This is a genomic window from Saccharopolyspora tripterygii, from assembly GCF_054778355.1.
This window is the reverse complement of sequence record NZ_BAAGZP010000044.1, coordinates 55,102-111,704: the sequence shown is the minus strand read 5'-3', so window position 1 is coordinate 111,704 and position 56,603 is coordinate 55,102. Positions and strand designations below refer to the sequence as shown.

Genomic DNA, 56,603 nt, shown 5'->3' with positions numbered 1-56,603 from the left:
CTGGCCCAGCAACCGCACCGGGTTGCCGGTGCTGGTCTACTTCCACGGCGGCGGCTGGGTCCTCGGTGACCTCGACTCCCACGACGGCATGGCACGAACGCTGGCCAACGCGGTCGGCGCGATCGTGATCTCGGTGGACTACCGGCTCGCGCCGGAACACCGCTACCCCGCCGCTGTCGAGGACGCGTACTCCGCGGTGGTCTGGGCCGCCGCCCACGCCGGGGAACTCGGCGGAGATACCGCGCGGCTGGCGGTGGCAGGCGACAGCGCGGGCGGCAACCTCGCGGCGGTGACCTGCCTGCAGGCGCAGGAGCGCGGCACGCCCGACATCGCCTTCCAACTGCTGCTCTACCCGGTCACCGATCACGACTTCACCACGCGGTCCTACCTCGAGGCCGGACCGGACTGCCTGCTGACCAAGCAGCACATGATGTGGTTCTGGGACGAGTACGCGCCCGACCTGGAGGTGCGGGACCACCCGCACGCCTCCCCGCTGCGCGCCGACGACCTCACCGGTCTCCCGCCGGCGCATGTGCTCACCGTCGGGATGGACCCGCTGTGCAGCGAGGGGCGGGACTACGCGGCACGGCTCAAGCAGGCGGGGGTGCCGACCTCCACCCAGCACCTCCCGGGCCTGTTCCACGGCTTCGCCCCCGAGGCCGAGCGGATCCCGGTCGCCGCCGAGGCGATGCGCGAGGCGCACGCGGTGCTGCGCACGGCGCTCGGCTAGCGCTCCCCCGCGACAGGTGGTGCGCTGAGGGCCTACTGGGAGAACGGGGGTGGGCCGAGTGACCGACGAGGTCGATGCCGTGGTGATCGGCATGGGGCCGGGTGGCGAGGACGTCGCCGCGCGGCTGGCGAAGGCGGGGCTGTCCGTGGTCGGCGTCGAGTCGCGGCTGGTCGGCGGCGAATGCCCCTACTACGCGTGCATCCCCACCAAGATCATGCTGCGCGCGGCCGAGTCGTTGGCCGAGGCCCGCAGGGTTCCCAAGCTCGCCGGGTCGGCCACCGTCCGGGCGGACTGGTCCCCGGTGGCCGCCCGCATCCGCGACGAAGCCACGACCGGTTGGAACGACGAGGCCGCGGTCCGGCGCTTCGAGGGCACCGGCGGCCGGCTGGTGCGCGGCGTCGGGCGCATCACCGCACCCGGCGAGGTGACCGTGGGCGAGCACGTCCTGCGCGCCCGGCGCGCCATCGTGCTCAACCCGGGAACCGAACCGGCCATCCCACCGATCGAGGGTCTGGCCGGCACCCCGTACTGGACCAACCGCGATGCCGTGGCCGTCGAGCAGGTGCCGGAATCGCTCGTCGTGCTGGGCGGCGGGCCGGTCGGGCTGGAGTTCGCGCAGGTCTTCGCCCGGTTCGGCAGTGAGGTCACCGTGGTGGAGGCGCAGTCGCAGCTGCTGCCGATGAGCGAGCCGGAGGCTTCGGAGGTCATCACCGAGCGGCTGCGCGCCGAAGGCGTGCGGATCCTGGTCGGCAGCGCTGTCCGGCAGGTGTCGCACAGCGGTCGCTTCCAGGTCTCCACCGACGACGAGCAGCTCGAGGCCGAGCGACTGCTGGTCGCCACCGGCAGGCGCACCGACCTGCGCTCGCTGGGCGTGGCCGCGGTCGGCCTCGACGACCAGGCGCGCACGATCGCCGTCGACGAGCGGATGCGCGCGACCGGCGGCGTGTGGGCCATCGGTGACGTGACGGGCGTGGGCGCGTTCACCCACACCTCGGTGTACCAGTCGCGGATTGCCGCGGCCGACATCCTGGGCGCAGCCGGGGCACCGGCCGACTACCGGGCGATGCCCTCGGTGACGTTCACCGATCCGGAGGTGGCCGCGGTCGGCCTGACCGAGGCGCGGGCCATCTCCGAGCACGACCGGATCCGCACGGCGATCGCCAAGCTCCCCGAGACACCCCGGGGCTTCATCCACAAGGTCGGCAACGAGGGCCTGGTGAAGCTGGTCGCCGACACCGAGCGCGGCGTGCTGATCGGCGCCACGGCCGTCGGCCCCTCGGGCGGCGAGATGATCGGCGCGCTCGCCGTGGCGGTGCACGCGGAGGTCCCGATCGCACGGCTCAGCGAGATGATCTTCGCCTACCCGACGTTCCACCGCGCGATCCAGCCGGCGCTCGACGAGCTCGCCACTCCCTAGCCGCGGGCCGAGCCCCGACGGCGCTTGCGCTCGTACATGTCCTGGTCGGCGGCGTGGACCAACTCGTCCCGGCCGGCCTCGGGGTCGGTGGTGATGACCAGGCCGACGCTGGTGCGCAGCTGCAACGCGGTGCCGGAAACGACGACATCGGCGTTGAGGCGCTGTTCGATGCGGTCTCTGAGCTCGGCACCTTCGGCCGCGTTCTCGACGAGGCTCACCACCACGAACTCGTCCCCGCCGAGCCTGGCCACCGCGTCACCGCCGCGCACCGCCGCTTGCAGTTCGCCGGCCGCGGCGATGATCATCTTGTCGCCGAACACGTGCCCGTACTCGTCGTTGAGGGGCTTGAGCTCGTCGAGATCGGCCACCACCACGGCGAGCAACCCGTCGCCGCGCGCGATCCGCTTGAGCGCCAGGTCCATCAGGTCGGCCAGCAAAGTGCGGTTGGCGAGCCCGGTCAGCGGGTCGTGCAAAGCCAGTTGCGCCAGTCGCGCATCCGCCGACCGCCGCTCCCCGATGTCCTCGTACTGGCTCACCACGAACGCGGGGAGCCCGTTGGCTCCCGGGACGGCGGTCGCGCGGATCAGCATCCAGATGGCCTGACCGTCCTTGCGCCGGTAGCGCTTCTCGACGTTGACGCTCTCCACGACGCCCTGCACCAGTTCGTCCAAGGCCGCTCGTCCCCTGTCGTCATCGTCCTCGTAGGTCACCTCGGTGAAGGACATGCCGATCAGCTCCTCGGGCGAGTACCCGAGCATGTCGCAGAGCGTGTCGTTGACCCCCGTCCAATGCCCTTTGAGGTCCAGCAGCGCCATGCCGATCGGAGCGTTGGCGAAGCTGCGCTGCCACAGCAGTTCCGCCTCGCGGCGACGAGTGATGTCCTGGCACTGCGACAGGTAGTGGACGGGCTCACCGTCGGCGTCCCGGATGAGCGAACGCGACACCAGCGCCCAGATCACGGTCCCGTCGGAGCGGATGTAGCGCTTCTCCAGCACCTCGTCGGACTCGGCCGGGCCCTCCTCGTCGATGTCGTCGCGGTGCGTGACGCTGCGGTAGTCATGACCCACGAGGTCGTCCGGGCCGTACCCCAGCATGCGGCAGAACGCCTCGTTGACGTGCAGGTATGTGCCCTGCACATCGATGATCGCCATGGCCGCCGCACCCTGTTCGAAGAGCGGCCGCCATTGGATCGACTCGGCGTCGCCGCCCGGCTGCGAAGAGGTGGCCATACGAAACGCACGATAACCGCACCGCACGGGGCACGCATAGACGACGCATCTCCGCGTAAGCCCGTGAACACGGTGCGTTACTATCCCGTGACCGGCCCAGTCGAGCGCGGAGCGTGTGCAATGGCGGGAACTTCGGTGGGACGCGCAGTCGATCAGATCCGGCGGATGTTGCGCAGCCAGGAACTGCTCCCTGGCCAACCGCTGCGGCAGGAAGCACTGGCCGAACGGCTCGGAGTCAGCCGCGTCCCGGTCCGGGAGGCCCTGAAGTCGCTGGAGGCCGAGGGCGTCGTGCGCCACCGGGCGAACGTGGGCTACGCGGTGACCCGGCTCTCCGCCGACGAGCTGCAGCAGTCGCACCTGATGCGGGCAGCGCTCGAATCGACGGTGCTGCGCCGCGTTCCGCAGCTCGGGGACGCGCAGCTGGTCACCCTCACCGAGCTCAACCGCAGCCTCGAGACCGCTGCCGAAGCCGCCGACGTGCTCCGCATGACCGAGCTCGACCACGACTTCCACTTCGTGATCTTCCGGGCTTCCCGGCTCGACCTGATCGTCGACGAGATCGAGCGGATCTGGACGATGACCGAGCCGTATCGCTCTGCCCACCTCTACGACCAGGAGACGAGGCGAAGACTCGTGCGCGAGCAGCGGATGCTGATCGACGCCTTGCGCAAGGGCGAGACCGCCACCGCGATCTCGATCATGGATTCGCATCGCAGCCGACCGGCCTCTCCGATTGCCGTCACGTTCGGCCCCGCGCTCCCCTCACCCCGCTGAGCCGTCCGCCCCGGCCGATCAACACCGCAGCGGCGGAGCGGGCTAGGCGGACTCGATGCGGGCCGCGATGCCGTCGAGCACGCGGCGCAGGCCGTATTCGAAGGGAACGTCGGCCTCGCCGGATCCTCCGGCGGCGGCCGCCGCCATGACCTCGACGATGTTCGGGAACCTCGCCTCCTGCCCGAGGTCGGCGAGCAGCTTCCAACTGACCATCTTGGGCTCGTCCGGCTCTCGCTCCGGCAAGAACGGTGCGCTTCCACGGACGAATCCGTTGATCAGCAGCACGGCGTTGAGCTTCTCGACCGGCTCCAGCCCGGTGCCGTGCAGGGCGGCCAGCCCGACTTCGAGGTAGCCGACCTCGTTCGGCCCCATCACGCGCGGCCGGGTCACGAGCGCCAACGTCCACGGATGCCGTTCGAAGACCATGACGTTGGCACGCGCCCAGATCTCCATCGCCGCGCGCCACCCCGTTCGCTCGCCGATCTCCGGCGGGGCGCCGATGGCCGCGTCGACCATCAAGCTGGTCAGGTCTTCCTTGCTCGGCACGTAGCGGTAGAGCGACATGGTGCCCACCCCGAGCTCGGAGGCCAGCCGCTGCATCGACAGCGCTTCCATGCCGTCGGAATCCGCGAGCCGCACCGCCTCGTCGACGATCTGCTCCAGGCTCAGCGTGGGTTTCGGTCCGCGGGGTGGGCGAGGGCGCTCTCCCCAGAGCAGCTCAACACCCCTGGGCTGGACGTTCCGACCGGCCATCGCTGTCCGTCCTCGAGCTCGACGTCGGCACCTTCGTCGCGCGTAGAGGTTACGCCGAACGGGCTAGTGATCCAACGTTGCGCGCGGGACTTCCGAAGCTTCGCGAGTCCGGTTCGGCGGCATCACCCCCAGCCGATGCCGCCGAACCGCCCCGACCCCGTCGCTTCGCAATCCCCATTGCGTGCGGTATACGCATATTACCGCACGGGCCGAACGGGACGAAATCACGATCACGGTCAGTCCAGGAGGTGCTGCGGGACCTCGACGTGCCGCGCGCGCAGGAACTCGCCCACCGCCTTGCCGATCGGATCGACGCGCAGGTTGCTGGAACCCCCTGTGCCCAGCAGACCTCGCAGCACGAAGTGCACCGCGCGCAGGTTCGGGAACTCGTGCCGCACGATCTCCAGGTCCTTCGCCTCCGGCATCAGCCGACGCAGCTCGTCGGTGGTGAGCAGGTCCCGCAACCAGGGCCACGCATCGGGATCCGACACCCACAGACCCACGTTGCTGTTGCCGCCCTTGTCGCCCGCTCGGGCGTGGGCCAACCGCCCCAGCGGGACGCGCCGGGTAGCACCGGGTTCGAACCCGGCCGGTTCGGGATGCTCCGGCTGCACCGGCTTTTCGGTGAGCGCGGGACCCCCGACGTCGATCCGGGAACCGTCCTCCAGCACCACGACGTGGTCGACGGTGCTCAGGGCCAGCAGAGCGGGCCAGTAGTCGACGCGCGTGCTGGGCGTCGGAGCCTGTCGCGCGGCGGTGTCGGTGAAGAACCCCGGGATGCTCGACAGGTACAGCTCGCCGATCCCGGTGACCAGGCGCTGCAGCGGTTCTCGCTCGGCAGCGGTGGCCATGATCCGCACCTGCACGGTGGATTCCCACTGCCGCTGCGGGTCCGCGGCCGGCGTGCCGAGCGCGGACACGTCGAGCTCGGCTTCGGGGTCCGCGAGCAGCGCCGCGGCCTGCTCCCGGATCAGGTCGACCTTGGCGTCGATGTCGAGCCCGGTGGCGTAGAGCGTGGTGACGATCTGGTAGCCGATGGGCGCGAACAGCGCGACCTTGGTGGTGGGCGGAGGCGCCGATCCTGTGGTGCCCGACAGCTCCACCCGGTCCGGCTCGACCTGGCGCAGCCGCACGTCGTCCAGGTGCGCGGTGACGTCCGGGTTGAGGTAGCGAGGCCCCTGGATCTCGTAGACCAGCTGGGCCGTCACGGTGTCCACTGTGACCGCTCCACCGTCGCCGGAGTGCTTGGTGATGACGGTCGTGCCGTCCGCGCCGATCTCGGCGATCGGGAAGCCGGGCGCCACCATGCCCGGGATCTCCGCGAAACCCGAGAAGTTGCCACCGGTGGCGTGCGGTCCGCACTCGATGATGTGCCCGGCGACCACGGCTGCCGCGAGCTGGTCGAAATCGGTCCGCTGCCAGTCGTGCCACCAGGCGGCCGGTCCCACCGTCAGCGAGGCGTCGGTGACCCTGCCGCACACCACGATGTCGGCACCGGCCCGCAATGCCGTGGCGATGCCCCACCCCCCGAGGTAGGCGTTGGCCGCGACCGGTCGCCCCCGCCAGCTCGACAGCGGTTCACCGGTGTCCATGCTCGCCAGGTCGTGCCCCGCGGCCTGCAGCTCGTCCAGCCTCGCGAGCACGTTGTCGCCCTCGACGTGCGCGACCGTCAGGTCCGCTCCCGCTTCGGCGACGAGCTGCCGCGTGGCTTCGGCCAGCCCCGACGGGTTGAAACCGCCCGCGTTGACGACCACCCGCGTCCTTCGTTCGGCGAGAGTCGCCAGGTGCGGGCGCAGCTGCTCCAAGAAGTACTCGACGTATCCCCTCGACGGATCGTTGCGGTACCGCGCGGAGAGCATGGCGAGGGTGAACTCGGCCAGGTAGTCACCGATGAGGACGTCGACCGGGTCCCCGGCGATCGCTTCGTCGAGCGCGCTTCGCCGGTCCCCCAAATAGCCCGAGAAGCCCGCGATCCGAATCGGCCCAGCCATTGATCCACCTCGTCCGGGTTGGCGAAATCCTCGGTGACGCTAGGCACAGTGAGGCGACGAGCACAAGCGCGCGACCGGTGCCTGATCTTGACTGCCCACGTCAGCGGCCCTTAACGTTCGCTAAGTCACTTCGCGCGTGGTTTCGTCCGACCGCGCGCGGTTTTTCGTCGCCTTGCCTGGAGGAATCCCGTGTCGAGCACCGAGCGGATCAGCTGCACCGTCACCGACGGAGTCGCCGACGTGCGGTTGAACCGCCCAGACAAGCTCAACGCCCTCGACCCGGCGATGTTCACCGAGCTGGTCGCCACCGGTGAGCGGCTGCGCGAGGACACCAGCGTGCGCGCGGTCGTGCTCTCCGGCGAGGGGCGCGGGTTCTGCGCCGGGTTGGACTTCAGCGTCTTCGGCGAGATGGCCGGGGGCACTCGTCCGCCGCGCCTGGAGACCGACGGCCCGGCCAAGGCGCTCGGCCAGCAGGCGGCGCACGTCTGGACGCTCCTCCCGCAACCGGTCATCGCCGCCGTGCACGGCGTTTCCTTCGGCGGCGGCCTGCAGATCGCGCTGGGCGCCGACATCCGGTTGGTCGCGCCAGACGCCCGGCTGTCGGTGCTGGAGATCAAGTGGGGCATCAACCCGGACATGACCGGCACCCAGGTGCTGCCGGAGCTGGTGGGCCGCGACGTGGCCAAGGAGCTGACGTTCACCGGTCGCGTGGTCAGCGGCGAGGAGGCCGTCGCGCTGCGGCTGGCCACGCGCGTCGAGGCCGACCCGCACGCCGCGGCCCTGACCTTGGCGCGGGAGATCGCGGGCAAGAGCCCGCAGGCCATCCGCGAGTCCAAGCGGCTGCTGGACCTCGCCGGACGGGTCTCGCTCGAGGAGGGCTTCGAGGCCGAGCAGGTCGCGATCCACTCGCTGATCGCCACGCCGAACCAGCTGGAGGCGATCTCGGCGAACCTGGAGAAGCGCGACCCGAAGTTCGCCGACCCGGCATAGCCGCTGGTCGAGGATCGCTGGTCGTGGCGGCACCGCTCGCGGAGCCGCCATCCCGCGCTAGTCCAGCTCCGCCGCGGCACCGTCCCGCACAGCCTGCGCGACGGCGGCCAGCGCGGGTGAGTCCAGCTTCCACTGCTGCCAGTACAGCGGCACGTCCACGGCGCGGTCCGGCGCGATCTCGACCAGCGCTCCGGACCGCAGCAGCGGCGCGGCCTGCACCCTCGGCACCATCCCCCAGCCGAGCCCGACCACGATCGCTTCGACGAAGCCCTCGGACGAGGGCACGAAATGGCGTGGTCCGCCCGCTCCCCGCCCTCGGGTCACCTTGCGGGCGAAGGCGTCCTGCAGGTCGTCGTGGTTGTCGAAGATCAGCACCGGCATCTCGTCGAGCACCTGCGCGAGGGGTCGCTCCCCCCTCCGCGACGGCGCCACGCAAGCCACGTAGCGCATGTGCCCGAGCTCGCGCACCGAGCACCCCTGCACCGGGTCGGGCGTCGAGGTCACCGCCGCCATCACCCTGCCCTCCCGCAGCAACGCCGTGGTGTGGCCCTCATCGGCGCGATGCAGCTCGAAGCAGATCCGCGCCGCACCGTCGACCTGCGCCAGGGCGGGGACGAACCACGTGCTCAGCGAGTCGGCGTTGACCGCGATGGGCAAGGTGCTCGTGGCACCGCTACCGGACATGCCGAGCTCACCGGCCACGTCCTGCTCCAACCGCGCCAGCTGCCGCGCGAACCGCACCACCACCTGGCCGGACTCGGTGAGCTGCACCGGCTTGCTGCGGATCAGCAGAACCCGCCCGGTGCGCTGCTCGAGCGCCTTGATCCGCTGGCTGACCGCTGAGGGCGTCACGTGCAACGCCGCCGCGGCGGCGTCCAGGGTCCCCCCGTCGACCACCGCGAGAAGGGTCCGCACGTGGTCCACGGGCAGATCGATGTTCATGTCATCTAATGGTAGTTAAGAATCCTTAGCTGTACTGTTCTGGGCTCGATGCCTAGCGTCAGGGCATGGCCAACGCTCTGCTGCCGATGTCGGCTGGTTTCGCGACGTGCATGTCCCTGATCGTGTCCATCGGCGCGCAGAACGCCTTCGTGCTGCGCCAAGGGCTGCGTCGGCACGCCGTGCTGCTCGTGGTGGCGATCTGCATCGCCTCGGACGTCGCGCTCATCGCACTGGGAGTGGGCGGCTTCGGGACGTTGGTGACCAATTCCCCCGCACTGCTCACCGCGTGCACCGTGGCCGGCGGCTGCTTCCTGCTCTGCTACGGCTTCCTCGCCGCCCGCAGGGCGTTCCGCCCGGGCGTCGGCCTCGAAGCCGCCGACGGGGCCACCGGGTCGCGGCGTCGCGCCGCGCTGACGTGCCTGGCCATGACCTGGCTGAACCCCCAGACCTACCTGGAGACGATCCTGCTCATCGGCTCGGTCGCGGCCGGGTACGGCGCGATGCGGTGGGAGTTCGGCCTGGGCGCGCTCGCCGCCAGTTGCGTGTGGTTCCTCGCCCTGGGCTTCGGAGCGCGTTTGCTGACAGGGCTTTTCGCGCGCCCCGGAACGTGGCGCGTGTTGGACGGCGTGATCGCGGTGATGATGGTGTCACTCGGAGCGAGCCTGCTCGCAGGCGCATGACCAGTGGATTCATCGGGCGATGTCGCTTGATGGTGTTGACCTTCAGGGCTTTTCGAATCTGATCACCTGATCGTGTAGCCGTTATTCGCTCGCATTGTCGAGCCCGGAGCTGCACCATTGAAACATGCGTTCGACACGGTACATCTCGGTCCTGCTCCTCCACCACGCTGACAGTCCCTCTCCCGCAGCAGTCCTCGGTCTCACCATCGCGAAACCCTGTGCGGTATCCGCTTGTCACGGCAGCCGAAGTCGTCCAGGCAGGTACGGACGCCGCACGTGGTGGGCAGCACGAGAGCCGCCGCCCACCACGGCGTGATGCCAGAACACCCCGCGCACCCATGATCTTCAGATGGCCGGTGCTCCCGGCGACATGCTCCTTGACAACTCAAGAGTGAACGAGGCGGGAGTTCAGACCCCCTCCGGGCGAGCAGGCCACTCCGGCATGAAGTCGGGGTAGTCCTCGCTCACCCGGAGGGGGAACTCCGGAGCGCGCTTGGCCAGGAAGGAGCCGACCCCCTCGGCCGCATCGGCTCCGGCGCCCAGCACCTTGATGCCCCGGGAGTCCAGCCTGTGCGCCTCCCACGGCGACTCCGCCGAGAGCATGCCCCACATGAGCTGGCGGGCCACCGCCACCGACACGCCGGAGGTGTTCTCGGCGATCTCCCGGCAGATCGAGCGCGCCGTGGGGATCAGCTCGTCGTCGGCGACCACCCGCGACACCAAGCGACCGCGCAGGGCCTCCTCCGCGTCGAAGATGCGACCAGTAGCGGCCCACTCCATCGCCTGCGAGATGCCGACGACGCGCGGCAGGAACCAGGACGAAGCGGCCTCCGGGAGGATCCCGCGGCGGGTGAACACGAACCCGAACTTGGCCCGCTCGGACGCGATCCGGATGTCCATCGGCAAGGTCATCGTGACGCCCACGCCGACCGCCGCTCCGTTGAACGCGCCGATCACCGGCTTGCGCATTTCCGCCACGCGCAGCGCCACGGTCCCACCGCCGTCACGAGGCACCCCGTCGATCTCGCCGAGCTCGCGGTAGGCCTGCGCCCGCCCGTCGTTGACCTCGCCGTTGAAGGTGTCCTCACCTGCGGTGAGGTCGGCGCCCGCGCAGAACGCCCTGCCCGCACCGGTGACGATCACCGCGCGGACCGAGTCGTCGGCCTCCGCAGCGTCGAAGGCCGCGATGAGCTCACCACGCATCACGTGGGTGAACGCGTTGAGCTTCTCCGGCCGGTCCAACGTGATCGTGGCGATCCCCTCGGAGACCTCGTATCCGACCTCGGTGAAAGTCATCGCACCTTCCCTCTCTCGGGTTTGAAAACGGCCTTGCGCGGTGGAAAGCTCGGGCGTGCACGAGGAATCGCGGAGAGCGGAGCACCATGTCCGACGTCGAGTACCGGCAATCCACGTTCACACCGCCCGCCGGTGCCACCGACATCCTGCTGATCCGCCACGGCGAGTCCGCGCCTGCCGTGCCGGGCAAGCCCTTCGCCCTCGTCGACGGGCAGGGCGACCCGGAACTCGCCCCGGCCGGCCAGGAGCACGCCGAGCACGTCGGCAGACGGCTCGCCGGTGAGCACCTCGACGCCCTCTACGTCACCAACCTGCGACGCACCGCGGAAACCGCGGCCCCGCTGGCGGCCCTGCTCCAGCTGACGCCCGGGGTCGTGCGGGACCTGCGCGAAGTGCACCTCGGAGAGTTCGAAGGCGGGCTGTTCCGGCAGAAGGTGGCCCAGAACGACCCGATCATCCAGCGGATGCACGCCGAGGGACGGTGGGACGTCATCCCGGGCGCGGAATCCCGCGAGGCGCTGCGGGAGCGCGTCGGCGGCGCGATCGAGCGGCTCGCCGCCGCGCACCCGGACCAGCGCATCGCCGTGTTCACCCACGGCGGCGTGATCGGCGAGATCATGTCCATCGCCAGCGGAAGCCTGCCGATGGCCTTCCTGGGGGCGAGCAACGGTTCGGTCTCGCAGGTCGTGGTCACGGGTGAGCGCTGGATCGTGCGGCGGTTCAACGACACCGCGCACCTGGGCGGCGGACTGGACCAGCAGCCCGCCGCCCTCAGCTGACGCCGCGCTCAACCCGGCCTACTTCAGTCCCAACGCCCGGACGGCCTCGGTCGGGTCGCCCGGCGCGACGAGCGCGATCGCCGGGGTGGTGACGCCGTTGTCGACGTACTGCTGGATCCGCTCCCTGCAGTACTGGGCCGGGCCGTGCACCACCAGGTCGTCGACGATGCTGTCCGGGATCGCCTCGAGAGCGGCCTTGCGATCACCCTGATCCCACGCCTGCCACATCGGGGTGAACTCGTCGCGGCCCAGCCACTCGTGGAAAGCGCGGTAGACCGGGACGTTCATGTACGCCGCGATGTGCCGTCGCGCCAGCGCCCTCGCCGTGTCCGGGTCCGTGTCGGGCATGACGAAGATGCGGGCGACGACCTCCTTGTCCGGTCCGCCCTGCTGCACGTGGGGCACGACGGTGCGCACGTCGTCAGGCGAGAGCCAGTTGATGATCGCGCCGTCGGCCTCACGTCCCGCCAGCTTCAACATCCCCGGCCGCAGCGCCGCCACCAGCACCGGCGGCACCGGGTCGGCCACCAGGCCCGCGGTGAAACCCTTGACCTCGAAGGTCTCGTAGGACTCGGTGACCTTCTCCCCGCGCAGCGCCTGCCGCAGGAACCGCACGGTGTCGCGCACCCGCTTGTAGGGCTCCTCGAAGGGGATCCCGTTCCAGCGTTCCACGATCACGTTCGACGAGGTGCCCACGCCCAGGGCGAAGCGGCCCGGGGCCGCTGCGGCGAGGGTCGCAGCGCTCATCGCCAGGGTCGCCGGCCCGCGGGTGTAGACGGGCACGATCGCGGTTCCCAACCGCAGCTGCGGCGCCCACGTGGCGGCCAGCGCAAGCGGGGTGAACGCATCGGCACCGTTGGCCTCCGACGACCACACGTCGGTGTAGCCGAGGTCGGGCAGTTCGGCGATGAGCTCACGCTGCTCGGGCAGCGAGAGCTCGGGCAGCGGGACGGAGATGCCCCAACGTCGATCCACGGTTATCCCTTTCGATCAATCACGTGTAGCGGGCTTTGAGCTTGCCCTTCACGAGCTTTCCGGTCGGTGTGCGCGGCATGTCGGCGACGAAGTCGACGCTGCGCGGCACCTTGTAGCGCGCCACCCGCTCACGCGCGTGGTCGATGATCTGCCGCTCGAGCTCCGGTCCCGGTTCGACGCCCGGCGCGGGCTGCACCACGGCCTTGACCGTCTCGCCCATCTCGGGGTCCGGCACGCCGAAGACGGCCACGTCGAGGATCGAGGGGTGCAGCGCCAGCACGTCCTCGACCTCCTGGGGGTAGATGTTGACCCCACCGGAGATGATCATGAACGCCTTGCGGTCGGTGAGGAACAGGTACCCGTCCTCGTCGACGTAGCCGAGGTCGCCGGTGGTCGCCCAGTTGTTGTGCCCGGGGTGCTTGGCCGAGCGCGTCTTGTCGGGATCGCCGAGGTACTCGAACTCGATCTCCTCGCGCTCGAAGAACACCGTCCCGACCTCACCCACGGGGAGCTCGTTGCCCTCGTCGTCGCAAACGCGGACGATGCCCAGCAGCGGGCGTCCCACCGAGCCCTGCTTCTCCATCCACTGCGCGGAGTCGATCATCGTCATGCCGATGCCCTCCGTCGAGGAGTAGTACTCCTGCAGGATCGGGCCCCACCACTCGATCATCGCCCGCTTGACCTCGATCGGGCAGGGTGCGGCGGCGTGCACCGCGTTGCGGTGGCTGGAGAGGTCGTAGCGGTGGCGGGTGGCCTCGTCGAGCTTGAGCATCCGCACGAACATGGTCGGCACCCACTGGCTGTGGGTGACCTGGTAGCGCTCGATGGCGCGCAGCGCCTGCTCGGGATCGAAGCGCTCCATCATCACCACGGTTCCGCCGATGGCGTGCACCGAAGCGCAGTACCGCAGCGGGGCGGCGTGGTAGACCGGCGCCGGGGAGAGGTAGACGGTGTCCTCGTCGAAGCCGTAGAAGCCGCGCAGCAGGTCCACCAGGATGTTGCCCGGTTCGTGCACCTGACGGTCGGGCAGCTCCGGGCGAATTCCCTTGGGCCTACCGGTGGTTCCGGAGGAGTACAGCAGGTCGGTGCCGCACGGCTGCACCGCCGGGACCTCCGTGGACGCCGTGGCGAGCGCCTGCTCGTAATCGTCGAAGCCCGCGACCGGCCCGCCGAACGCCAGCCGGACCCGGACGTTGGTGAGCTCCGCGACGTGCTCCGGCAACTCCCCCAGCCCTGCCGACACCACCAGGGCGTTCGCCCCGGAGTCGTTGACGATGTAGGCGACCTCGTCGGGCTGCAGGTGGCTGTTGACCGCGCAGACGTACATGCCCGAGCGCACCGCTGCCCAGTACGCCTCGTACGCGTGCAGGTCGTTGTCGGAGAGCAAGGCGACGACGTCGCCCTTGCTCAGGCCCGCTTCGCGCAGCGAGTTGGCCAGTCGCAGCGAGCGGTCGTCGAGCTCTCGATAGGTCAGCACCTCGCCCGATCCGGCCATGATCAGCGCCGGTTTGTCGGGCGTGGTGGCGGCGTGGACACCTGGGTACATGCGGTTCCTCCTTGAACCTCGCGTACCGCGTTCGATTACCTCACCTGGCGAGCCCCTCGACCTTCCCGAAGAGCCTGCTGGACTGTTCGGCGCTGGGAACGACGAACTTGCCCTCGGCCTCCACCAGCACGGCGTCCGGGGCGTCCGCGGCGCAGATCGTGGCCCTCGACTCGGTCCAGCGGCCGTCGACCCGCTCGATGCGGCCGACGATCCGCAACGGAGTGCTCAGCGGCACCGGCCGCCGGTAGCGCAGCGACAGCTGCACCGTCATGCCCGGAGGAGCTCCTCCCGCGGCGTGGGCGTGCCCGAGGATCTGGTCGAGCAGCATCGCGCTCATGCCGCCGTGCACGTAGCTCGGCGGCCCCTCGTAGGCCAGGCCCAAGGTGCAGGTGCCCACGGCGGCGCCGTCGACGACCTCCACGTGCATGGGCGGAGCGATCGGGTTGCCCGGGCCGACCGCAGGGCTGTAGAGACGGCGAGGGCGTTGCCCGTCGTCGACGGTGGCCAGCTGGCCGCGCTCGCGGCGCACTGCGTCCAGCGGGGGCACCAGCTCGCGAACCTGCGCGGTGATCTCCCGCAGGGTCTCGCTGTCCGCCTCGGTGGACACCGCGGCGTCGGTGAGATCGCGCAGCGCGGACCCGAGCTCCCGCGCCGCCTGCCGGCGTTCCCGCAGTTCGTCTTCGCTCTCGGCGGTCACGTTCGCTGATCCCTCCGGGTTTCGATCAGATTCCGGCCTTCAGTTAAACCCGTACCACGCCCTCCAGTCCAGACAGACCGGCCGGTCGGTATGAGTTCTTTCCGGCCCCGGACCGATTAGGCTGCGGACGGAGTCGAACCGGGAGGTGTCGTGCCGCAACAGCGTGGAGAGCACTTCGTCCGCGCGGTGGAGCGGACCATGTCCGTGCTGCGAGCGTTCACCGCCGAGCAGGCAGAGCTGTCGCTGACCGAGGTCGCTCAGGCCGCCGAGCTGGACCGGGCGGGCGCTCGCCGGATCCTGCTCACCCTCGTCGAGCTCGGCTACGTCCGCCAGGCCGACCGGCGCTACGCGCTGACCCCGCAGGTGCTGGAGTTCGGCCACGCCTACCTCACCAGCCGCTCGCTCCCGCAGGTCGCTGAGCCGCACCTGCAGGAGCTGACCAAGCAGGTGCGCGAGATGACCGCGCTGGCGGTGCTGGAGGGAACGGAGATCCGCTACGTCGCCGCGGTCCCGAGCCCGAAGCTGCTGTCGGTGGCGATCCCGGTCGGCGCCCGCTACCCGGCCCACGCCACCTCGATGGGCAAGGTCCTGCTCGCGGCCGTCCCACCGGAGCGGCTGGAGGCGAACCTGCGCTCAGTGGAGCTGGCTCGGCTGACCCCGCACACCGTCACGACCCGCGAACAGCTGCTGGCCGAGCTGGCGACGGTGCGCAAGCGGGGGTTCGTGATCGCCGACGACGGGCTCGAGGAGGGGCTGCGCGGAGTGGCGGTCCCCGTTCGCGATGCCGACGGCCGGGTGTTCGCCGCGGTCAGCGTCTCGCTGGACAAGCACAGCTCCACCGAGGAAGGCGTCGCGCGGGAGATCGTTCCACTGCTGGCCCGCACCGCCGCCCGCATCGAGGGCGATCTGCGAGCGCGGCCCGATACCCGGTGAGAACACCGGATTTCGGGCCGCCCTGCGCAGGCTGCCGCGCTCGCACCGACTCAGCCGGTGATGGCGCGGAGCCGAACTGTCAGAGTTCTTCGACGTAGCTCTTCTCCACCACGTGGATGAAGAAGTCCGGCTCGTCGACCGGCTGCTCCTGGAAGTCGCCGTAGGTCTCGATCCGCTGGAACCCGACGTCACGCAGCAGGCCGCACAGGTAGTCCTTGCGCAGCGGGTACATGTTCAGGTGGTACTCGCTGCCGTCCGGGAACTCGTACCGGTACCGGGCCAGACCCTCGTCGACGTGGTCCGGGACCGCGTCGACCTCGGTGCCGCAGTAGTAGTAGCTGCTCTTGCCGCCTGCCTTGCCGTCCAGCAGCGCGTCGTAGTTGCGCTGGTCGATGATGAGCACGCCGTCGTGCTTGAGCATCGCGTAGAACTCGGCGAGGGCCTTGCGGCGATCGTGCTCGTTGAACAGGTGCGTGAAGGAGTTCCCCAGGCAGATGACGGCGTCGAACTCGCCGTGCACGTCCCGGTTCAGCCAACGCCAATCGGCGTTGACCACGCGCAGCAGGTGCCCACCGTTGTTCAGGCCGTTCCGGAAGGCCTTGGCCAGCATCTGCGGGCTGCCATCGGCGCTGACGGTCTCGAACCCGGCCTCGATGAGCCGGACCGAGTGGAACCCGGTGCCGGTGGCCACGTCCAGCACGCTGCGGACGCCGCGAGCCTTCAGCTGGTCGACGAAGAAGCGGCCCTCACCCTCCGCTCGACGTTCCCAGTCGATCAGGTCGTCCCACTTGTCGACCATTCCACCCACGTATTCCTGGGTGTAGTGGCCGGTTTCGCGGACTTCCAGCGGGTTTTCACCGAAGGCCTGCTCTTGAACACCGGTCAGGACGTTCTGCGTCATGCTCCCATTCCTCGAATCGCTCGACGTTGATGCGGCGCGCGCGACCGCCGAATTCATCCACCGGAATTCCGATGTGCACGACGCTAGTCCGGGAATTCCACGCAGCAAGTATCAATTCCCGCCGATGCGACGGAAATCAGCACCGGAGGATCGCTCGGACGACGCGTCCGATGCGCTCCGACCAGTCGGTTCTCCCGTGATCGCATCCGCTCCCGCGCTGCGGCATCCTCGTCTTCGAACGGTTCGCCCAGCGAATGCCGCGATCACTGGGCGAACTCGACACCATCCCCAGGACGGGTTACCCGCCTGACTTCGAATGCCACGCCGAGGGGCGGAAATCGTTCTGCCACGGTTGCATTCGCACCACGGTGAGCAGAGTGCGACACCGATCAGCTCTCTCCCGCCGGACCGTGCTGTCCGGCGCTCTGGCCGCCGGAGCCCTCGCGATGACCAGCAACTCCGCAGCGTCGGGTGCACCAGCGCGCTTCCACAACCCACTCGCGCTCAGACGTGCGGACCCGCACGTCTGCAGGCACACCGACGGCACCTACTACTTCACCGCTACGGTCCCCACCTACGACGAGGTCGTGCTCCGCCGCTCCAGGAACCTGCCGGGGTTGAGCACCGCAGAGGAGCACGTGCTGTGGCGCAGGCCCGACAGCGGCGAGATGAGCAGGCACATCTGGGCGCCGGAACTGCACCACGTCGACGGAAGCTGGTACGTCTACGTCGCGGCGGGCAGCTCGGATGACGTCCAGTCCATCAGGATGCACGTGCTGGAGAACTCCAGCCCCGACCCGCTGACCGGGACATGGGTCGAACGCGGGCCGATCCGCACCCCGTGGGACACCTTCGCCCTCGACGCCACGACCTTCGAGCACCGTGGTGTGCGGTACCTGTCGTGGGCCCAGCGCGAACCGGGCATCGAGACGAACTCGAACCTCTACCTGGCTCCCCTGGACGAGCCCTGGACGCTCGGCGGCGAACCGGTTCGCCTGTCGACCCCGACCTACGACTGGGAGACCCGGGGCTTCCGGGTCAACGAGGGGCCCGCGGCGCTCATCGGCGAGGACCGCGTGTTCCTGGCCTACTCGGCCAGCGCCACCGACAGCAACTACTGCCTGGGGCTGCTGAGCGCGCCCGCGGACGCGGACCTGCTCGACGCCGCCTCGTGGGGCAAGAGCCCGGAACCGGTGTTCACCACGAACGTGGCAACCGGCCAGTACGGCCCGGGGCACAACAGCTTCACCGTCGCCGAGGACGGCACGAACGTGCTCGTCTACCACGCTCGTCCGTACGACGCCGAGGTCGGCGACGTCAACCGGCACGCCAGGTTGCAGACCTTCGGCTGGAAGCAGGACGGCTCACCGGACTTCGGAGTCCCCGTACCGGACTGACAACGCGAAGAGCGGTGCCCCGGGGGAGGAACCGGGGCACCGCTCTCATGCGCTCTGACTCAGACCATCGGGCGGTCGGTCGGCTCGATAGGCGCCGGGAGCACGTCCCGACCGACGAGGTACCGATCCACCCCGGCGGCCGCGGAACGACCCTCGGAGATGGCCCACACGATCAGCGACTGGCCACGGCCCATGTCGCCCGCGCTGAACACGCCGTCCACGCTGGACATGAAGTTCTCGTCCCGCGCCACGTTGCCGCGCGGGTCGAACTCCACGCCGAGGTCCTCCAGCAGACCCGGCTTCTCCGGACCGACGAAGCCCATCGCCAGCAGGACCAGCTGCGCCGGGATCTCCCGCTCGGTGCCGGGCACCGGCTCGAAACCGGACTCGCCGCGCTGGACCTCGACGAGCCGCAGCGCCTGCAGCGAACCCTGGTCGTCACCCACGTACTCCTGGGTGTTGACCGAGTACAGCCGTTCGCCGCCCTCCTCGTGGGCCGAGGTGACCCGGTAGAGCATCGGGTAGGTCGGCCACGGGTGCGCCTCGGAGCGCTCCGCGGGCGGCTGCGGCATGATCTCCAGCTGCGTCACCGACGCCGCGCCCTGGCGGTGCGCGGTGCCGACGCAGTCGGCACCGGTGTCGCCGCCGCCGATGACGACGACGTGCTTGCCACCGGCGTGGATCGAGGGGCGCTCGAAGTCGCCCTCCTGCACCTTGTTGGCCAGCGGCAGGTACTCCATCGCCTGGTGCACGCCGTCCAGCTCGCGGCCCGGCGCCGGCAGGTCGCGGGCCTGCGTGGCACCACCGGCGAGCACGACCGCGTCGTAGTCGGCCCGCAGCTGCTCCACGGTGACGTCCACACCGACGTTGACCCCGGTGCGGAACTCCGTGCCTTCGGCGCGCATCTGCCCGAGCCGCCGGTCGAGCCGGCTCTTCTCCATCTTGAACTCGGGAATGCCGTAGCGGAGCAGCCCACCGACGCGGTCAGCGCGCTCGTAGACCACGACGCTGTGACCCACCCGGGTCAGCTGCTGCGCGGCGGCGAGCCCGGCAGGGCCCGAGCCGATGACGGCGACCTTCTTGCCGGTCTGCTTCGGCGGGAGCTGCGGCGTGACGTACCCGGATTCCCAAGCCTTGTCGATGATGGAGATCTCGACCTGCTTGATGCTCACCGGGTCGCTGTTGATGCCGACGACGCACGCCGCCTCGCACGGGGCAGGGCACAAGGTCCCGGTGAACTCCGGGAAGTTGTTGGTCGCGTGCAGCCGGTCGATCGCCGACTCCCAGTCCTCCCGCCACACCAGGTCGTTCCACTCGGGAATCAGGTTCCCCAGCGGACAGCCCTGGTGGCAGAACGGAATTCCGCAGTCCATGCAGCGACCGGCCTGCTTGGTCAGCTTCGGCTGCTCGAACTCGAGGTAGACCTCGCGCCAGTCCTTGATGCGCACGTCCACCGGGCGACGCTGCGGGGTCTCCCGCGGCGTCGTCATGAATCCCTTGGGGTCAGCCATGAGCCGCCTCCATGATCGCCTCGTTGACGTCGCGCCCTTCGCGCTCGGCCGCGCTCTGCGCTTCGAGCACGCGCTTGAAGTCGCGCGGCATGACCTTGCCGAACCGCTCGACCGCGGTGTCCCAGTCGGCGAGCAGCTCGCGGGCCACCGCCGACTCCGTCTGCTCGTAGTGCCTGCGCACCCGGTCGTGCAGGAACTCGCGGTCTTCGTCGTCCAGCGCTTCCAGGTCGACCATCTCGGGGTTGATCCGCTGCGGATCGACGTCCAGCACGTAGGCGACACCGCCGGACATGCCGGCCGCGAAGTTCCGCCCGGTCGTACCGAGGATCACGGCGCGGCCACCTGTCATGTACTCGCAACCGTGGTCGCCAACGCCCTCGACGACGGCGATGGCACCGGAGTTGCGCACGCAGAACCGCTCGCCGACGATGCCGCGGACGAACAGCTCGCCGCCGGTGGCTCCGTAGAGCAGCACGTTGCCGGCGATGATGTTCTGCTCGGCCACGAACGGCGCCTTCGCGTCGGGACGGACCACGATCCGCCCGCCGGAGAGGCCCTTGCCGACGTAGTCGTTGCCGTCACCGAGCAGGCGCAGGGTGATGCCGCGCGGGACGAACGCACCGAAGGACTGCCCGGCCGAGCCGGTGAAGGTCACGTCGATGGTGTCGTCCGGCAGGCCTTCGCCGCCCCACCGCCGGGTCAGCTCGGAACCGAGCATCGTACCGACGGTCCGGTTCACGTTGCGCACCGGGAGGTCCAAGCGAACCGGGGTGCCTTCCTTGAGCGCGCCCTCGGACAGCTGGATCAACGTGTTGTCCAGCGCCTTGTCCAGACCGTGGTCCTGCTCGGTGGTCTGGTGCAGCGACGCGCCCTCGGGCAGCTCCGGCACGTGGGTGATCGGACCGAGGTCCAGGCCCCGGGTCTTCCAGTGCCGGACGGCGTCGGAGGTGTCGAGCAGGTCCGCGTGCCCGATCGCCTCCTCCAGGGAGCGGAAACCGAGCTCCGCCAGGTACTCCCGCACTTCCTGGGCGATGAACTCGAAGAAGTTCACCACGTACTCGGCCTTGCCCGAGAACTTCTCGCGCAGCTTCGGGTTCTGCGTGGCCACGCCGACCGGGCAGGTGTCGAGGTGGCAGACCCGCATCATGATGCAGCCCGAGACCACGAGCGGAGCGGTGGCGAAGCCGTACTCCTCGGCACCCAGCAGCGCGGCGATCACGACGTCGCGACCGGTCTTGAGCTGGCCGTCGGTCTGCACCACGATCCGGTCGCGCAGGTCGTTGGCCAGCAGCGTCTGCTGCGTCTCGGCCAGGCCCAGCTCCCAGGGACCACCGGCGTGCTTGATCGACGACATCGGCGAAGCACCGGTGCCGCCGTCGTGACCCGAGATGAGCACGACGTCGGCGTGGGCCTTGGAGACACCCGCCGCGACCGTGCCGACACCCACCTCGCTGACCAGCTTGACGTGAATGCGCGCCTGGGGGTTGGCGTTCTTCAGGTCGTGGATCAGCTGGGCCAGGTCCTCGATCGAGTAGATGTCGTGGTGCGGAGGCGGCGAGATCAGCCCGACGCCCGGCGTGGAGTGCCGGGTCTTTGCGACCCACGGGTACACCTTGCCGCCGGGCAGCTGACCGCCCTCTCCCGGCTTTGCCCCCTGGGCCATCTTGATCTGGATGTCGTCGGCGTTGACCAGGTATTCGCTGGTCACACCGAAGCGACCGGAGGCCACCTGCTTGATCGCCGAGCGGCGCGAGTCGCCGTTGGCGTCCGGCGTGAACCGGTCGGCGTCCTCGCCGCCCTCACCGGTGTTGGACTTGCCGCCGAGGCGGTTCATCGCGATCGCCAGGGTTTCGTGCATCTCCTGCGAGATCGACCCGTAGGAGATGGCGCCGGTGGCGAAGCGCTTCACGATGGAGGCGACGGACTCGACCTCCTCCACCGGCACCGGCTTGCGCACGCCCTCGCGGAACTTGAACAACCCGCGCAGCGTCATCAGGTCGCGCGACTGGTCGTCGACGGCCTCGGTGTACTCCTTGAACACCTCGTAGCGCCCGGAGCGCGTGGAGTGCTGGAGCTTGAACACCGTCTTCGGGTTGAACAGGTGCGGTTCGCCGTCGCGGCGCCACTGGTACTCGCCGCCGACCGCCAGCGAGCGGTGCGGGGCGTGGACGCCGTCGACCGGGTACGCGCGGCGGTGCCGCTCGGCGACTTCCTGCGCCAGCACGTCGAATCCGACTCCGCCGAGCCGCGACGTGGTGCCGGTGAAGCAGCGCTCCACGACTTCCTCGCCGAGCCCGATGGCTTCGAAGATCTGCGCGCCGGTGTAGGAGGACACAGTGGACACGCCCATCTTGGACATCGTCTTGCGCACGCCCTTGCCCAGCGCCTTGATCAGGTTGGCGGTGGCGTGCTCGGCGTCGGTTCCCTTGATGACGCCGGTGTTGACGAGGTCCTCGACGGTGGCCATTGCCACGTAGGGGTTAACGGCAGCGGCGCCGTAACCGATGAGAAGAGCGACATGGTGCACTTCGCGGACGTCGCCGGCTTCGACGATCAAGCCCACCTGGGTGCGGTCCTTCTCCCGCACCAGGTGGTGGTGCACCGCACCGGTCGCCAGCAGCGACGGGATGGGCGCCCGCTCCGCGTCGGCCTGGCGGTCCGACACCACGAGGACGTGCGCGCCGTCGGCGACGGCGGCCGAGACCTCTTCGCAGATCTCCTCGAGCCGCGTCTTCAGCGCCGCTCCCCCACCGGAGACCTGGTAGGTGGCGTCGATGACGGCGGGCTTGAGCTCCGGGCGGTCACCGTCGTCGTTGATGTGCACGATCTTGGCGAGCTGGGCGTTGTCGAGCACCGGGAACGGCAGCACCAGCTGGTGGCACGCCTCCGGGTCGTGGCCGAGCAGGTTGTGCTCCGGCCCGACGTGGGTGCTCAGCGACGTCACGAGCTCTTCGCGGATCGCGTCCAACGGCGGGTTCGTGACCTGGGCGAACAGCTGGGTGAAGTAGTCGAACAGCTGCCGCGGGCGTTCCGACAGCGCGGCGAAGGCGGTGTCGTTGCCCATGGAGCCGATCGGCTCGGCGCCGGTGGTGGCCATCGGCTGCAGCAGCACCCCGAGCTCTTCCTGGGTGTAGCCGAAGACCTGCTGCCGGTGCACCAGCGAGTCGTGGGAGGGCAGTTCGCGCTCGCGCTCGGGCAGGTCGCCCAGCCGCACGACGCCACCGTCCAGCCACTCCTTGTACGGGTACTCCTCGGCGAGCTCGCCCTTGATCTCGTCGTCATCGATGATCCGGCCGGCCTCGGTGTCGACCAGGAACATCCGGCCCGGCTGCAGGCGGCCCTTGCGCACGACCTTCTCGGGCTCGAACTCCAGCACGCCGACCTCGCTGGCCAGCACGACGAGTCCGTCCTCGGTGACCCAGTAGCGGCCGGGGCGAAGACCGTTGCGGTCCAGCACCGCACCGATCTGGGTGCCGTCGGTGAAGGCGACGAGGGCCGGGCCGTCCCACGGCTCCATCAGGTAGTTGTGGAACTCGTAGAACGCCTTGCGCTTCGGGTCCATCTCGGCGTGGTTCTCCCACGCCTCGGGGATCATCATCAGCACGGAGTGCGGCAGCGAGCGACCACCGAGGTGCAGCAGCTCCAGGACCTCGTCGAAGGTCGCCGAGTCGCTGGCCTCCGGCGATGCGATCGGGTACAACCGCTGGAGCTCACCGGGGATGAGATCGGTGTCGAGCATGCTCTCGCGGGTCCGCATCCAGTTGCGGTTGCCCTTGACCGTGTTGATCTCACCGTTGTGCGCGATGAACCGGTACGGGTGCGCCAGCGGCCAGGACGGGAACGTGTTCGTGGAGAACCGCGAGTGCACCAGACCGATCGCGCTGGCGAAGCGGTCGTCACCCAGGTCCGGGTAGAAGGCGCCCAGCTGCGTCTCGGTGAGCATGCCCTTGTAGACGATGGTCCGGGCGGAGAGGCTCGGGAAGTACACGTTGGCTTCGTGCTCGGCGCGCTTGCGCACGCAGAAGGCGCGACGCTCGAAGGCCAGCGCCGACTCGGCCTGCTTCCCGTCCGGGGTGCCGATGAACAGCTGCCGGAAGTGGGGCATCGTCTCGCGCGCTGCGGTACCCGCGCTGTCCGCGGCGATGGGGACCTCGCGCCAGCCCAGCAGTCGCAGGCCTTCCTCTGCCACGATCCGGTCGATGATGGCCACGGCGTCCTCGGCCGCCGTCTCATCGGCGGGCAGGAAGGCCGTACCGGCCGCGTAGCTGCCGGCTTCGGGCAGTTCGAACGGCACGACGGCGCGGAAGAAGGCATCCGGGATCTGGGTCAGCAATCCGACACCGTCACCGGTCTCGGGGTCAGCGCCCTTCGCACCGCGGTGTTCCAGGTTGCGCAACGCGGTCAGTGCTTTGTCAACCAGGTCGTGACTCCGCCGACCGCGGAGGTCGGCGACGAATGCGACACCGCAGGCGTCGTGCTCGTTGGCCGGGTCATACAGACCACTGGCTCGGGCGCTGCGCTGCGCCACGCTTCTTGCATGGTGGGATTGGGGCATCGGACCTCCCGTCGACAGGCTGCAGCGCGCAGCAGGGCATGAATCACCCACTGCGAACCGCGGGAGCCTTTGGGGGCACTGACAAATGTAAGGATGCGCCGTTGCACTCTTGGTCAGTTTGAGGCACTGTACAGACCCAGCGACCCAAAAGCTACCGCTAGGTAACACGAAGTTGAGAGAACATGACATCTCTCAGAGGGTGAGACGTCGTTGTCGCTCGGGCCGAGAGTCCGAGGAATTGTGCACCACGAATCTGCCCTAAGGCGACAGCTGGCGATCATCAGTGGTGTTATTCACGATCCCGTTGCACGGCAGCGAATGTGTCCCGAATCGCAGCGCACACCATTCGGATTCGGTTCAGACCGAGCGCGATATCCGTAATTGTCGGCGCACTGTCCGTGCGCACATGCCCGATCACCCGAATGCGCAAGCGCTTTCAGACACCGGCCGGTTCCGGAAGCGGCGCGGGCCGCACCTGCGGAGTCGGCCGCTGGCGCCGGGCGTTGCGCACCAGCAGGCCGATCAGAACCAGCCCGAGCAACGCGTAGGGATTTCCGAACGTGTGGGCCACCACGTCCCACGGAGGGCCTGCGGGCATCCAGTTGAACGCCGCGGCCAGGACTGTGACCAGCGTCCAGCCCGCCACGGCCAGCCAGCCGACACTGCGCAGACGGACCGCGCAGGCGAGCAGCACCAGCAGACCGGGAGCGACCCACACCCAGTGGTCGGACCACGAGGTGGGCGAGATCAGCAGTGCCAGCAACGCATTGGCCATCACCGCCAGCACCGGTTCCACCCGGCGGATCGCGAACACGACCGCGATCGTCACGCCGACCGACAGCACCAACCAGACGCCGTTCTGCGCGATGGCGGGCAGTTCCATGCGAGCCAGCGCTCCCATGATGGATTGGTTCGTGTGGAACGCGGATCCGCTCACCCCGTGCGCAGGCCCCTTCCCGAACCAGTACTCCACCGCGGCGGAGAAGTTCAGCGCGAACCCGGACAGCGTGGCCAGCACCGCGCTGGCCACCGCCACGACCGCAGCGCGGTAGTCCTTGCGGAAGAGCAGGAAGAGCAGGAAGGCCGCCGGGGTGAGCTTGATGGCAGCGGCCAGCCCGATCAGCAGGCCGCGCGGCCAGCGCGGCGATTCGGCCAGGCAATCGGCCATCACCAGGCCCATCAGCAGGATGTTGACCTGCCCGAGCCCGAAGGACGAGTAGACGGGCTCCAGGAAGAGCGTCCAGGGCAGCAGCACCATGGCCACGGCCAGCGCCCCTCGCCGCCCCACCGCGGCCCACAGGTGCCGCGTCACCAGGTACAACGCACCGCCGATGGCGAGCAGGTCCAGCAGGTAGAGCAGGATCAGCCCCGCGCTGAACGGCAGCAGCGCCAGCGGCGCCAGCGGCGCCAGCGCGAACGGCGGGTACACCCACGGCAGGACGCGACCGATGCTCACCGTCGGAGCGGTGTTCATGATGTCGCCGCCGGCCAGCCAGGTGTGCACCGCCCAGCGGTACACCTGGTAGTCGATGGCCGATTCCTCACCGATCCCGGCGCGCGGCGTGAGCAGCAGCAGACCGAGCGCGGCCAACACCAGCGGGATGCCCATCAGCGTGATCGCGCGCGAGTTCGCCAGCACGAAAACGCGGAGGCGGCCGGGCAGACCGCCGAGGTGCAGATCAGGGACCGAGCCGATCCGTACCGTGGCCACCCTGTGTCCTCTCGTCCGAGCGGCACCGGCCATCGCGTGCGTGATCGGCCGATCACACCGAGTTCGCCAAGCCGCAGGAATTCCCCGGTGAAAGCCGGAAAACCTTAACCCACGGAACACGACGTCCCGCAGTCGGCTCGCCGGGGCGGACGGATCTTCAACCAGCCAGGTCCATCGGCGCCAGGACCTTCGCCAGCAGTTCACCCAACCGTGCCCGTTCCTCCTCGCCGAGCGGGGCCAGCAGCGCCCGCTCGTGCTCCAGCTGAGCGGGGAAGACCCGGTCGATGACCTTGCGTCCGCGTTCGGTCAGCCGCACGTCGACCTCGCGCCGGTCGCGGGCCGAGGTGTTGCGCGTGATCAGGCCGTCTTCCTCCAGCCGCGCGAGGCGCTTGGTGGTGGCGGCACCGGACGACAGCATCTCCCTGCTCAGCTGGCTGGGTCGCAGGTCACCCCCGCCCCGGCGCAGCGCGCTGAGCACCTCGAACTCCATCCGGGACAGCCGCAGCTCGTCGAGGACCTCGTCGTGCCGCTGGTTGGTGAGCGCCGCGAGCCTGCGCACGCGACCGATGACTTCGACGGGCGTGAGGTCCAGGTCCGGATACTGCTCGCTCCACTGCTCGCGGATCCGTCCGACGACGTCCAACGTCACACTCCTTCACGAGTAAAACACCTTGTAGCATTTTACCTGTGAACGGTTATGTGCTCCAGACCCTGCGGACCCGCGATGCCCTCAAGTTCACGTCGATGTTCGGCGGCGTGCTGATCCCGGCCCTCCGGGTCGGCGCCTCCTACGCCCTGCCGATCGTGGCGCTGCTGATCGCAGACCGCGTGGAGCTGGCACCGTTCGCCGCGCTGGGCGCCTTCACCTCGCTGTACTGCCGGGTCGACCCGTACGGGCGCAGGGCCTGGCTGCTGCCGGTGGTGGCGGTAGGTCTGACCGCGAGCGTGGCGGCCGGTGCGGTCGTCTCGGCCGCGGGCGCCGGAGGCGTGACCAAGGTCGTGGTCCTGACGGTGGTGGCGACGCTGGCCAAGCTGCTGGCGGACGTGCTGCGCGTGGGACCGCCCGGCGGGCTGATGTTCGTCTTCGCCGCCGGAGCCGCCGCGTACTCACCTCAGTCCTGGGGCGGGGTCGCCGGTGCCGTCGCGATCGCCGCCTCCTCAGCGGCGCTCTCGTACGCGATCAGCATGCTCGGCGGACTGCTCCACCCGACCGGCCCGCACCGGCTCAGCACCGCGAGAGCGCTGCTGGCCGTCGCCGATCACCTGGAGGCGCCGAGCGCCGGTACCCGCAGCCGCGCCCACGCCGCCGTGCACCACGCGCTGAACTCGCTGCCTACCGGCGAGCGCCGGACGACGACGCGGCTGCGCGCCCACCTCGCGCATGCCGACCACCTGCTGCACCACCCGGCCGACACGTCCGCGGAACTGCGCAGGACGGCGAAGAGGGTGCGACGCGGCCGGGTGCCCGCCGCGCAGCTGGACCGCCCGACACCCAGGCCGGTGGCGGCCGGTCGCGCGAGGATCGCCGAGTTCCGCACGGGCGCCGTGCGGATGGCCGTGGCCGCGCTGGTCACCGGGCTGCTCGCCTCGACCTTCCAGCTGGATCACGCCTACTGGGCCGTGGTCTCGGTCAGCTCGGTGCTGCAGTCCCACAACACCGCGACCACCTGGCAGCGGGCCCTGCAGCGCAGCGCGGGCACCATCGCTGGTTCGCTGCTGGCGCTCGGGATCTTCGCGGCGAATCCGTCACCGGCGATGATCCTGGTGGTGATCGTGCTCTGCCAGATCGCCGCCGAGCTGGTGGTGATGTCCAACTACGGACTCGGGCTCACCTTCGCCACTCCCCTGGCGCTGTGCTTGGCGACCTTGGGACACCCGGCGGAGCCCGTGCACCTGGTAGCCGAACGCGTCGGCATGACGCTGTTCGGCGCGCTGCTGGGCGTGTTGGTCTGCCTGGCGCTCACCAACGACAGGGCGCGCACCCGCTTGCGCGAGGCCGTGGAGACGTGCCGCACCGCGACTCTGGAGCTGCAACGCTCACCCGCCGATCCGGCGGTGCGCGACCGGCTGGTGGGCGCGGTGTTCGCGTTGCGCGACGCACACCGGGTCGCCGCGGGCGAGCCGCTGCGCCCGCACCACGGCGATCAGGAGGTGCTCGACGTCGAGCACCACGCCTACCTGGAGCTGTCGGCCACCGCCGCCCCGGCCTCCAGCACCCGGGCGGGCTGACCGCCGCGGGCGCTCACTCCACGCCGAGCCGGGCCAGCAGCTCCGCGCGCAGCGCCACGAACTCCGGGTCGCCGACCTCGCGCGGGCGCGGCAGGTCCAGCACGCGGTCGTAGCCGATGCGGCCTTCGTTCATCACCAGCACGCGGTCGGCCAGCAGCAGGGCCTCCTCCACGTCGTGGGTGACCAGCAGGATCGCGCAACCGTGCCGCTGCCACAGCTCCCCGACCAGCTTCTGCGCCTTGATCCGGGTCAGCGCATCCAGCGCCGAGAACGGCTCGTCGAGCAGCAGCAGGTCCGGCTCGCGGACGAGGGCGCGCGCCAACGACGTCCGCTGCGCCTCACCACCGGAGAGCACCTTCGGCCACACGTCCACCCGGTGACCGAGCCCGACCTCCTCCAGAGCCGCGACCGCGCGCTGCTTGTCGGGACGACCGGGCAAGCCGAGAACGACGTTGTGCCACACGCGTTTCCACGGCATGAGCCGCGGCGCCTGGAACGCGACCGCACGACGTTCGGCCACTTCGACCTCTCCGGTGACCTCCTGGTCGAGATCGGCGAGGATGCGCAGCAGCGTGGACTTGCCGCAACCGCTGGGCCCCAGCAGCGCGACGAACTGACCGGGCTCGATGTCGAGGTCCAGTCCGTCGAGGACCGCGCGGTCGCCGAAGCTTCGCGAAAGCCCCCGCACCGAAGCCGGTTTCGTGGTCACTTCCCGCTGAACGCCGGTCGCCATGCCAGCACCACCCTTTCCAGTCCGCGAACGATGAAGTCGGCGATGAGGCCGAGCAGGGCGTAGAGGACGAGGCAGACGACGATGACGTCGGTCTGGAAGAACTCGCGGGCGGTGTTCATCTCGTACCCGATGCCCGCGGAGGCGTTGATGGTCTCGCCGAAGACCAGGGCCAGCCACGCCGACCCGAGCGCGTAGCGCAGCCCGACCAGGGCGTTGGGCATGGCCGCGGGCAGGATCACGTGGCGAACCTGCGCGAACGGCCCGAGCCCGAGCGTCTTCGCGGCCTCCACAAGGCCGGCGTCGACGTTGCGGATGCCGCCGTAGATGTTCATGTACAGCGGAAAGGTCACCGCGAGCGCGATCAGCACGATCTTGGGTTCCTCGCCGATGCCGAACCAGATGATCAGCAGCGGGATCAGCCCGATGACCGGGACCGTGCGCAGCATCTGCATCGGAGCGTCGATGATGTCCTCACCGCGGCGGAAGAGCCCGGACAGCGTCGCCAGCAGGGTCGCGGCCACCACGCCGATCGCCAGACCGGCGCCGACGCGCTGCAGCGACACCGCGATCGCCTCCTGCAGCCGCCCCTCCTCGAACAGCTCGGCACCGGTCTCCACCACGGTGGCCGGCGAGGCGAGCGTGTCGTCGCTGAGCACTCCGGTGGCGCTGAGGGCCTGCCACAGGGCGACGAGAGCGATCGGGCTGAACAGCTTGAAAACCCAACGGGGGAGGCGGGATTCGCGTCGGGCGGTGCGGGTGCGAACCTGGGTGACGGGTATCGGACCACCCGTCGGCACGGACGTGAGGTGTGCGGTCATCAGAGCTCCACGAGCGTGGGCGGACATGCGGAAGCGACCGCCGGAGACAGCTCAGCACGGCGGCGCGGAGAAGAAGCGGGAAGCGGTCGTCAGGCGCGACAGAGCGCCGAGGACACGCGTGAGAGGTCCACGTAGCCCCGGATCGTCAGTAGCACCGACGGGATCATGCTGAGAACGCTAGACCGCCCGCCGTGCGCTGTAAACGGCGCTTCACGGACTGAGACGCCGAACCGTCCGCCCTGGTCAGGTGCCCGATGAGCTAGGTTGTCGGAGTGATCGAGGAGCTCCTGCCCGCCGGGGTGGCCACCGCCGAGACCGTCGACGACCCGCCCGAGGCGACGCTGTTCGACGCCGAAGCGGCCGAGATCGCCAAGGCCGTCGCCACGCGGCGGCGCGAGTTCACCAGCGGCCGCTGGTGCGCCCACCGGGCGATGCGCGCGCTGGGAGTCGAACCGGTGCCGCTGCTCCGGGGCGAACGCGGAGCGCCGCAGTGGCCCGCCGGGGTCGTCGGCAGCATCACGCACTGCGCCGGCTATCGCGGCGCGGCGGTGGCGCGCGGTCGTGAGTTCCGCTCGGTGGGCATCGACGCGGAGCAGCACGAACCGCTGCCGGACGGCGTGCTCGACGTCGTCTCTCGCCCGGAGGAGCGCGAGCACGTCGCCGAGCTCGCGACCCGCGAGCCGGGCACGTGCTGGGACCGGATCCTGTTCAGCTGCAAGGAATCGGTGTACAAGACCTGGTACCCGGTCACCGGCGAGTGGCTCGGTTTCGAGGACGCCGAGCTGGAGTTCTCAGCGGGCGCGTTCACCGCGCGGTTGCGCAAGACCGCGTGCGGCCTGACCGGTTTCACCGGCCAGTGGCTGGTCCGCGACGGGTTGGTCCTCTCCGCCATCGCGCTTCCGGGGTAGCCTCCCCGGGACGGGCGGTGCAGCGCGAGAAGAACGTCTTCCTCAGAAGCGACTTTCTTGAAAACGTCTTTCATGTAACATCCCTCTGCACCGGCATCAGCGAGGGAGCGTTGCGTGAACGAGGCGATCAGTCCGGACGGCGCCGTCGACGATAACGAGATCGTCACCTGGTGGGGCCTGGTCATCGAGGGCTACCACGTCACGGCCGCGAAGCTGGCCAGCGCGATCATGGACGGCTACGGACTGCCGATGGCGTCGCTGGACATCCTGCTCCGGCTCGTGCGCTCACCCGACAACCGGATGCCCATGACCAAGCTCGCTCGTGAAGCGGCGCTGAGCAGCGGCGGTTTCACCAAGGTGGCCGACCGGCTCGCGAAGGCGGGGCTGATCCGCCGCGTGCCCAGCGAGACCGACCGCCGCGTGACCTTCGCCGAGCTCACCGACCACGGGCTGGACGTGGCTGATCGCGCCCGGGCGACCTCCGCGCAGGTCCTGCGCGAGCACGTCCTGGCACCGCTGGGCGGCAAGGATTCCCGCGCCCTGGCCGAGGCCATGCGCACGCTCCGCGAAGCGAATTCGCCGCAGGACTAGAGCACGTCGGACACACCCGTGCCGGTCACGTCGAGCGGCAGGCCCAGCTCAGCGCGTTCGACCAGCCACCGGCTCGGCCGGTACCGGGGGTCCCCGGTGGCCGAGTGCAGGGCGCGCAGGACGCTCAGCACACGGCGCGCGCCGGCCTGCTGACCCCACTCCAGCGGCCCGAGCGGGTAACCCAGCGCGAGGCGCACGGCCGTGTCGATGTCCCCCGGCGTCGCGAGCCGCTGCTCGGCGATGAAGCAGCTGGTGTTGACGATCGCGGCGAGCAACCGCTGAGCGATCATCCCCGGTCCGTCGCGCACGACGGTCACCGCGCGCCCGGTCGCCGCCAGCGCCGCCCACGCGGCACGCGCCACGTCGACTCCGGTGGCCGGGTGCACGCTCAGGGTGCAGCGGGTGGCGTTGCTCAGCGGGTCCACGCCGCAGACCCGTTCCGCGGGCAGGCCCCCCGACAGCGCCGCCGATGCCGCGCTGTGCCCGAACGGCGTCAGCAGCACGACCGCCGCGGAACTCGGCTCGTCACCGCACTCGACCGCAACGCCGGCATCGGCCAGTGAATCGAGCAGTTCGGCGTCGTCGGACCACACGGGTGCGCGCGCCACCTCGGGCGCGGCGGGCTCGGGGCTCTCCTGCTTGACGCCGTCCTCGTAGCGGTAGAAGCCCTCGCCGGTCTTGCGGCCGAGGAGACCGGCTTCCAGCCGGGTGCGGGTGATCGGCGACGGACGCAGCCGGGGATCGCCGTAGTAGCCGGCGAAGATGCTCTCCATCGCCGGGTGCGTGACGTCCAGCGCGGTGAGGTCCATCAGCTCGAACGGTCCCATCCGCAGACCGAGGACGTCCCGTCCGACGCGGTCGACGTCCTCGGGCGTGGCGAGGCCTTCGCCGAGGATCTGCAGCGCTTCGGTGACCAGACCGCGCCCGGCGTGGTTGACCAGGAACCCCGGTGTGTCGGTGGCCCGCACCGGCGTGTGCCCCAGCCTGCGGACCAGTGCGGTGAGGGCCTCCGCCAGGTCGGACGCCGTGCGGGCCCCCGGAATGACCTCGACCAGGCGTATCAGCGGAACCGGGTTGAAGAAGTGCAGCCCGGCGAGCCGGCTCGGGTCCGCCAGCGCCGTGGCGATCGAGGTGACCTGCAGCGAACTGGTGTTGGTGGCGAACACGACGTGCTGCGGGAAAGCGCGCTCCAAGCCGGCGAAGAGCTCGCGCTTGGTCTCGAGGTCCTCGCGCACCGCCTCGACGACCAGATCGCAGTCGGATGGGTCCAGCGGGTCGGAGATCGGGACGAGCCGGCCGGTGGCGGCAGCGGCCTCCTCGGCGCTCATCCTCCCCTTGCCCGCGAGCTTGTCGTACATCCGGCCGATCTCGGCGACCGCGGTCCGCACGGCCTCAGGGCGTGCGTCGGCGAGCTGGACGGTGATGCCGGCGGCCGCGCAGATCTGCGCGATCCCGCGTCCCATGACGCCGGTGCCGATCACCCGCACGGTCTTCACGCGCTCAGCCCACTCGCCCGGCAGCATGCTCGACTCCTCCGTTGGACGCACCGATTCGGGTCAGCTTCGCACGGGTCGCCGAGAGCGTCCAATACCGAATTCGTGCTCCGGTGAGACGCGGAAGAACATAATCGCCGCTGTTTACGGTGGGCTCCCGCGCTGTGCTACCAACGACACAACGACGTCCGAAACGGCGGCGTACCAACGCGAAGGAGCTAGCGATGCGCGAAGCGGTGATCTGCGAGCCGCTGCGAACCCCGATCGGACGGTTCGGCGGAGTGTTCAAGACCGTCTCAGCGGTGGAACTGGCCACCACCGCGATCAAGGGCTTGCTGGAGCGCACCGGGCTGCCCGGCGAGGCGATCGACGAGGTCGTCCTCGGCCACTGCTACCCCACCTCGGAGGCCCCGGCGATCGGCCGGGTCGCCGCCCTGGACGCCGGACTTCCCGTCGAGGTCGGTGGCACCCAGATCGACCGCCGCTGCGGTTCGGGCCTGCAGGCCGTCCTCGACGCCGCGATGCAGGTGCAGACCGGGGTCAGCGACGTCGTGCTGGCCGGTGGCGCCGAGAGCATGAGCAGCGCGCCGTTCTACACGACCGAGGCGCGGTGGGGCGTGCGCGGCAGCGGCCTCCAGCTGCACGACTCGCTGGCCCGGGGCCGCACGACGGCGGGAGGCAAGGACCACCCGGTGCCGGGCGGGATGCTCGAGACCGCCGAGAACCTGCGCCGCGAATACGGCATTCCGCGCGCCGAGCAGGACGAGCTGGCCGTCCGCTCGCAGCAGCGGGCCGCCGAAGCCCAGCAGGCGGGCCGTTTCGACGACGAGATCGTTCCGGTCGCAGTGCCCTCCCGCAAGGGTGACGTCGTGGTCGACACCGACGAGCACCCGCGGCCGGACACCACCGAGGAGCAGCTGGCCGGGCTCAAGCCGGTGCTGGGCAAGAACGATCCCGAGGCGACCGTGACCGCGGGCAACGCCAGCGGCCAGAACGACGCCGCGGCGATCTGCGTGGTCACCACTCCCGAGAGGGCCGCCGAGCTCGGACTCCGCCCGCTCGTGAAACTGGTGTCGTGGGCGCGGGCAGGCGTGCCTCCGCGCACCATGGGCATCGGGCCGGTGCCCGCCACCGCCAAGGCCCTGCAGCGAGCGGGGATCGGTCTCGCCGAGGTGGACCTCATCGAGCTCAACGAGGCGTTCGCGGCGCAGGTGCTGGCCTGCACCCGCGAGTGGGAGTTCACGCACGCCGACTTCGACCGGCTCAACGTCAACGGTTCCGGCATCTCCCTGGGACACCCGGTCGGCGCCACCGGTGGCCGGATCTTGGCGACGCTGTCGCGGGAGATGCAGCGCCGGAACGCCCGCTACGGCCTCGAGACGATGTGCATCGGGGGCGGCCAGGGTCTCGCTGCGGTCTTCGAGCGCATCTAGGAACAGCGCAACGCCGACGGTCTCCCGCTGTCCACAGTGGATGGCGGGCGACCGCCCGCCTCGCGGGCTAGGCTGGAAGGCGTTCCCTGCGATCTGTTTCGAGGAGCTGTTCATGGCGATCGCCACCGCAGACAAGGTCGACCGCGAGGCGCTTCTGGAGTTCCTCCGGCCGCGGCACAAGGCAGTCCTGATCACCACGAAGGCGGACGGCGGACCGCAGATGTCTCCGCTGACGTGCGGTGTGGACACCGACGGGCGGCTGGTCATCGCGACCTACCCGGACCGGGCCAAGGCCCGCAACCTGCGCCGGAACCCCCGGGCATCGGTGTGCGTGGTCTCCGACGAGTGGAACGGCCCGTGGGTTCAGGTCGACGGCACGGCCGAGGTGCTCGACATGCCCGACGCCCTGGAAGGCCTGGTCGAGTACTTCCGGTGCATCTCGGGTGAGCACCCGGACTGGGACGAGTACCGAGAGGCGATGGTCCGTCAGGACAAATCCCTCATCCGGATCACCATCGAACGCTGGGGCCCGATCGCCACCGGCGGGTTCCCGCCGCGCCTGGCCCAGGACTGAGCACTCCTCCGACGCCCCGGTCCCGCGAGGGCCGGGGCGTCAGGCCGTCCTGACCCGCACGTTGAAGGCGCGGGAGAAGTGCGCGCTGCGCAGGAACTGCGCGAGCATCAGCAACCAGCCGAACCCGACGCACAACGCGATGCGCTGGTAGAGCCCGGCGTAGGGCTGGAAATCGGGAATCCCGGCGAATCCCAGCACCGCGAGCACGAACCCCGCGGCGAAGGCCACCGCCGTCACGAGGCAGAACGCGGCCCACCACGGGTGCCTGGCGCCCCAGAACAGCCGCGCCAGCAGCGCGCTAGCCGCGGGGAACCCCAGGAACACGCCGGCCGAGAAGAACTGGTGCAGCGCTCCTGTCGCGGTGATCCCGCCCGCCACGCCCGGCGGATAGCCGTTGATCGGGTCCGTGGTGAAGAAACCGGCGCCGATGAGCCCGACACCGACTGCGATGATCAGACCGGGGACCCACCAGTCGCCGCCCAACCGCAGCAGCACCGACCGCATCCCGAACGCGGAACTGGTCACCAGAACCCCGCTGATGCAGAAGCTCACCGCCTGCGCCCAGCCGAGCGAGCCGATGGCCAGCGAGCTCACCGGGTGGCGGAGCGGGTCGTATCCCGACTTCACCGAGCCCAACACCAGGAACACCGCCACGAACAGCACCGCGCCCGCGGTCCCGCAGCGGAGCAGCGTCCGTTCATCCCGTGCCTGCAACATGCGCGGGAGCCTAGCCGTTGACATCACCTCCGGATCCCACGGTCGTTACCAGCGCCACTCCCCCGTCAGCGACGTGCCAGCCCGCGCGCGGCGGCGCTCCCGCCGATCAGCAGCACCAGCGCGGCCAGCCCCCAGCGGCGCTTCTCCTGCGTGGTGTGCCCGGACTCGTCGGCTTCGACCTCCTCGGACGGTGGTGCGGGAGAGGAGGATTCGGGCGTTTCGACCGGCTCCTCGACCGGTTCAGGTGGTGCCGGAGGGCGAGCAGGAGTCGGCGTCTCGCTCGGCGCCGGCGTGGAGGTGGACGGTTCGGGGGCGGGTGAGGTCGAGGTCGGCGGAGCCTCCGTCGACGTCGGCGGAGCCGTCGTGGGTGGCGTGGTCGTGGGTGGGTGGCGTCGTCGTGGGTGGGGACGGCGTCGGCGGTGGCGTCGGCGGTTCCGGCGGCGGGGTGCGCCGCAGGCACCCCGCCGCATCAGAACTGGACATGCGGGGCACTTCGGCCAGTTTCGCCAGTTCGCCGCCACCGCTGACCCGGTAGATGCCACCGCTGCGGTTGGCGGTGACGTAGAGCGAGTCGTCCTCGCCGATCACGACCGACCCGTAGGAGTCCGGGAGCAGGCCCGGCAGCCACACGACCGGCTCGACCACTCCGGAGCGCTGGTCGAGCCGGACCACCGCGGGGATGCCCGAGTAGGTCAGGGCGACCCCGTAGAGCAGCCCGTCCGACCCGATGTCGAAGTCGTCGACGCTGAAGGGTCCGTGGCGCTCCTCCAGCTCGACCGACGACAGCACGTGGCGGAAGGTGGAGCTGTCCGGGTCGACGTCCACCACGTGCAGGCGGTCGTCCTCCAGGACGTACCAGCGCTTCCCGCGGATCGCACCGGCCGTGGGGTGCTCGATCGGGTTCCACGGGGTGTCGTCACGTCCGGCGACGACCGGGCCCAGGTCCAGCGGCGGGTCGGACGGACGCAGCGCCATCACGTGGCCGCCGTCGGAGAAGCCCTCCGCGATCCCGTAAGCCCAGCCCTGCGCCGCCGAATACCCGAGGGCGTTCATCCGGTGCGGCAACGTCCCGACCCTGGTGTCGGCGAAGCCCGGCAGCCTCACCCGGTACAGCTGCGAGGTGGTGCCGGTGGTGCGGATCTGCAACGCCTCGCACGCCTGCTCCGCCTCGGCCGCCGGGGCCACGACCGTCGCCAGGATCAGGAACGCTCCGGCTAGCCCCGCCCGAGACGTGCGAGCGCCCACTGGAAGGCCTCCGGTTCGATCCGAGACCCGCCGCTGAACGGGTTCTGCAGTTGGAAGATCGCGAACAGCAGCAGCGCCAGCGCGCCGGCCAACGTGGACACCAGCACGATGTGCGGGAACAACTTCGTGCCACCGAAGAGGTTCGGCAGCAGCACGCACACCAGGCTCCCGACGATCAGCACGAACCACACGACCGCGACGACCCCTCGGTCGAAGGCTCGCGTGAGACGTTCGTGCCGCTCGGATTAGACCTCGTTGAGCTTGTCCAGCGCCTCGGACTTGCGGTCCTCCTGGAACTCACCGTCGGCCTCCGCGCTGACCACGGCTGCCCGGATCTTGTCGAGCCGTTCCCAGCCCGGGCCGCCCACCGGAGTTCCGCGCTGCATCGACGGCCACTCGTCCCGGATCACCCCGTTCACGTAGGCCAGGCTGTTGTCCCGGACCTCGGTCGCGTCCGGCGCGGGCAACGACTCCATCGCCCAGGACACGGCGACGAGCTCCTGCGCTTCGGTGTAGGCGCCATCGCGCGCGTCGGAGACCGCGTCGAAGAGCGTCACGAGTACGAACGCCAGGACCACGGCCTGCAGTCCGCTGACGATCGTGAACACCTGCCCGGCCGCGTCGTTGTTGCTCGGGCTCCCCTCGTCCTGCCCGATCCTGCGGACCAGGTAGCCGATGATCGCCGCGCCGACCGCTGCACCCAGAACCCAGAGCGCACCGGTGATGACGAGGTTCACTCCGCGACCCCCGCGATCGGGCCGCGCGCGCCGTCCGGTTGTCGCGGCACGGGCACCCGCGGAGCCTCGGGTTCGAGGAGCTCACCCACCTCGCACCCCAGCACTCGGCAGATGACGTCGAGATCTTCCAACTTCAGGCTCGCGGGAGTCTTCGACCACAGGCCGGACATCTTCCCCGCGGATATCACCAGGCCGTGCTCGGCGAATCTCCGCTGCAGGTCGGTGGCCTTCCAGATACCGCGCTGCGCCGCGACCAACCGCAGGTTCCACTTCACGCGAAATCGCCTCCTGGAGAGAACATCTAACCGGTTCGCGGATTCTGATGGGCCTTCACCGATCGCGACCGAACCCGGGAAACAGCCGGCAGAACCACGCCTTCGAACAATACGCCCAAGATCCGCTGGAATTGGATAACCCGATTCGTGGAATTCGACTTCACACAACCGTCGCCCGGGTGGAGCAATACGACGGCGAAGCCTCCGCGAGGACCGCCTCGACATTGGTTCACCCGACTGAACCTGCCCCGAAATCGGCACCCCGCCGGGACCACCGGGACCACCCTGCGTCGCGCAATCGGAAGATCGGGCGATCATGAACGCACCCTGCGCTGACCACCGCGTATTGCTCCCCTCAGCACTTTCGGGTGACTGTACGGCCCGGTGGCCCGGTGCTAGCGTTTCGACCGGAAGCAACGACGAGGCCCGCCGATCCGGCGCGGCCAACAATTCTCTTCCACCCTTCTCGAATTACTCGACGACATTCGCCGATTCACCTTTTGCGCCCGTCTCGAGACCTTCCATCGAGCCCCCGTGTCGAGCCCTTCTCGACGATTTCTCATCCCGATGATTGGTGGTATTTCTGTCGTGACTGCGACCGATCCGAACCCTGCCGACACCGAAGCCCCGCAGCTGAGCCTGAGCACCGCGGCCGCGAGAAATCTCGCGACCACGACCAAATCGGCCCCGCAGATGCAGGGCATCACCTCCCGGTGGTTGCTGCGAATGCTGCCCTGGGTGCAGGCGGCCGGTGGCGTGTACCGCGTGAACCGGCGGTTGAGCTACACCCTCGGGGACGGCCGGATCACCTTCAGCAACACCGGAGCCGACGTCCGCGTCATCCCCCAGGAGTTGCAGGAACTCCCGCTGCTGCGCGGTTTTGACGACGAGTCCGCGCTGCGCGCCCTGGCCGACCGGTTCGTGCAGCGCCAGTTCGAGCCCGGCGAGGTGATCGCCACCTCCGGCGAGCCCGCCGAGGAGGTCGTGCTCATCGCCCACGGCAAGGTCAACAAGATCGGCACCGGCGAGTACGGCGACCAGACCGTGCTGGACGTGCTCGCCGACGGCCAGTACTTCGGCGCCCAGGTCCTCGCCGGTGAGGACGGCGAGTGGGACGCCAGCTACAAGGCGGTGACCCCGTGCACCGTCCTGTCCTTGGGCCGCAGAACCTTCCAGGAGCTCAACGGTTCTTCTGAGGCTCTGCGCGAACACGTGCGACAGGCGCTCTCCGGGCCGGCCCGCCCGCACAACCCGCACGGCGAGGCCGACATCGACATCGCCTCCGGACACTCCGGCGAACCCGCGCTCACCGGAACCTTCGTCGACTACGAGATGTCCCCCCCGCGAATACGAACTCAGCGTCGCCCAAACGGTTCTCCGCGTCCACAGCCGCGTCGCCGACCTCTACAACCAACCGATGAACCAGACCGAACAACAGCTCCGACTCACCATCGAAGCCCTCCGCGAACGCCAAGAGCACGAACTCATCAACAACCGCGACTTCGGACTCCTGCACAACGCCGACCTCCAGCAGCGCTTGCACACCCGCACCGGTCCACCCGCCCCGGAAGATCTCGACGAACTGCTGTCCCGTCGCCGCAAGTCCCGGTTCTTCCTCGCACATCCGCGGGCAATCGCCGCGTTCGGCCGGGAGTGCAGCAAGCGCGGCCTCTACCCGAACGCGGTCGAGGTCCAGGGAAGAACCGTGCAGGCCTGGCGCGGCGTCCCCATCCTGCCCACGGACAAGATCCCGATCAGCGACAGGGGCACCACCTCGATCCTGTGCATGCGCACCGGCGAGGACGACCACGGCGTCGTCGGGCTGCACCAGACCGGCATCTCCGACGAGCACGAGGCCGGGGTGTCGGTGCGGTTCACCGGCATCAACGAGCAGGCGGTCATCTCCTACCTGGTCAGCGCCTACTTCTCCGCCGCGGTGCTGGTCCCGGACGCGCTCGGCGTCGTGGAGAACGTCGAAATCACCCGCTGAGCGAGAGGAACCCGCAATGACGACGATGCAGCAGGACGCGAACCGGGCGGGTCAGGCGTTCGAGGCGCTGACCAGCAGTCGAACGATGGTCGAGCCCGCGCTGCGGGCGGCGGTGGACCGGCTCCCCGACCGGATGCGCCAGGTCGCCGGCTACCACCTGGGCTGGCTCGACGAGCGGGGCAACCCGGTGCGGGCCGACCGGGGCAAGGCGATGCGGCCGACGATGGTGCTGCTCAGCGCCTCCGCCGTGGGCGGGGATCCGGCCGACGCGGTTCCGGCCGCGGTGGCGGTGGAGCTGGTGCACAACTTCTCGTTGCTGCACGACGACGTGATGGACGGCGACGTGACGCGTCGGCACCGGCCCACCGCGTGGACGGTGTTCGGCAACGCCACGGCGATCCTGGCGGGCGACGCGCTGCTGACGCTGGCCGCCGACGTGCTCGCCTCCTCGCAGCACCCGGAATCGGCGAGCGCGGTGCGGATGCTCAGCAGCGCTGTGCTGGGCCTCATCGACGGGCAGAACTCGGACCTGGAGTTCGAGACCCGCGCCGACGTCGACCTCGCGGCGTGCCAGCGGATGGCGCGCGACAAGACCGGCGCCCTGCTGGGGTGCGCGTGCGCGCTCGGGGCGCTCTACGGTGGCGGTTCTCCCGAGCAGATCACCCGCATGCGGAGCTTCGGCGAGCGGCTCGGCCTGGCGTTCCAGCACGTCGACGACCTGCTGGGCATCTGGGGCGATCCGGCGATGACCGGGAAGCCGGTGTTCTCCGACCTGCGCACCCGCAAGAAGACGCTGCCGGTGGTCTCCGCGCTGACCTCCGGCACCAGCGCGGGCCAGCGGCTGGCCGGGCTGTACTACCGGGAGCAGCCGCTGATCAGCGGCGAGCTCGCCCAGGCGGCCGAGCTGGTCACGCTCGCCGGCGGGCGGGCGTGGAGTCAGGGACAGGCCGACGAGCTGCTCGCGGCCGCGCTCTCCGACCTCCGCAGGGCCGATCCGGAGGCGAACGCGGCGGACGCCCTCACCGCGCTGGCCCACCTGGTCGCCCGCCGGGACCACTGATCCCGGCACCCCGGAACGACGGCTCCAGCCACCACCGCCCCTCCTGGCTGGGGCCGTCCCCGGTCCTCGGGCGGGGTGTCGCGGGAACCGGCCGATTCTCGCGACAACCCGCCCGGGGCCAAGGGGTCCTTTCCGATCGCTGCTGAGCAGCCGTTGCAAGGGCGCACCGCCATGCAACTCCGACCTTGGAACAACTCCTAGGACTTCTGCCGGACCCTGCTGAGCAGGCCGATGAGACCGGCGGCCACGGCGGAGATCACGAAGGAGGTCAGCGCGGCGCTCATCCAGGTGGGAACGGTGAATCCGGCGGCCTCCCGGGCAGCGGTCCACAAGGTGGTCCACCAGCCCAGCTCGCCGGGGTTGATCAGCTGGAAGGCCGCGAATCCCAGCAGCCACGCCAGGAGCATGCCCCAGCGGGAGGGGGCTTGCGCCGAGATGTCCCACTCGCGCGTGCGCGCGTTGTAGAAGTAGTCCACCGCCAGCACGCCGAACATCGGCACGAAGACCGACCCGATCAGCAGCAGGAAGCTGGAGAACTGCTCGATGTCCATGGTCAGCGCGGCCAGTGTGCTGACCACGCCGACGAGGAGGCTCAGCAGCCGGCGATCCGCGCTGGGGCGCAGGTTCTGGATGGACACCGCGGTCGAGTAGGTGTCGGCGAAGGACTGGTCGACCTCGCGCAACACCAGCACCGCGAAGAACAGCACGCCCAGCGGCGCGGCCAGCAGCGGGTCGAAGGCCTTGTCGCCGTCGAACCCGACCAGCGCCAGTCCCAGCAGGCCCAGCAGGTAGCAGGCGATCTGGGTGACGGAGTAGCCCACGGTCGCGGCGGTGAACGCTCCGCTCGCCGAGCGCGAGTGCCGCGAGTAGTCGGAGGCAACCGGCAGCCAGGACACCGCGACCGCCAGCGCCGCGTCCGCCCCGGGCCAGAAGCCCTCCCACGAACCCTCGTTCATCGCAGGGATCGGTTCCAGCAGCAGCTGCACGAAGAAGTAGACCATCGCGATGAGCACCGCGACGCTCACGTAGCGGCGCAGCAGGCGCAGCGCGCCGAGCGGACGCAGCGTCAGCGCGGTGGTGAGCACTCCGGCGATGAGCACGTAGAGCCACTGCGGGCCGCCGCCGAACAGCGCCTCGGCACCTTGTGCGATCACCAGCAGTTCGAAGGTGCCCCAGCCGACCAGCTGCAGGATGTTGAGCACGGTCGGCACGTAGGACAGGCGGGTCCCGAACAGCCCGCGCAGCAGCATCATCGCCGGCGCTCCCGTGCGGGCGCCGGGGATCGCGGCGATGCCGACCATGATGCTGCCCAGCACGGTGCCCACGACGGTCGCCGTGACCGCCGCCAGGAACGACAGCTGCGGGACCCCGGCGGGTGCGAGCACCGCGAGCGCTCCGCTGAAGCCCAGCAGGCTCACGCCGAGGTTTCCCCAGAAAGCGCCCTGGTCGAGCACTCCCAGCGTTCTCGGCGCCGGTTCGTCCAAGGTGTTGGGGACTTCGGACCGTTCGACGTCAAGCGCCATCGACAGCTCCCTACGCCGGCATTATCCGGACAGGTTCTGCGGTCGGTGGCGCGTGCGTGCCACCCTCTCAGCCCGGTTCGCCCGAGCTCCCGCGTGAATGAGTCGCCAGGACCCTACCTGATCGAGTGACGCGGTGTCAGCGCCTCCTGTTGCCGAACAGTCCCCGGGTCACCTCGCGCCCGACCGCGCTGGCGGCGGAGCGGAAGAACGAGCGCACCGCGGGGTTCTCCATCGCCTTCTGGAACATCCCGGCGTCCTGCGCCTCGCCCTTCTTCGGAGCCTCGGCCGCGGGTTCCTCGGTGCCCTCCGGAACCTTCTGCGCGAGCTTCTCGTAGGCGGACTCGCGATCGATCGTCCCGGAGTACTTCGCGTGCAGCGGGGAGGATTCGGCCGACGAGGCGACGGCGTCCTCACCGATGGCGCCCATCAGCGAACGCGGTGCCCGCAGCCGCGTCCACGCGACCGGCGTCGGCGAGCCGGTCTCGGACAGCACGGTCACGATCGCCTCGCCGGTGCCGAGCGAGGTCAGCGCCTGACCGAGGTCGTAGTGCTCGGTGGTCGGGTAGGTCTTCACCGTCCGCGACAACGCCTTCTGGTCTTCCGGGGTGAAAGCGCGGATGGCGTGCTGGACGCGGGCGCCGAGCTGCGAGAGCACAGGATTGGGCACGTCGGTGGGCAGCTGCGTGCAGAAGAACACGCCCACCCCCTTGGACCGGATGAGCTTCACGGTCTGCTCGATGCTGTCCAGGAACGCCTTCGACGCGTCGTTGAACAGCAGGTGGGCCTCGTCGAAGAAGAACACGAGCTTGGGCCGGTCGAGATCGCCGGCCTCGGGCAGTTCCTCGAACAGCTCCGCGAGCAGCCACATCAGGAAGGTGGAGAACAGGACCGGGTTGGTCTGCACCTCGCTGAGCTCGAGCAGGTTGACCACGCCCTTGGCGTCGACCTGCTGGAGCAGGTCGGCCACCTCCAGCTCCGGTTCGCCGAAGAACTCGTCGCCGCCCTGGGCCTCCAGGTTCGACAGCGCTCGCAGGATCACCCCGGCGCTGGCGGCCGAGACGCCGCCGATGCCCTTGAGATCCTCCTTGCCCTCGTCGCTGGTCAGGTACTGGATGACCGAACGGAGGTCCTTGGTGTCCAGCAGCGCGAGCCCGCGCTGATCGGCCCAGTGGAAGATCAGGCCGAGGGTGGATTCCTGGGTGGCGTTGAGACCGAGCACCTTCGCCAGCAGCAGCGGCCCGAAGCTGGTGATCGACGCCCGGATCGGCACTCCCCTGCCGTGGGTCCCCAGTGACAGGAACTGCACCGGGTAGGCGCTCGCCTGCCAGTCGTCGCCGACGTCCTGGGCGCGGGCGGTGAGCTTGTCGCCGCCTTCGCCGGGCTGGGCCATTCCGGAGAGGTCGCCCTTGATGTCGGCGAGCACTACCGGGACACCGGCTTCGGAGAGCTGTTCGGCCAGCAGCTGCAGCGTCTTGGTCTTGCCGGTGCCGGTCGCCCCGGCGACCAGGCCGTGGCGGTTGAGCGTGGCCAGCGGGATGCGCACCTGGGCCTCGGCGTCGGCGTCGTTGTCGATGACCACGGCCCCGAGGTCCACGGCGGCTCCGCCTGCCGCGTATCCGGACGCGATCTGCTGGGCAGCGTTGTTGTCGGTCACCGCAGTCTCCTCCCGTCGGCACGTTCTCCTCGGAAGGTAGGTCGATCGGGCTCTCGATCCGTGGAGAGCCACTCGGTCGGGGGACGGACTGGCGCGTCCGCACTAGCACCCCGAACGGTCCGCCAAAAGGCTCCTTGACCACCGGAAAGATCTCCTTCGACGGCATGGGACGCGTCGCCCGATGGAGTTAGAGTCGGGTGTGACCGCCTGGGTTGACCGCGCGTGCGTGAGGAGTGAGGTCGTGACGGGATTGGACCGCCTGCGGACGCGGGTCAGCACCGAGCGAGCCCTGGTCGTGGCCTTCTCCGGAGGTGTGGACTCGGCGCTGCTGGCAGTGGTGGCGCATCAGGTGCTGGGTTCGCGGATGCTCGCGGTCACCGCCGTGTCACCGAGCCTGCCCGCCGAGGAGCGCAAGCAGGCCAAGCGCTTCGCGCGGGATCAGGGCTTCCCCCACGTCGAGGTGTGCACCGACGAAGCGGACCGGCCGGAGTACGCCGCCAACGACGGAAACCGGTGCTACCACTGCAAGTCCGCGCTGTTCGACGCTCTGGAACCGCTTGCAGCGGCGATGGGCGCGAGCGTCGCGCTGGGCACCAACGTGGACGACCTCGGCGATCACCGGCCGGGTCAGGCCGCCGCGGCGCAGCGCGGGGCGATCGCGCCGATGGTGGACGCGGGCCTCACCAAGGCCGAGGTGCGCGAGGCCAGCGACGCTCTCGGCCTGTCCACTGCGGACAAACCGGCGGCCGCGTGCCTCGCTTCCCGGGTGGCCTACGGCGATCCGGTCACGCCCGAGGTGCTGGCACGGGTCGAGCGCGCCGAAGCCGCCATCCACGAGCTGGGCTTCCCGGTGTGCCGGGTGCGCGCGCACGGGCAGGGGACGGTCGCGCGACTGGAGGTTCCCGCCGAGGACATCGACCGCGCGGCCGAGCACCACGCCGAGCTCGATGCGGCGGGTCGGGACGCGGGTTTCGAGTTCTGCGCGCTGGACATGGCGGGGTTCTCGAGCGGCCGGATGAACGTGCTGCTGCCGCTGCTGCCCGCGCGAAGCGCGTCATGACCGGCTTCAGCGACCTCGGGTACGCCAGGGTCGACACCGACCGGGAATCCCGCCAGGGGCTGCCGGAGGTGGTCTACGGCCCCGGCAAGCGCCCGGAGGAGATCACCGGGATCGTGACCGAGCTGCTGGCCCGCAGTAGCGGACCCGTGCTGGTCACCCGGGTGGAACCCGAGATCGCCGCGGCCGTCGAGGTTCCGGGCGGCAGCTACCAGGAGACGGCGCGCCTGCTGGTGTGGCGACCGGCGGCCAAACGGGACTTTCGGTTGTGCGTGGCCACGGCGGGGACCTCGGACTGGCCCGTCGCGGCCGAGGCGGAGTCGGTCGCCGCGGCGATCGGCCTGCGCGCCCGCGTGATCCGCGACGTCGGCGTCGCCGGGATCCACCGGCTGCTCGCGGCGAGCGACGAGCTCCAGCAGGCCGACGCAGTGGTCGTGGTGGCGGGCATGGAGGGTGCGCTGGCCAGCGCGGTCGGCGGCCTGGTGTCCTGCCCGGTGATCGCGGTGCCCACCTCGACCGGCTACGGCGCGTCGCTGGAGGGGGTCACGGCGCTGCTGGCGATGCTGACCTCGTGCGCGGCCGGCCTGACGGTGGTCAACATCGATTCGGGCTTCTCGGCCGCGATGGCCGCGCACCGGCTGGCCACGGTGGCCCGGCGATGATTCTCTGGCTCAACCCCACCACCGGGCTCTCCGGCGACATGCTGCTGGGCGCGCTGCTGGGCCTCGGCGCACCGGTCGACGCGGTCCGCGACTCCATCGCGTCCACCGGCCTCACCGGCTGCTCCCTGACCGCCGAGCGGGTCCAGGTGGACGGCATCGCCGCGACCCGCGCGGTCGTGGCCGTCGACGACGACGCACCGGAGCGCCACGCGTCCGAACTGATCGAGCTCGCCTCCCGGGCGAAGCCGGAACCGGTGGCGACGATGGCGGTCACGGCCCTCGAATCGATAGCCCGGGTGGAGGGCGCGCTGCACGACCGCGATCCCGCCGAGGTGCACCTGCACGAGGTCGGCGGACTGGACACCATCGTCGACACAGTCGGAGTCGCCGCCGCCTTGCACGAAATGGGCGTCACCGCAGTGCATTCCGCGCCGATCGCGCTGGGGTCGGGAACGGTCCGCTGCGCGCACGGCGTGCTGCCCGCGCCCGCACCGGCGACCGCGCGCTTGCTGGAAGGCGCAGCGGTGGTCGGCTCGGACCTGGACGGGGAGACCGTCACCCCGACCGGCGCCGCGCTGGTGTCGGCGATGGGCGTCCGCTTCACCCCTCCCCCGGCGATGACGCTCGGCGCCACCGCCTTCGGTGCCGGAACCAAGCGGTTCCCGCAGCGCCCGAACGTCCTACCTGCGTCGCTGGGCACCGCCCGCTCGCCGGTGGAGACGATGGTCGTGGTGGAGTGCACGGTCGACGACGTCACGGGCGAAACCCTGGGCTACGTGCTGGATCAGCTGCTCGACGCGGGTGCCGCCGACGCCTGGACGAGCCCGGTGACGATGAAGAAGTCGCGGCCGGCACACGTCCTGCACGTCCTCTGCGCTCCGGCGCAGGAGGAAGCCCTCACGGCGATCGTGCTCTCCGAGACCGGGACGCTGGGCGTGCGCAGGCACGAGGTCCAGCGCACCGCTCTTGCCCGCCGCACCAGCACGGTTTCGGTGGAGGGGTACGGCATCCGGGTCAAGCACGGGCCGCACCGCAGCAAGCCCGAGCACGACGACGTCGCCGCGGCGGCGAGGGCGCTCGGGCTCCCGCTGCGCACCGTCGCCGACAGGGCGCGCGTTGCGGCCGCGGAGCAGATCAGCCCTTCGTGAGCTCCTCGGCGAGCATCACGATGATGCCGCTGGGACCGCGTAGGTAGCTGAGCTTGTAGACGTCCTCGTAGGTGGCCACCCCGCGCAGCGGGTGGCAGCCGTGCCGGGCGGCCACCTCCAGCGCCGCGTCGATGTCGTCGACGGAGAAGGCGACCCGGTGCATGCCGATCTCGTTGGGGAGAGTCGGCTCCGTCTCGATGGCCTCCGGGTGCACGTACTCGAAAAGCTCGATTCGGCCGTGACCGTCCGGTGTCTGGAGCATCGCGATGTGTGCGTGGTTGCCGTCGAGCCCCACGGCGGTGTCGGTCCACTCGCCGCTGACCGTGTCGCGGCCCAGGACCGTGAGCCCGAGGTCGGTGAAGAACGCGATCGCGGCGTCGAGGTCGCGCACGGCGATGCCGACGTTCTCAAGCTTGATGGGCATGGGCCGGATGGTAGCGATCCGGACCGACGAGGGCTGAGGACGCGCAGGTCAGACGGATCGCGCTCAGGCTCCTCGGACCGGTCGGAGGTGGGTGCGCATCACATTTTGTTAGTGGTCAGTACCTAGTAACTTCGCACGGGTGGCGGAGCGGATGAGCGGATCCCAGCGGCGTGCCCAGGTACTAGCCATCGCGGCCGAGGAGTTCGCCGAGCACGGCCTGCACGGGGCCTCGACGGAGGCGATCGCGCGGCGGGCGGGCATCACTCAGCCCTACGTCTTCCGGATGTTCGGGACCAAGAAGGCCCTGTTCCTGGAACTCGTCGCGGCGGCGTTCGAGCGCGTCAGCGACGGGATGCGCGACGCGGCCGGGCACCGCAGCGGCCTGGAAGCGCTGTCGTCGATGGGCGCCCAGTACTTCGACCTGCTGGCCGACCGGACCTGGTTGTTGTTGCAGCTGCAGGGTTTTGCCGCGTGCGGCGATCCGGAGGTCAAGGACGCGGTCCGCGCGTGCTTCGCGAGGATGTGGGACACCACCGAGAGCGGGACCGAGCTCGAACCGGTGACCGTGAAGACGTTCCTCGCCTACCGGATGCTGCTCAACGTCGGCGCCGCGATGGACGTCGGGCAGGTCGACGAGGCGTGGGCCGACGGGATCCGCACCAGGATCCAGCCGGGGTTGTTCGCCCACATCACCGAGGAGACCAACCGGTGAGCGCCGTGACGGACGGTCCCCGCGACGCCCGCTCCCGCCGGCTGAGCATCGCGCTGGTGTGCACGGCGCTGGCCGGAGCGGTGGTCGGCAGCGTCGGCGCGCCGCTGATCACGCCGGTCGCCACCGGGTTGCACGTGTCCCTCGACGCCGCCCAGTGGACGTTGACGGTCACGTTGTTCACGGGGGCGATCGCGGGTCCCGTGCTGGGCAGGCTGGGCGGTGGCCCCTACCGCCGGGTGACCGTGCTGGCCGCGCTGTCCCTGGTCACCGCGGGCGGGCTGCTGACGGCTCTGCCCCTGCCGTTCGCGGCGTTGCTGATCGGGCGCGGCCTGCAGGGGCTGGGCGTGGCGGTGGTGGCACTGCTGATGAGCGTCGCGCGTGCGCACCTGGCGGCCGAGCGCTCGGCCTCGACGATCGCCGCGCTGTCGGTCGCCTCCACGGTGGGCATCGGCGTCGGCTACCCCTTGATCAGCCTCGTGGACCAGCTGGCGGGTCTGCGCGCGGCGTACTGGCTCGGGTTCCTGATCTCGGCCGCCGCGCTGGTCCTCGCCTGGCGGGCGCTTCCGGTCGAGGCGCCTGGCCCACGACCTCGGATCGACGTCGTGGGCGCGCTGCTGCTGGCTCTCGGCACCCTCGGCGTCCTCCTGGTCATCGCGGAGCGATCGGTGTGGGAAACCCCGTGGCCCGCAACCGCTCTCCTCGCCGGTTCGGTCGCGGCTCTCGGCATCTGGGCCATCGTCGAACTGCGCACCGCGACTCCGCTGGTGAACCTGCGGCTGCTCGCTCGCGGGCCGGTCCTGCGCGCCAACGTCGCGATGCTCATCGCAGGCGTGGGGCTGTACCTCCTGTTCAGCCTGTTCACCCGCTACGTGCAGACACCGGCCGGTGCGCCGTACGGGTTCGCGCTTCCCGGCGTTGCAGCCGGGGCGGCGCTGATCCCGTTCTCCCTGCTCGGGTTCGTGGCGGGAAAGGCGTTGCCAGAGCTCATCACTCGCGTCGGGAAGTGGTGGGCGTACGCGTCGTCGACGGTGATCGCCATCGCCGGTGCGCTGCTGTTCGCCCTCGGCGTGCAGTCGCTGGTGGCGGTGCTCGGGGCGTTCGCGCTGCTCGGGTTCGCCGTCGGCGGGATCTCCGCGGTGATGCCGGCGCTCGTGCTCGCCGGGGTGCCGCAGGCGGAGACGGCCAGCGTCCTGTCGATCAACCAGATCGTGCGCAGCATCGGCTTCAGCGCGGGCAGCGCGGTCACCGGATTGCTGCTGTCGAGCGCGACGCCGGGCGGCACGGCGCTCCCGGCGCAGGGCGGGTACGTCGCGGCGGCCTCGTGGGCGCTGCTCCCGCTGGCGGTCAGCGCGCTGATCGTCGCCACCCACCGTTCGGCGCGAACATCGACCGCCTGACCGCTTGCGCCCACTACCCTGGACGTCCGGGACCACGCGGACATCTCGGGATGAACGGGGCACGATGAGCGGGCAGGCCGAGGCCACGAGCAGGCGCAAGCGCGGACGACGGACGTGGGCCGCCGTCGCTGCGGTCGCGCTCGTGCTGGTCGTGGCGGGTATCGCGCTGCGGAGTCCGTCCCCTGTCGGGCACTGGAACTCCCAGTCCGGTCGCGACGCTTTCCTGGCCGACTACGAGCGGGCCTGGCAGGCCATGCCTCGGCCGGCCGAAACCCTGGACGTGCGCACGGATTTCGGCTTCGTCCGGGTCTACCGCTTCGAAGGCGCCCCGCACGCGCGCTCGCAGCACCCGTTCGTCCTGCTGCCCGGCCGCTCCTCGCCGAGTCCGGTGTGGGCGGACAACATGCCCTCGTTGCTCCAGCTCGGCGACGTCTACGCCCTCGACCTGCTCGGGGAGCCGGGGATGAGCGTGCAGGAGGCGCCGATCGAGACCTCCGCGGACAACGCCGCGTGGCTCGACCAGACCCTCGCCGCACTGCCCGCGGAGAAGTTCCACCTCCTCGGCCTGTCCATCGGCGGGTGGACGGCCACCAACGCGGCCACGCACTTCCCGGAACGGGTGGCGAGCCTGGTGCTGATCGACCCGGCGCACACCTTCGCGGCCATCCCCCTCGGCACCGCCCTGCGCGCGATCCCGGCGTCGGTGCCGTGGCTGCCCAAGGCGTGGCGCGACTCCTTCGCCTCCTACACGGCCGGCGGCGCTCCCGTCGAGGACGAACCGCTCGCGCGCATGATCGAGACCGCGATGAGCGCCTACACGATCGAGCTCCCGCAACCCGCGCTCATCCCGGAGCCGGATCTCGCCGCGCTGCAGATGCCGGTGCTGGCGGTCCTGGCGGGCGAATCCGTCATGCACGACACCGAGACCGCCGCGCAGGTCGCCGGCAGGACGCTGCGCCGGGGCACGGTCGTCGTCTACCCCGGCGCCTCGCACGCGGTCGGGTCCGAGCAGGCCGAGGCGATCGCCACCGAGATCGGCGCGTTCCTGGACGCCCAGCGGTGATCCGCACAGCCGCTAGAGGCGGCCGACGAGCTTGTCCGGCGTGATCGGCAGGTCCCTGATCCGCACGCCGGTAGCGTGGTGGACGGCGTTGCCGACCGCTGCGGCCGCTCCGACGATGCCGATCTCGCCGATCCCCTTCGATCCCAAGGGGTTGACGTAGGGATCGTCTTCGTCGATCCAATCCACCTCGATGTCCTTGACATCGGCGCAGCTCGCGACGTGGTACTGCGCCAGGTCCTGGTTGAGGACGTGCCCGAAGCGCGGATCGACGTGCGCCTTCTCGTGCAGGGCCATCGACAGCCCCATCGTCATGCCGCCGAGCAGCTGCGACGCACCGGTCTTGGCGTTGATGATCCGCCCCGCCGCGAACACGCCCAGCATCCGCGGCACGTGCACCTCGCCGGTGTCGCGGTGCACGCGGACCTCGGCGAACTGGGCCCCGAAGCTGTGCATCGCGAACCGGCCCCGGTACGGGTTGTCGGGGATCCGTCCGGTCGCCGAGAGGCCTTCCTCGGGTACCGGAGCTCCCTCGGGCAGCTTCTCCCGCAGTCGGCGGGCGGCGTCCACGATCGCCGAGCCCCAGCAGGTGATCCCGCTCGAACCACCGGCACCGGAGGCCCACGGCAGATCGGTGTCGCCGATGCTCAGCGTGATCCGGTCCAGGTCGGTTCCCAGCGCGTCGGCGGCGATCTGGGTGAGTGCGGTCCACGCCCCGGTGCCGATGTCGGCCGCGCCGACCCGCACGCGGTACCGGCCGTCCGGGCGCGCCTGGATGTCGGCCCGCGTTCCCGGCATCGAGACGACCGGGTACGTGGACGCCGCGACTCCGACGCCCGCCAGGAAGGGACCTTCCCGGCGGGAGCGCGGTGCCGGAGCGCGATCGGCCCAGCCGAACCGGTGGGCACCTTCGCGCAGGCAGGCCACCAGGTTCCGGCTGGAGTAGGGACGCCCGGTCTCGGGATCGGTGTCGGGGTCGTTGAGGATGCGGAACTCGACGGGGTCCAGACCACAGGCGATGGCCATCTCGTCCATCGCCGTCTCCAGCGCGAACATGCCGGGGCACTCACCGGGTGCGCGCATCCACGTCGGCACCGGGATGTCCAGCTCTTCCAAGCGATGGCTGGTCCGGCGGTTCGGCGCGGCGTACATCATGCGCGCGGGAACCCCCGCCTGTTCCGCGAACTCCTTGATCCGCGCGGTCTGGGCGACGACGTCGTTGCCGACGGCGGTGAGCTGCCCGTCGGAGTCGGCGCCGAGCCGCACGCGCTGGAACGTGGCGGCGCGGTGGCCGGCGATCTGGAACACCTGCCTGCGGGTCAGCGCGAGCTTCACCGGTCGCGGTTGCACCCGCTGGGCGGCCAGGACCGCCGCGACGACGTGCGCGTGCACGGGTCCCTTGGAGCCGAACCCGCCGCCCACGTGCGGAGCGATGACGTGGATGTTCTCCCGGTCGATGCCCAGCAGAGTCGTCAGCGCGTCGCGCACCCAGTGCACGCCCTGGGTGGAGTCGTACACGGTGAGCTCGCCCTCCGACCACGCGGCGGTGGTGGCGTGCGGTTCCATCGCGACGTGGTGCTCCTGCGGCGTGCTGTAGAGGGCGTCGTGCACCACCTCCGACTCCGCGAGCGCGGTGTCGAAATCTCCTGCGCCGTCGTCGGTCTCGAATCCGCCGTTGACGTTGTCCGGCCGGACCAGGTCCGTTCCCTCGGGGCGCAGCACGACGTCGTGCCCGGCCTCCTCGTAGGACACCCGGACGAATTCGGCTGCGGCGCGCGCTTTCTCGGAGGACTCGGCGAGCACCACCGCCACGGGCTGACCCCGGTACCCGACCTCGGGCGATTGCAGGATCGCGAGTTCGGCGTCCTCGGTCGAGCTCAGCGCCGGTGCGTTCTCGTGGGTCACGACGTCGAGGACACCGGGTTCGGCGAGCGCCGCGCTGGTGTCGATGGCGGTGATGCGGCCTCGCGCGATCCTCGACTGGACCAGGTGCGCGTGCACCGGGCCGTCGACGGGGTGCTCGGCGGCGTAGACGGCCTGGCCACGGACCTTCGAGTCGCCTTCGAGGCGCTCGATCGGGGCGCCGATGATCCGGGTGGCGGTGCTCATCGCGGCACTCCCGCGAGCTCGCAGAGCACGCCGCCGATCATGTTGCGCACCAGCGGCACCTTGAACTCGTTGTCGGGCAGGGGTTCCGCCGCTGCCAGCTCGGCGTCGGCGGCTCTGGCGAAGGCGTCGACGGTGGCGGGCCCACCGCGCAGCGCGTCCTCGGCAGCGGTCGCGCGCCAGGGCTTGTGGGCGACGCCGCCCAGGGCCAGGCGCACGTCGCGGACCACCCCGTCGGTGACGTCGATCGCGGCGGCGACCGAGGCCAGGGCGAAGGCGAACGACGTGCGGTCGCGGGCCTTCCGGTAGCGGGAGGTGATGGCGAAGCCCAGCGCCGGGACGTCCACCGAGGTGATCAGCTCGCCGTGGCCGAGCACGGTGTCCCGCTCCGGTTCGCCGCCGGGCAGCCGGTGCAGGTCCGCGGCGGGAACGCTGCGGGTGCCGCTCGGCCCGACCACGTTCACCACGGCGTCCAGGGCGACCATCGCGACGGCCATGTCGGAAGGATGGGTGGCCACGCACTCCTGCGAGGCGCCGAGGATGGCGTGGTCGCGGTGGTACCCTTCGCGCGCCGGGCACCCGCTGCCGGGCTCGCGCTTGTTGCACGGGGTGGTGACGTCCTGGAAGTAACCGCACCTGGTGCGCTGCAGCAGGTTCCCGCCGGTGGTGGCCAGGTTGCGCAGCTGCGCCGACGCTCCGGCGAGAACGGCCTGGGACAGCATTGGGAACCGCTGCCGGACGAGCGGATCCGCGGCCAGCGCGCTGTTGGTGACCGAGGCGCCGATGCGCACCGCGTCGCCCCGGTCCTCGATCCGGTCGGAGGTCAGCCGGCGCACGTCGACGAGCACGTCCGGTGAGGCGACCTCCAGCTTCATCAGGTCGACCAGGTTGGTGCCGCCCGCCAGGAACTCGGCACCGGGGGCGTTGGCGAGCACGCTCACCGCCGAGTCGACGTCGGTGGCGCGCTGGTAGTCGAAGGGCCTCATCGGTTCACCACCTCGCCGACCGCGCGCACGATGTTCGCGTAGGCGCCGCAGCGGCAGAGGTTGCCGCTCATCCGCTCCCGGATCTCGTCGGGGAGATCGGCGCCGTCGGCGGTGACCGCGCTGGGTTCACCGGCCTCCAGCTCCTCGATCGCTCCGACCGCCGACACCACCTGCCCGGGCGTGCAGTAGCCGCACTGGAAGGCATCGTGGCGGACGAACCCGCGCTGCACCGGGTGCGGCTCCGCGCCGTCGAGCCCGTCGGCGGTGCGCAGGTGCGCGCCGTCGTGGGCGACGGCAGGCATCAGGCAGCTGATGACTCGTCTGCCCTCCAGCAGCACGGTGCACGCGCCGCACTGGCCGTGGTCGCAGCCCTTCTTGGGGCTGATGATGCCCAGTCGCTCGCGCAGCGCGTCGAGCACGGTCGTGCGGGTGTCGACGGTGAGCCGGTGCTCGATGCCGTCGACGAAGAGCGTGATGTCGGCGTCCACGGGTCCCCCCATCGTCGTGCCCTGCACCTCGCTTACCCGCGCCCGCGCCGCCCCATGCACGGCTGATCAGTGCAGTTCGCTCCACGGGTCGGTCTTCTGGGCGAGCCGGCGCGCCATGTTGGCGCACCCGTAGGACTGCGGTGTCACCCGTCCGAGTTCGGCGAGGTCGATCGGGGTGGCGGCGGGAGCACCGGGGCGCGCTCGCAGCGAGTAGGGCGCGATCATCGTCTGGCCGTAGGCGTTGCGGTTGATGTCCAGGAAGATCCGGTCGCCCCGCTTGTTCTTGCGCTGCTCGGTGGTCAGCCGGTCCGGGTCGTCGGCCGCGGCGCGTGCGGCCAGTTCGCGCATCCGGGATCGGACCTCGTCGAACCCGAGCTCGCCGTCCAGGGGCGCGGCGATGTGGAACCCCTTGCCACCGGTCGCCTGCAGGTGCGGTGCGAACCCGTCGTCGGCCATCCGGTGGCACATCCGGCGGACCACGTCGCGCAGCGTCGCGATGCCGATGCCCTCCGGCGGGTCGAGGTCGAGCACCGCGAGCACCGGACGCTCCAGGTCTTCCACTGTGGACAGTGCGATGTGGAACTCCAGGCAGGCCTGATCGGCGAGGTAGAGCAGCGTCTCCTCGTCCTCGACCAGCACGTGGTGCACCGGAGGACCGTCGCCGCGCTGCGGGACCGAGGCGCGCGGAACCCGGTCGGGGAAGTGCTTCGAGGCCTCCTTCTGGAAGAAGCCTCCCGCCTCGATGCCGTCGGGGAACCGCCGCATGGTCACCGGCTTTCCCCGCGCGTGCGCGATCAGCTCGGCCGAGATGGAGCGGTAGTAGTCGAACACGTCCTGCTTGCGCACGGAGTCCTGCGGGTAGAGCAGCTTGTCCGGGTGGGACGGTCCGGCCAGATGTGCGACGTCGTTTCCAGGCATGACAGTGCCGTACCCGGGCGCCGGAACCGCCAATCACCTGGTCGTGAGTGGCGTTCGCGGCACATCGTTAAAACATTCGGGTGACAACGGGAACCCGCAGCCGTTGTTTTTGTTCCTATTGGCAGTAGGCCGGTTACGACGAACGCCAGCAGGGAGAACTCCGATGAAGCAACACGTCTACGCCGAACTCATCGGCGGCCCGGAGGACGGCAGATCGTTCTTCATCCCCGCCGTCGACGCGGACTTACCCATGGGCGAGTTCGCCTTCCCCTCGCCCCGCGACGGGGAGGCACCGTGCTCGCCCTACGCCTGCTACAACCGGCGTGACCAGCGACCCGACGGCGTCTGGCGCTACCAGTACGCCGGCGAGCACAACGTCGCACCCTAGCGCGTCGAATCGTCGGAGCGGTGTGCCAAGCTGCGCGCATGCGGATCGCCACCTGGAACGTCAACTCGGTAGGAGCCCGGCTGCCCAAGCTGCTCGACTGGCTGGGCACGGCCGAACCGGACGTGCTGTGCCTCCAGGAGCTCAAGTGCGCCGAGGACGCGTTCCCGTTCGACGAGGTCGGTGAGCTCGGCTACGAGGTCGCCGCGCACGGCACGGGCCGCTGGAACGGCGTCGCCGTGCTCTCCCGCGTCGGGTTGACCGACGTGCGCCGCGAGCTGCTCGACCAGCCCGGCTTCCAGGCCGACGGTTCCATGTTCGAGACGCCGGAGCCCCGCGCGGTCGCCGCGACCTGCGGCGGAGTCCGCGTCTGGTCGGTCTACGTGCCCAACGGCCGCGAGGTCGGGCACCCCCACTACGACTACAAGCTGCGCTGGCTGGACGCGCTGCGCGCCACCGCCGTCGAGGAGCTCGCGGCCGACCGCCCGTGGGCCGTGCTGGGCGATTTCAACGTCGCCCCGAACGACGAGGACGTGTGGGACATCGCGGCCTTCGAGGGCGCCACCCACGTCACGCCGGACGAGCGCAAGGCCCTCGCCTCGCTGACCGAGTCCGGCCTCACCGAGGTCTACCCCAGGGCGCTGAAGTACGACGTGCCGTTCACCTACTGGGACTACCGGGCGCTGCGATTCCCGAACAACCAGGGGATGCGGATCGACCTCGTGTACGGAAACGACTCCTTCACCACCCAGGTCACCGACTCCTACGTCGACCGCAACGCGCGCAAGGGCAAGGGCACCTCCGATCACGCACCCGTGGTAGTCGATCTCGAACTGGGCTGAGGACGCTGTTCCAGGATCGGTTCGCGTTCGGGGCGCTAGCGTGCGGGCCGAACACCGCCCGCGTGAGGAGTCCTCAGACGTGCCCCAGTCGCTGTGCCACCACACCGCCACCGATCTCGCGGGGCTGATCCGCTCCGGTGAGGTCTCGGCCCGCGAGGTGATGCGGGCTCATTTGGAGCGGATCGACCGGCTGAACCCCCAGGTCAACGCGCTGGTGTCGCTGGACCCGGAACGGGCGCTGGAGGTGGCCGCGGCCGCCGACGAGCGGTGGGCCTCGGGCGAGCCCGTCGGCCCGCTGCACGGGCTGCCGATCGCGCACAAGGACACCCACGACACCGCGGGCATCCGCACGACGAGCGGGTCCCCGCTGCTGGCCGACAACGTGCCCGAGCGCGACGAGTTGGTGGTCGAACGGCTCAAGTCCGCGGGAACGATCGTGGTGGGCAAGACGAACGTTCCGGAGTTCGCCGCGGGATCGCACACCTTCAACCCTGTGTTCGGCACCACCGCCAACCCCTACGCCACGGACCGCTCGGCGGGCGGCAGCAGCGGTGGCGCGGCCGCCTCGCTGGCTTGCCGGATGCAGCCGCTGGCCGACGGCAGCGACATGGGCGGGTCGCTGCGCAACCCG

Annotated in this window: 49 protein-coding genes and 2 pseudogenes (2 of these 51 only partly in view); 24 read left to right on the top strand and 27 right to left on the bottom strand. The window is 70.2% G+C overall.

Features of this window, described 5'->3' with window-relative positions; genetic code table 11:
* Both ACYVF3_RS30390 and ACYVF3_RS30385 read left to right on the top strand, forming a co-directional pair.
* Window positions 1-730 carry the 3' portion of an alpha/beta hydrolase gene (locus tag ACYVF3_RS30390; RefSeq protein ID WP_461157714.1) on the top strand. Its footprint begins 203 nt before the window's first position, so only the last 730 of its 933 coding nucleotides appear in the window; its start codon lies beyond the left edge, outside the window; its stop codon occupies window positions 728-730.
* A 58-nt stretch (window positions 731-788) separates the two neighbouring features.
* Window positions 789-2,147 (top strand): dihydrolipoyl dehydrogenase family protein, encoded by a 1,359-nt coding sequence (locus ACYVF3_RS30385; protein WP_461157713.1) that lies wholly within the window; start codon window positions 789-791, stop codon window positions 2,145-2,147.
* Here the strand turns inward: ACYVF3_RS30385 and ACYVF3_RS30380 are convergent.
* Window positions 2,144-3,376, bottom strand: coding sequence for a sensor domain-containing diguanylate cyclase (locus tag ACYVF3_RS30380; RefSeq protein ID WP_461157712.1), 1,233 nt, complete (start codon window positions 3,374-3,376; stop codon window positions 2,144-2,146). The two genes, ACYVF3_RS30385 and ACYVF3_RS30380, sit on opposite strands and share 4 nt — an antisense overlap.
* A 135-nt stretch (window positions 3,377-3,511) precedes the next feature.
* On the opposite strand from ACYVF3_RS30380, the gene ACYVF3_RS30375 reads away from it, so the two are divergent.
* The gene (locus ACYVF3_RS30375) at window positions 3,512-4,150 is read left to right on the top strand and encodes a GntR family transcriptional regulator (RefSeq protein ID WP_461157711.1); all 639 of its coding nucleotides are present in this window, start codon (window positions 3,512-3,514) and stop codon (window positions 4,148-4,150) included.
* 42 nt (window positions 4,151-4,192) lie between these two features.
* Here the strand turns inward: ACYVF3_RS30375 and ACYVF3_RS30370 are convergent, their stop codons facing one another.
* Window positions 4,193-4,903: a TetR/AcrR family transcriptional regulator gene (locus ACYVF3_RS30370; protein WP_461157710.1), complete on the bottom strand. Its 711-nt coding sequence runs from the start codon at window positions 4,901-4,903 to the stop codon at window positions 4,193-4,195.
* 236 nt (window positions 4,904-5,139) lie between these two features.
* Window positions 5,140-6,894, bottom strand: coding sequence for an acyclic terpene utilization AtuA family protein (locus tag ACYVF3_RS30365; RefSeq protein WP_461157709.1), 1,755 nt, complete (start codon window positions 6,892-6,894; stop codon window positions 5,140-5,142).
* 189 nt (window positions 6,895-7,083) lie between these two features.
* On the opposite strand from ACYVF3_RS30365, the gene ACYVF3_RS30360 reads away from it, so the two are divergent.
* A complete protein-coding gene (locus ACYVF3_RS30360) occupies window positions 7,084-7,884 on the top strand; it encodes a crotonase/enoyl-CoA hydratase family protein (RefSeq protein ID WP_461157708.1) in 801 nt (266 codons plus the stop codon).
* 57 nt (window positions 7,885-7,941) lie between these two features.
* On the opposite strand, the gene ACYVF3_RS30355 is transcribed toward ACYVF3_RS30360, so the two are convergent.
* Entirely contained in the window at window positions 7,942-8,826 is an 885-nt protein-coding gene (locus tag ACYVF3_RS30355; protein WP_461157707.1) for a LysR family transcriptional regulator ArgP, read from the bottom strand.
* 65 nt (window positions 8,827-8,891) lie between these two features.
* Here ACYVF3_RS30355 and ACYVF3_RS30350 point away from each other — a divergent pair, with 65 nt between their 5' ends.
* A complete protein-coding gene (locus ACYVF3_RS30350) occupies window positions 8,892-9,506 on the top strand; it encodes a LysE/ArgO family amino acid transporter (RefSeq protein WP_461157706.1) in 615 nt (204 codons plus the stop codon).
* A gap of 408 nt (window positions 9,507-9,914) precedes the next feature.
* Here ACYVF3_RS30350 and ACYVF3_RS30345 read toward each other — a convergent pair whose 3' ends face one another.
* The gene (locus ACYVF3_RS30345; RefSeq protein ID WP_461157705.1) at window positions 9,915-10,802 is read right to left on the bottom strand and encodes a crotonase/enoyl-CoA hydratase family protein; all 888 of its coding nucleotides are present in this window, start codon (window positions 10,800-10,802) and stop codon (window positions 9,915-9,917) included.
* 86 nt (window positions 10,803-10,888) lie between these two features.
* On the opposite strand from ACYVF3_RS30345, the gene ACYVF3_RS30340 reads away from it, so the two are divergent.
* Window positions 10,889-11,581 carry a histidine phosphatase family protein gene (locus ACYVF3_RS30340; RefSeq protein WP_461157704.1) on the top strand — a complete coding sequence of 231 codons (693 nt, stop codon included), beginning with the start codon at window positions 10,889-10,891 and terminating at the stop codon, window positions 11,579-11,581.
* Window positions 11,582-11,599: 18 nt separating this feature from the next.
* On the opposite strand, the gene ACYVF3_RS30335 is transcribed toward ACYVF3_RS30340, so the two are convergent.
* From ACYVF3_RS30335 to ACYVF3_RS30325, 3 genes are read right to left on the bottom strand one after another with little or no spacing between them, the layout of a single operon-like run.
* Complete coding sequence (locus tag ACYVF3_RS30335; protein ID WP_461157703.1) at window positions 11,600-12,556, bottom strand: LLM class F420-dependent oxidoreductase; 957 nt, start codon at window positions 12,554-12,556, stop codon at window positions 11,600-11,602.
* 19 nt (window positions 12,557-12,575) lie between these two features.
* The gene (locus ACYVF3_RS30330; protein WP_461157702.1) at window positions 12,576-14,102 is read right to left on the bottom strand and encodes an acyl-CoA synthetase; all 1,527 of its coding nucleotides are present in this window, start codon (window positions 14,100-14,102) and stop codon (window positions 12,576-12,578) included.
* Window positions 14,103-14,142: 40 nt separating this feature from the next.
* Window positions 14,143-14,799 (bottom strand): PaaI family thioesterase, encoded by a 657-nt coding sequence (locus ACYVF3_RS30325; protein ID WP_461157701.1) that lies wholly within the window; start codon window positions 14,797-14,799, stop codon window positions 14,143-14,145.
* A gap of 150 nt (window positions 14,800-14,949) precedes the next feature.
* Between ACYVF3_RS30325 and ACYVF3_RS30320 the strand changes: the two genes are divergently transcribed.
* Window positions 14,950-15,732, top strand: a complete 783-nt coding sequence (locus ACYVF3_RS30320) for an IclR family transcriptional regulator domain-containing protein (protein ID WP_461157700.1) — start codon at window positions 14,950-14,952, stop codon at window positions 15,730-15,732.
* A 79-nt stretch (window positions 15,733-15,811) separates the two neighbouring features.
* Here ACYVF3_RS30320 and ACYVF3_RS30315 read toward each other — a convergent pair whose 3' ends face one another.
* On the bottom strand, window positions 15,812-16,633 hold the full coding sequence (locus tag ACYVF3_RS30315; RefSeq protein WP_461157699.1) for a glycine/sarcosine N-methyltransferase: 822 nt from the start codon (window positions 16,631-16,633) through the stop codon (window positions 15,812-15,814).
* A 377-nt stretch (window positions 16,634-17,010) separates the two neighbouring features.
* On the opposite strand from ACYVF3_RS30315, the gene ACYVF3_RS30310 reads away from it, so the two are divergent.
* Entirely contained in the window at window positions 17,011-18,030 is a 1,020-nt protein-coding gene (locus ACYVF3_RS30310) for a glycoside hydrolase family 43 protein (RefSeq protein ID WP_461157698.1), read from the top strand.
* A gap of 59 nt (window positions 18,031-18,089) precedes the next feature.
* On the opposite strand, the gene ACYVF3_RS30305 is transcribed toward ACYVF3_RS30310, so the two are convergent.
* From ACYVF3_RS30305 to ACYVF3_RS30290, 4 genes are all read right to left on the bottom strand, one after another.
* Window positions 18,090-19,541, bottom strand: coding sequence for a glutamate synthase subunit beta (locus ACYVF3_RS30305; protein WP_461157697.1), 1,452 nt, complete (start codon window positions 19,539-19,541; stop codon window positions 18,090-18,092).
* Window positions 19,534-24,096 (bottom strand): glutamate synthase large subunit, encoded by a 4,563-nt coding sequence (gene gltB, locus ACYVF3_RS30300; protein ID WP_461157696.1) that lies wholly within the window; start codon window positions 24,094-24,096, stop codon window positions 19,534-19,536. The genes ACYVF3_RS30305 and gltB overlap by 8 nt, the downstream gene beginning before the upstream one ends.
* 436 nt (window positions 24,097-24,532) lie before the next feature.
* On the bottom strand, window positions 24,533-25,807 hold the full coding sequence (locus ACYVF3_RS30295; RefSeq protein WP_461157695.1) for a glycosyltransferase family 87 protein: 1,275 nt from the start codon (window positions 25,805-25,807) through the stop codon (window positions 24,533-24,535).
* A gap of 157 nt (window positions 25,808-25,964) precedes the next feature.
* Window positions 25,965-26,450, bottom strand: coding sequence for a MarR family winged helix-turn-helix transcriptional regulator (locus ACYVF3_RS30290; RefSeq protein WP_461157694.1), 486 nt, complete (start codon window positions 26,448-26,450; stop codon window positions 25,965-25,967).
* A gap of 44 nt (window positions 26,451-26,494) precedes the next feature.
* Here ACYVF3_RS30290 and ACYVF3_RS30285 point away from each other — a divergent pair, with 44 nt between their 5' ends.
* Window positions 26,495-28,036, top strand: coding sequence for an FUSC family protein (locus tag ACYVF3_RS30285; protein ID WP_461157693.1), 1,542 nt, complete (start codon window positions 26,495-26,497; stop codon window positions 28,034-28,036).
* A 13-nt stretch (window positions 28,037-28,049) separates the two neighbouring features.
* Here the strand turns inward: ACYVF3_RS30285 and ACYVF3_RS30280 are convergent, their stop codons facing one another.
* Together ACYVF3_RS30280 and ACYVF3_RS30275 are read right to left on the bottom strand one after the other, a co-directional pair.
* Entirely contained in the window at window positions 28,050-28,769 is a 720-nt protein-coding gene (locus ACYVF3_RS30280) for an ABC transporter ATP-binding protein (protein ID WP_461157692.1), read from the bottom strand.
* Entirely contained in the window at window positions 28,742-29,587 is an 846-nt protein-coding gene (locus tag ACYVF3_RS30275) for an ABC transporter permease (RefSeq protein WP_461157691.1), read from the bottom strand. Before ACYVF3_RS30275 ends, ACYVF3_RS30280 begins: the two co-directional genes overlap by 28 nt.
* 272 nt (window positions 29,588-29,859) lie before the next feature.
* On the opposite strand from ACYVF3_RS30275, the gene ACYVF3_RS30270 reads away from it, so the two are divergent.
* Window positions 29,860-30,495: a 4'-phosphopantetheinyl transferase family protein gene (locus tag ACYVF3_RS30270; protein ID WP_461157690.1), complete on the top strand. Its 636-nt coding sequence runs from the start codon at window positions 29,860-29,862 to the stop codon at window positions 30,493-30,495.
* A 114-nt stretch (window positions 30,496-30,609) separates the two neighbouring features.
* A complete protein-coding gene (locus ACYVF3_RS30265) occupies window positions 30,610-31,086 on the top strand; it encodes a MarR family winged helix-turn-helix transcriptional regulator (protein ID WP_461157689.1) in 477 nt (158 codons plus the stop codon).
* Here ACYVF3_RS30265 and ACYVF3_RS30260 read toward each other — a convergent pair.
* A complete protein-coding gene (locus ACYVF3_RS30260) occupies window positions 31,083-32,609 on the bottom strand; it encodes a 3-hydroxyacyl-CoA dehydrogenase (protein WP_461157688.1) in 1,527 nt (508 codons plus the stop codon). The two genes, ACYVF3_RS30265 and ACYVF3_RS30260, sit on opposite strands and share 4 nt — an antisense overlap.
* A gap of 194 nt (window positions 32,610-32,803) precedes the next feature.
* On the opposite strand from ACYVF3_RS30260, the gene ACYVF3_RS30255 reads away from it, so the two are divergent.
* Window positions 32,804-34,012, top strand: a complete 1,209-nt coding sequence (locus ACYVF3_RS30255) for an acetyl-CoA C-acetyltransferase (RefSeq protein WP_461157687.1) — start codon at window positions 32,804-32,806, stop codon at window positions 34,010-34,012.
* Between the two features lie 112 nt (window positions 34,013-34,124).
* Window positions 34,125-34,586 (top strand): PPOX class F420-dependent oxidoreductase, encoded by a 462-nt coding sequence (locus ACYVF3_RS30250; protein WP_461157686.1) that lies wholly within the window; start codon window positions 34,125-34,127, stop codon window positions 34,584-34,586.
* Between the two features lie 39 nt (window positions 34,587-34,625).
* On the opposite strand, the gene ACYVF3_RS30245 is transcribed toward ACYVF3_RS30250, so the two are convergent.
* The 4 genes and pseudogenes from ACYVF3_RS30245 to ACYVF3_RS30230 all read right to left on the bottom strand — a co-directional run bounded on the left by ACYVF3_RS30245 (window position 34,626) and on the right by ACYVF3_RS30230 (window position 37,560).
* Window positions 34,626-35,303, bottom strand: a complete 678-nt coding sequence (locus ACYVF3_RS30245) for a DUF998 domain-containing protein (RefSeq protein WP_461157685.1) — start codon at window positions 35,301-35,303, stop codon at window positions 34,626-34,628.
* Window positions 35,304-35,543: 240 nt separating this feature from the next.
* A complete protein-coding gene (locus tag ACYVF3_RS30240) occupies window positions 35,544-36,548 on the bottom strand; it encodes a DUF6923 family protein (protein ID WP_461157684.1) in 1,005 nt (334 codons plus the stop codon).
* Window positions 36,518-37,285: pseudogene (locus ACYVF3_RS30235) on the bottom strand (bestrophin-like domain). Before ACYVF3_RS30235 ends, ACYVF3_RS30240 begins: the two are co-directional and overlap by 31 nt.
* Window positions 37,282-37,560 (bottom strand): helix-turn-helix domain-containing protein, encoded by a 279-nt coding sequence (locus ACYVF3_RS30230; protein ID WP_461157683.1) that lies wholly within the window; start codon window positions 37,558-37,560, stop codon window positions 37,282-37,284. The pseudogene ACYVF3_RS30235 and the gene ACYVF3_RS30230 overlap by 4 nt, the downstream one beginning before the upstream one ends.
* Before the next feature lie 588 nt (window positions 37,561-38,148).
* Here ACYVF3_RS30230 and ACYVF3_RS30225 point away from each other — a divergent pair.
* Both ACYVF3_RS30225 and ACYVF3_RS30220 read left to right on the top strand, forming a co-directional pair.
* Window positions 38,149-39,550, top strand: a pseudogene (locus ACYVF3_RS30225) (family 2B encapsulin nanocompartment shell protein).
* Window positions 39,551-39,566: 16 nt separating this feature from the next.
* Window positions 39,567-40,610: a family 2 encapsulin nanocompartment cargo protein polyprenyl transferase gene (locus ACYVF3_RS30220; RefSeq protein ID WP_461157682.1), complete on the top strand. Its 1,044-nt coding sequence runs from the start codon at window positions 39,567-39,569 to the stop codon at window positions 40,608-40,610.
* A 197-nt stretch (window positions 40,611-40,807) separates the two neighbouring features.
* Here ACYVF3_RS30220 and ACYVF3_RS30215 read toward each other — a convergent pair whose 3' ends face one another.
* On the bottom strand, window positions 40,808-42,133 hold the full coding sequence (locus ACYVF3_RS30215) for a purine-cytosine permease family protein (protein WP_461157681.1): 1,326 nt from the start codon (window positions 42,131-42,133) through the stop codon (window positions 40,808-40,810).
* A gap of 136 nt (window positions 42,134-42,269) precedes the next feature.
* Complete coding sequence (locus ACYVF3_RS30210; protein WP_461157680.1) at window positions 42,270-43,787, bottom strand: helicase HerA-like domain-containing protein; 1,518 nt, start codon at window positions 43,785-43,787, stop codon at window positions 42,270-42,272.
* 241 nt (window positions 43,788-44,028) lie between these two features.
* Here ACYVF3_RS30210 and larE point away from each other — a divergent pair, with 241 nt between their 5' ends.
* Genes larE through larC form a run of 3 tightly spaced genes read left to right on the top strand, consistent with a single transcriptional unit; the run spans window position 44,029 to window position 46,654 of the window.
* Window positions 44,029-44,847 (top strand): ATP-dependent sacrificial sulfur transferase LarE, encoded by an 819-nt coding sequence (larE, locus tag ACYVF3_RS30205; RefSeq protein WP_461157679.1) that lies wholly within the window; start codon window positions 44,029-44,031, stop codon window positions 44,845-44,847.
* Window positions 44,844-45,506 carry a nickel pincer cofactor biosynthesis protein LarB gene (larB, locus tag ACYVF3_RS30200; protein ID WP_461157678.1) on the top strand — a complete coding sequence of 221 codons (663 nt, stop codon included), beginning with the start codon at window positions 44,844-44,846 and terminating at the stop codon, window positions 45,504-45,506. The genes larE and larB overlap by 4 nt, the downstream gene beginning before the upstream one ends.
* On the top strand, window positions 45,503-46,654 hold the full coding sequence (gene larC / locus ACYVF3_RS30195; protein ID WP_461157677.1) for a nickel pincer cofactor biosynthesis protein LarC: 1,152 nt from the start codon (window positions 45,503-45,505) through the stop codon (window positions 46,652-46,654). The genes larB and larC overlap by 4 nt, the downstream gene beginning before the upstream one ends.
* Here the strand turns inward: larC and ACYVF3_RS30190 are convergent.
* Window positions 46,641-47,078 (bottom strand): VOC family protein, encoded by a 438-nt coding sequence (locus ACYVF3_RS30190; protein ID WP_461157676.1) that lies wholly within the window; start codon window positions 47,076-47,078, stop codon window positions 46,641-46,643. The two genes, larC and ACYVF3_RS30190, sit on opposite strands and share 14 nt — an antisense overlap.
* Window positions 47,079-47,217: 139 nt before the next feature.
* Here ACYVF3_RS30190 and ACYVF3_RS30185 point away from each other — a divergent pair, with 139 nt between their 5' ends.
* The 3 genes from ACYVF3_RS30185 to ACYVF3_RS30175 all read left to right on the top strand — a co-directional run bounded on the left by ACYVF3_RS30185 (window position 47,218) and on the right by ACYVF3_RS30175 (window position 50,250).
* Window positions 47,218-47,790, top strand: a complete 573-nt coding sequence (locus ACYVF3_RS30185; RefSeq protein ID WP_461157675.1) for a TetR/AcrR family transcriptional regulator — start codon at window positions 47,218-47,220, stop codon at window positions 47,788-47,790.
* Window positions 47,787-49,187 carry an MFS transporter gene (locus ACYVF3_RS30180; RefSeq protein WP_461157674.1) on the top strand — a complete coding sequence of 467 codons (1,401 nt, stop codon included), beginning with the start codon at window positions 47,787-47,789 and terminating at the stop codon, window positions 49,185-49,187. The genes ACYVF3_RS30185 and ACYVF3_RS30180 overlap by 4 nt, the downstream gene beginning before the upstream one ends.
* Before the next feature lie 64 nt (window positions 49,188-49,251).
* Window positions 49,252-50,250 (top strand): alpha/beta fold hydrolase, encoded by a 999-nt coding sequence (locus tag ACYVF3_RS30175; RefSeq protein ID WP_461157673.1) that lies wholly within the window; start codon window positions 49,252-49,254, stop codon window positions 50,248-50,250.
* Window positions 50,251-50,262: 12 nt separating this feature from the next.
* Here ACYVF3_RS30175 and ACYVF3_RS30170 read toward each other — a convergent pair whose 3' ends face one another.
* The 4 genes from ACYVF3_RS30170 to ligD form a co-directional block, all read right to left on the bottom strand.
* A complete protein-coding gene (locus tag ACYVF3_RS30170) occupies window positions 50,263-52,356 on the bottom strand; it encodes a xanthine dehydrogenase family protein molybdopterin-binding subunit (RefSeq protein ID WP_461157672.1) in 2,094 nt (697 codons plus the stop codon).
* Window positions 52,353-53,339: an FAD binding domain-containing protein gene (locus ACYVF3_RS30165; protein ID WP_461157671.1), complete on the bottom strand. Its 987-nt coding sequence runs from the start codon at window positions 53,337-53,339 to the stop codon at window positions 52,353-52,355. The genes ACYVF3_RS30170 and ACYVF3_RS30165 overlap by 4 nt, the downstream gene beginning before the upstream one ends.
* Entirely contained in the window at window positions 53,336-53,827 is a 492-nt protein-coding gene (locus ACYVF3_RS30160) for a 2Fe-2S iron-sulfur cluster-binding protein (RefSeq protein ID WP_461157729.1), read from the bottom strand. Before ACYVF3_RS30160 ends, ACYVF3_RS30165 begins: the two co-directional genes overlap by 4 nt.
* 66 nt (window positions 53,828-53,893) lie before the next feature.
* Window positions 53,894-54,745: a non-homologous end-joining DNA ligase gene (gene ligD / locus ACYVF3_RS30155; protein ID WP_461157670.1), complete on the bottom strand. Its 852-nt coding sequence runs from the start codon at window positions 54,743-54,745 to the stop codon at window positions 53,894-53,896.
* Between the two features lie 163 nt (window positions 54,746-54,908).
* Here ligD and ACYVF3_RS30150 point away from each other — a divergent pair, with 163 nt between their 5' ends.
* The 3 genes from ACYVF3_RS30150 to ACYVF3_RS30140 form a co-directional block, all read left to right on the top strand.
* Complete coding sequence (locus ACYVF3_RS30150; RefSeq protein WP_461157669.1) at window positions 54,909-55,133, top strand: hypothetical protein; 225 nt, start codon at window positions 54,909-54,911, stop codon at window positions 55,131-55,133.
* Window positions 55,134-55,171: 38 nt separating this feature from the next.
* Window positions 55,172-55,972: an exodeoxyribonuclease III gene (locus ACYVF3_RS30145; RefSeq protein ID WP_461157668.1), complete on the top strand. Its 801-nt coding sequence runs from the start codon at window positions 55,172-55,174 to the stop codon at window positions 55,970-55,972.
* Window positions 55,973-56,051: 79 nt separating this feature from the next.
* Window positions 56,052-56,603 carry the start of an amidase gene (locus tag ACYVF3_RS30140; protein WP_461157667.1) on the top strand. It continues 864 nt past the right edge of the window, so 552 of the gene's 1,416 nt are visible here — the first part of the coding sequence; it begins with the start codon at window positions 56,052-56,054; the stop codon falls past the right edge of the window.

Excerpts from the sequence above, each read along its gene's own strand:
- ACYVF3_RS30345 (WP_461157705.1), bottom strand. The coding sequence starts at position 10,802 with ATGACTTTCACCGAGGTCGGATACGAGGTCTCCGAGGGGATCGCCACG.
- ACYVF3_RS30340 (WP_461157704.1), top strand. The coding sequence starts at position 10,889 with ATGTCCGACGTCGAGTACCGGCAATCCACGTTCACACCGCCCGCCGGT.
- ACYVF3_RS30255 (WP_461157687.1), top strand. The coding sequence starts at position 32,804 with ATGCGCGAAGCGGTGATCTGCGAGCCGCTGCGAACCCCGATCGGACGG.
- ACYVF3_RS30145 (WP_461157668.1), top strand. The coding sequence starts at position 55,172 with ATGCGGATCGCCACCTGGAACGTCAACTCGGTAGGAGCCCGGCTGCCC.
- ACYVF3_RS30220 (WP_461157682.1), top strand. The coding sequence starts at position 39,567 with ATGACGACGATGCAGCAGGACGCGAACCGGGCGGGTCAGGCGTTCGAG.
- ACYVF3_RS30355 (WP_461157707.1), bottom strand. The coding sequence starts at position 8,826 with ATGAACATCGATCTGCCCGTGGACCACGTGCGGACCCTTCTCGCGGTG.
- ligD (WP_461157670.1), bottom strand. The coding sequence starts at position 54,745 with ATGCCTGGAAACGACGTCGCACATCTGGCCGGACCGTCCCACCCGGAC.
- ACYVF3_RS30350 (WP_461157706.1), top strand. The coding sequence starts at position 8,892 with ATGGCCAACGCTCTGCTGCCGATGTCGGCTGGTTTCGCGACGTGCATG.
- ACYVF3_RS30215 (WP_461157681.1), bottom strand. The coding sequence starts at position 42,133 with ATGGCGCTTGACGTCGAACGGTCCGAAGTCCCCAACACCTTGGACGAA.
- larC (WP_461157677.1), top strand. The coding sequence starts at position 45,503 with ATGATTCTCTGGCTCAACCCCACCACCGGGCTCTCCGGCGACATGCTG.
- ACYVF3_RS30305 (WP_461157697.1), bottom strand. The coding sequence starts at position 19,541 with ATGGCTGACCCCAAGGGATTCATGACGACGCCGCGGGAGACCCCGCAG.
- larB (WP_461157678.1), top strand. The coding sequence starts at position 44,844 with ATGACCGGCTTCAGCGACCTCGGGTACGCCAGGGTCGACACCGACCGG.
- ACYVF3_RS30150 (WP_461157669.1), top strand. The coding sequence starts at position 54,909 with ATGAAGCAACACGTCTACGCCGAACTCATCGGCGGCCCGGAGGACGGC.
- ACYVF3_RS30370 (WP_461157710.1), bottom strand. The coding sequence starts at position 4,903 with ATGGCCGGTCGGAACGTCCAGCCCAGGGGTGTTGAGCTGCTCTGGGGA.
- ACYVF3_RS30330 (WP_461157702.1), bottom strand. The coding sequence starts at position 14,102 with ATGTACCCAGGTGTCCACGCCGCCACCACGCCCGACAAACCGGCGCTG.
- ACYVF3_RS30245 (WP_461157685.1), bottom strand. The coding sequence starts at position 35,303 with ATGTTGCAGGCACGGGATGAACGGACGCTGCTCCGCTGCGGGACCGCG.
- gltB (WP_461157696.1), bottom strand. The coding sequence starts at position 24,096 with ATGCCCCAATCCCACCATGCAAGAAGCGTGGCGCAGCGCAGCGCCCGA.
- ACYVF3_RS30380 (WP_461157712.1), bottom strand. The coding sequence starts at position 3,376 with ATGGCCACCTCTTCGCAGCCGGGCGGCGACGCCGAGTCGATCCAATGG.
- ACYVF3_RS30165 (WP_461157671.1), bottom strand. The coding sequence starts at position 53,339 with ATGAGGCCCTTCGACTACCAGCGCGCCACCGACGTCGACTCGGCGGTG.
- ACYVF3_RS30260 (WP_461157688.1), bottom strand. The coding sequence starts at position 32,609 with ATGCTGCCGGGCGAGTGGGCTGAGCGCGTGAAGACCGTGCGGGTGATC.
- ACYVF3_RS30170 (WP_461157672.1), bottom strand. The coding sequence starts at position 52,356 with ATGAGCACCGCCACCCGGATCATCGGCGCCCCGATCGAGCGCCTCGAA.
- ACYVF3_RS30250 (WP_461157686.1), top strand. The coding sequence starts at position 34,125 with ATGGCGATCGCCACCGCAGACAAGGTCGACCGCGAGGCGCTTCTGGAG.
- ACYVF3_RS30365 (WP_461157709.1), bottom strand. The coding sequence starts at position 6,894 with ATGGCTGGGCCGATTCGGATCGCGGGCTTCTCGGGCTATTTGGGGGAC.
- ACYVF3_RS30175 (WP_461157673.1), top strand. The coding sequence starts at position 49,252 with ATGAGCGGGCAGGCCGAGGCCACGAGCAGGCGCAAGCGCGGACGACGG.
- ACYVF3_RS30190 (WP_461157676.1), bottom strand. The coding sequence starts at position 47,078 with ATGCCCATCAAGCTTGAGAACGTCGGCATCGCCGTGCGCGACCTCGAC.
- ACYVF3_RS30280 (WP_461157692.1), bottom strand. The coding sequence starts at position 28,769 with ATGGCGACCGGCGTTCAGCGGGAAGTGACCACGAAACCGGCTTCGGTG.
- ACYVF3_RS30275 (WP_461157691.1), bottom strand. The coding sequence starts at position 29,587 with ATGACCGCACACCTCACGTCCGTGCCGACGGGTGGTCCGATACCCGTC.
- ACYVF3_RS30315 (WP_461157699.1), bottom strand. The coding sequence starts at position 16,633 with ATGACGCAGAACGTCCTGACCGGTGTTCAAGAGCAGGCCTTCGGTGAA.